General features: G+C 62.8%; 45 protein-coding genes and 4 tRNA genes (1 of these 49 running past the window's edge). 24 read left to right on the top strand and 25 right to left on the bottom strand.

Annotation, left to right across the window (positions count from 1 at the left end; genetic code table 11):
* Nucleotides 1-568: hypothetical protein (locus FBR05_02060; protein MDL1870968.1), on the bottom strand; the 568-nt coding region annotated here is incomplete at its 3' end.
* Between the two features lie 240 nt (nt 569-808).
* Nucleotides 809-1,822 (bottom strand): zinc-binding dehydrogenase, encoded by a 1,014-nt coding sequence (locus FBR05_02055; protein ID MDL1870967.1) that lies wholly within the window; start codon nt 1,820-1,822, stop codon nt 809-811.
* A 141-nt stretch (nt 1,823-1,963) separates the two neighbouring features.
* Between FBR05_02055 and FBR05_02050 the strand changes: the two genes are divergently transcribed.
* Complete coding sequence (locus FBR05_02050) at nt 1,964-2,245, top strand: carboxypeptidase regulatory-like domain-containing protein (protein MDL1870966.1); 282 nt, start codon at nt 1,964-1,966, stop codon at nt 2,243-2,245.
* Nucleotides 2,246-2,248: 3 nt separating this feature from the next.
* Nucleotides 2,249-3,091, top strand: a complete 843-nt coding sequence (locus tag FBR05_02045; GenBank protein MDL1870965.1) for a hypothetical protein — start codon at nt 2,249-2,251, stop codon at nt 3,089-3,091.
* Here the strand turns inward: FBR05_02045 and FBR05_02040 are convergent.
* The 8 genes from FBR05_02040 to FBR05_02005 form a co-directional block, all read right to left on the bottom strand.
* Entirely contained in the window at nt 3,088-3,942 is an 855-nt protein-coding gene (locus FBR05_02040; GenBank protein MDL1870964.1) for a pirin family protein, read from the bottom strand. The two genes, FBR05_02045 and FBR05_02040, sit on opposite strands and share 4 nt — an antisense overlap.
* Before the next feature lie 122 nt (nt 3,943-4,064).
* A complete protein-coding gene (locus FBR05_02035) occupies nt 4,065-5,207 on the bottom strand; it encodes a DNA topoisomerase VI (protein ID MDL1870963.1) in 1,143 nt (380 codons plus the stop codon).
* Nucleotides 5,208-6,959: a DNA topoisomerase VI subunit B gene (locus FBR05_02030; GenBank protein MDL1870962.1), complete on the bottom strand. Its 1,752-nt coding sequence runs from the start codon at nt 6,957-6,959 to the stop codon at nt 5,208-5,210.
* Between the two features lie 315 nt (nt 6,960-7,274).
* Nucleotides 7,275-7,808 (bottom strand): periplasmic heavy metal sensor, encoded by a 534-nt coding sequence (locus FBR05_02025; GenBank protein ID MDL1870961.1) that lies wholly within the window; start codon nt 7,806-7,808, stop codon nt 7,275-7,277.
* The gene (locus FBR05_02020; GenBank protein ID MDL1870960.1) at nt 7,778-8,224 is read right to left on the bottom strand and encodes a DUF3379 domain-containing protein; all 447 of its coding nucleotides are present in this window, start codon (nt 8,222-8,224) and stop codon (nt 7,778-7,780) included. Before FBR05_02020 ends, FBR05_02025 begins: the two co-directional genes overlap by 31 nt.
* Nucleotides 8,221-8,787 carry a sigma-70 family RNA polymerase sigma factor gene (locus tag FBR05_02015; GenBank protein ID MDL1870959.1) on the bottom strand — a complete coding sequence of 189 codons (567 nt, stop codon included), beginning with the start codon at nt 8,785-8,787 and terminating at the stop codon, nt 8,221-8,223. Before FBR05_02015 ends, FBR05_02020 begins: the two co-directional genes overlap by 4 nt.
* A 180-nt stretch (nt 8,788-8,967) precedes the next feature.
* Nucleotides 8,968-9,043: transfer RNA gene (locus FBR05_02010), tRNA-Glu, on the bottom strand.
* A gap of 77 nt (nt 9,044-9,120) precedes the next feature.
* A complete protein-coding gene (locus FBR05_02005) occupies nt 9,121-9,663 on the bottom strand; it encodes a hypothetical protein (protein MDL1870958.1) in 543 nt (180 codons plus the stop codon).
* A 192-nt stretch (nt 9,664-9,855) separates the two neighbouring features.
* Between FBR05_02005 and FBR05_02000 the strand changes: the two genes are divergently transcribed.
* Nucleotides 9,856-10,350, top strand: coding sequence for a peroxiredoxin (locus FBR05_02000; protein MDL1870957.1), 495 nt, complete (start codon nt 9,856-9,858; stop codon nt 10,348-10,350).
* A gap of 20 nt (nt 10,351-10,370) precedes the next feature.
* On the opposite strand, the gene FBR05_01995 is transcribed toward FBR05_02000, so the two are convergent.
* The gene (locus tag FBR05_01995; GenBank protein MDL1870956.1) at nt 10,371-11,432 is read right to left on the bottom strand and encodes an NAD-dependent epimerase/dehydratase family protein; all 1,062 of its coding nucleotides are present in this window, start codon (nt 11,430-11,432) and stop codon (nt 10,371-10,373) included.
* Nucleotides 11,433-11,637: 205 nt separating this feature from the next.
* Nucleotides 11,638-11,964, bottom strand: a complete 327-nt coding sequence (locus tag FBR05_01990; protein ID MDL1870955.1) for a hypothetical protein — start codon at nt 11,962-11,964, stop codon at nt 11,638-11,640.
* A gap of 97 nt (nt 11,965-12,061) precedes the next feature.
* On the opposite strand from FBR05_01990, the gene FBR05_01985 reads away from it, so the two are divergent.
* Nucleotides 12,062-13,090: a zinc-binding dehydrogenase gene (locus tag FBR05_01985; protein ID MDL1870954.1), complete on the top strand. Its 1,029-nt coding sequence runs from the start codon at nt 12,062-12,064 to the stop codon at nt 13,088-13,090.
* Between the two features lie 22 nt (nt 13,091-13,112).
* Nucleotides 13,113-13,484 carry a hypothetical protein gene (locus FBR05_01980; protein ID MDL1870953.1) on the top strand — a complete coding sequence of 124 codons (372 nt, stop codon included), beginning with the start codon at nt 13,113-13,115 and terminating at the stop codon, nt 13,482-13,484.
* An 83-nt stretch (nt 13,485-13,567) separates the two neighbouring features.
* On the opposite strand, the gene FBR05_01975 is transcribed toward FBR05_01980, so the two are convergent.
* Nucleotides 13,568-15,376 carry an acyl-CoA dehydrogenase gene (locus tag FBR05_01975; protein MDL1870952.1) on the bottom strand — a complete coding sequence of 603 codons (1,809 nt, stop codon included), beginning with the start codon at nt 15,374-15,376 and terminating at the stop codon, nt 13,568-13,570.
* 21 nt (nt 15,377-15,397) lie between these two features.
* Here FBR05_01975 and FBR05_01970 point away from each other — a divergent pair, with 21 nt between their 5' ends.
* Entirely contained in the window at nt 15,398-16,672 is a 1,275-nt protein-coding gene (locus FBR05_01970; GenBank protein MDL1870951.1) for a peptidase S13, read from the top strand.
* Between the two features lie 18 nt (nt 16,673-16,690).
* On the opposite strand, the gene FBR05_01965 is transcribed toward FBR05_01970, so the two are convergent.
* The 4 genes from FBR05_01965 to FBR05_01950 form a co-directional block, all read right to left on the bottom strand.
* Nucleotides 16,691-16,903: a hypothetical protein gene (locus tag FBR05_01965; protein ID MDL1870950.1), complete on the bottom strand. Its 213-nt coding sequence runs from the start codon at nt 16,901-16,903 to the stop codon at nt 16,691-16,693.
* A gap of 18 nt (nt 16,904-16,921) precedes the next feature.
* Nucleotides 16,922-17,542 carry a bifunctional phosphoserine phosphatase/homoserine phosphotransferase ThrH gene (thrH, locus tag FBR05_01960; GenBank protein MDL1870949.1) on the bottom strand — a complete coding sequence of 207 codons (621 nt, stop codon included), beginning with the start codon at nt 17,540-17,542 and terminating at the stop codon, nt 16,922-16,924.
* A gap of 222 nt (nt 17,543-17,764) precedes the next feature.
* Entirely contained in the window at nt 17,765-18,055 is a 291-nt protein-coding gene (locus FBR05_01955; GenBank protein MDL1870948.1) for a hypothetical protein, read from the bottom strand.
* 14 nt (nt 18,056-18,069) lie between these two features.
* A complete protein-coding gene (locus FBR05_01950) occupies nt 18,070-18,585 on the bottom strand; it encodes a hypothetical protein (protein ID MDL1870947.1) in 516 nt (171 codons plus the stop codon).
* A gap of 266 nt (nt 18,586-18,851) precedes the next feature.
* Between FBR05_01950 and FBR05_01945 the strand changes: the two genes are divergently transcribed.
* From FBR05_01945 to FBR05_01925, 5 genes are all read left to right on the top strand, one after another.
* The gene (locus tag FBR05_01945; GenBank protein MDL1870946.1) at nt 18,852-19,187 is read left to right on the top strand and encodes a hypothetical protein; all 336 of its coding nucleotides are present in this window, start codon (nt 18,852-18,854) and stop codon (nt 19,185-19,187) included.
* 9 nt (nt 19,188-19,196) lie between these two features.
* Entirely contained in the window at nt 19,197-19,469 is a 273-nt protein-coding gene (locus FBR05_01940) for a hypothetical protein (GenBank protein ID MDL1870945.1), read from the top strand.
* A gap of 60 nt (nt 19,470-19,529) precedes the next feature.
* The gene (locus FBR05_01935) at nt 19,530-20,027 is read left to right on the top strand and encodes a hypothetical protein (protein ID MDL1870944.1); all 498 of its coding nucleotides are present in this window, start codon (nt 19,530-19,532) and stop codon (nt 20,025-20,027) included.
* A gap of 95 nt (nt 20,028-20,122) precedes the next feature.
* Entirely contained in the window at nt 20,123-22,291 is a 2,169-nt protein-coding gene (locus FBR05_01930) for a hypothetical protein (protein ID MDL1870943.1), read from the top strand.
* A 116-nt stretch (nt 22,292-22,407) separates the two neighbouring features.
* A complete protein-coding gene (locus tag FBR05_01925; GenBank protein MDL1870942.1) occupies nt 22,408-23,154 on the top strand; it encodes a hypothetical protein in 747 nt (248 codons plus the stop codon).
* Here FBR05_01925 and FBR05_01920 read toward each other — a convergent pair.
* Entirely contained in the window at nt 23,149-23,622 is a 474-nt protein-coding gene (locus tag FBR05_01920; protein MDL1870941.1) for a DUF4149 domain-containing protein, read from the bottom strand. The two genes, FBR05_01925 and FBR05_01920, sit on opposite strands and share 6 nt — an antisense overlap.
* Nucleotides 23,623-23,839: 217 nt before the next feature.
* Here FBR05_01920 and elbB point away from each other — a divergent pair, with 217 nt between their 5' ends.
* Both elbB and FBR05_01910 read left to right on the top strand, forming a co-directional pair.
* Complete coding sequence (gene elbB / locus FBR05_01915) at nt 23,840-24,424, top strand: isoprenoid biosynthesis glyoxalase ElbB (protein ID MDL1870940.1); 585 nt, start codon at nt 23,840-23,842, stop codon at nt 24,422-24,424.
* 103 nt (nt 24,425-24,527) lie between these two features.
* A complete protein-coding gene (locus FBR05_01910) occupies nt 24,528-24,848 on the top strand; it encodes a hypothetical protein (GenBank protein MDL1870939.1) in 321 nt (106 codons plus the stop codon).
* A gap of 332 nt (nt 24,849-25,180) precedes the next feature.
* On the opposite strand, the gene FBR05_01905 is transcribed toward FBR05_01910, so the two are convergent.
* The 5 genes from FBR05_01905 to FBR05_01885 all read right to left on the bottom strand — a co-directional run bounded on the left by FBR05_01905 (nt 25,181) and on the right by FBR05_01885 (nt 29,908).
* Nucleotides 25,181-25,768, bottom strand: a complete 588-nt coding sequence (locus FBR05_01905; GenBank protein ID MDL1870938.1) for a peroxiredoxin — start codon at nt 25,766-25,768, stop codon at nt 25,181-25,183.
* 153 nt (nt 25,769-25,921) lie between these two features.
* Nucleotides 25,922-26,446: a CBS domain-containing protein gene (locus tag FBR05_01900; protein MDL1870937.1), complete on the bottom strand. Its 525-nt coding sequence runs from the start codon at nt 26,444-26,446 to the stop codon at nt 25,922-25,924.
* Nucleotides 26,443-27,495 (bottom strand): 2-oxoacid:ferredoxin oxidoreductase subunit beta, encoded by a 1,053-nt coding sequence (locus FBR05_01895; protein ID MDL1870936.1) that lies wholly within the window; start codon nt 27,493-27,495, stop codon nt 26,443-26,445. Before FBR05_01895 ends, FBR05_01900 begins: the two co-directional genes overlap by 4 nt.
* Nucleotides 27,476-29,380: a 2-oxoacid:acceptor oxidoreductase subunit alpha gene (locus FBR05_01890; protein ID MDL1870935.1), complete on the bottom strand. Its 1,905-nt coding sequence runs from the start codon at nt 29,378-29,380 to the stop codon at nt 27,476-27,478. Before FBR05_01890 ends, FBR05_01895 begins: the two co-directional genes overlap by 20 nt.
* Nucleotides 29,381-29,398: 18 nt before the next feature.
* Nucleotides 29,399-29,908, bottom strand: a complete 510-nt coding sequence (locus FBR05_01885; GenBank protein ID MDL1870934.1) for a CBS domain-containing protein — start codon at nt 29,906-29,908, stop codon at nt 29,399-29,401.
* Between the two features lie 94 nt (nt 29,909-30,002).
* On the opposite strand from FBR05_01885, the gene FBR05_01880 reads away from it, so the two are divergent.
* The 5 genes from FBR05_01880 (at nt 30,003) to FBR05_01860 (ending at nt 33,652) form a co-directional block, all read left to right on the top strand.
* Entirely contained in the window at nt 30,003-30,512 is a 510-nt protein-coding gene (locus FBR05_01880) for an NADH-quinone oxidoreductase subunit I (GenBank protein ID MDL1870933.1), read from the top strand.
* A gap of 268 nt (nt 30,513-30,780) precedes the next feature.
* Nucleotides 30,781-31,794, top strand: a complete 1,014-nt coding sequence (locus FBR05_01875; protein ID MDL1870932.1) for an isocitrate/isopropylmalate dehydrogenase family protein — start codon at nt 30,781-30,783, stop codon at nt 31,792-31,794.
* Nucleotides 31,795-31,861: 67 nt separating this feature from the next.
* A complete protein-coding gene (locus FBR05_01870; protein ID MDL1870931.1) occupies nt 31,862-32,335 on the top strand; it encodes a thioredoxin-dependent thiol peroxidase in 474 nt (157 codons plus the stop codon).
* A 2-nt stretch (nt 32,336-32,337) separates the two neighbouring features.
* Nucleotides 32,338-33,405, top strand: coding sequence for an acyltransferase (locus FBR05_01865; GenBank protein ID MDL1870930.1), 1,068 nt, complete (start codon nt 32,338-32,340; stop codon nt 33,403-33,405).
* On the top strand, nt 33,386-33,652 hold the full coding sequence (locus FBR05_01860; GenBank protein ID MDL1870929.1) for a hypothetical protein: 267 nt from the start codon (nt 33,386-33,388) through the stop codon (nt 33,650-33,652). The genes FBR05_01865 and FBR05_01860 overlap by 20 nt, the downstream gene beginning before the upstream one ends.
* Before the next feature lie 3 nt (nt 33,653-33,655).
* Here the strand turns inward: FBR05_01860 and moeB are convergent, their stop codons facing one another.
* Nucleotides 33,656-34,837 carry a molybdopterin-synthase adenylyltransferase MoeB gene (gene moeB, locus FBR05_01855; protein MDL1870928.1) on the bottom strand — a complete coding sequence of 394 codons (1,182 nt, stop codon included), beginning with the start codon at nt 34,835-34,837 and terminating at the stop codon, nt 33,656-33,658.
* A gap of 544 nt (nt 34,838-35,381) precedes the next feature.
* On the opposite strand from moeB, the gene FBR05_01850 reads away from it, so the two are divergent.
* Together FBR05_01850 and FBR05_01845 are read left to right on the top strand one after the other, a co-directional pair.
* Nucleotides 35,382-36,596 carry a DUF11 domain-containing protein gene (locus FBR05_01850; protein ID MDL1870927.1) on the top strand — a complete coding sequence of 405 codons (1,215 nt, stop codon included), beginning with the start codon at nt 35,382-35,384 and terminating at the stop codon, nt 36,594-36,596.
* A 143-nt stretch (nt 36,597-36,739) separates the two neighbouring features.
* Nucleotides 36,740-36,814, top strand: a tRNA-His gene (locus FBR05_01845).
* Between the two features lie 36 nt (nt 36,815-36,850).
* On the opposite strand, the gene FBR05_01840 is transcribed toward FBR05_01845, so the two are convergent.
* Nucleotides 36,851-37,624 carry a hypothetical protein gene (locus tag FBR05_01840; GenBank protein MDL1870926.1) on the bottom strand — a complete coding sequence of 258 codons (774 nt, stop codon included), beginning with the start codon at nt 37,622-37,624 and terminating at the stop codon, nt 36,851-36,853.
* A 302-nt stretch (nt 37,625-37,926) separates the two neighbouring features.
* Between FBR05_01840 and FBR05_01835 the strand changes: the two genes are divergently transcribed.
* The 4 genes from FBR05_01835 to FBR05_01820 all read left to right on the top strand — a co-directional run.
* Nucleotides 37,927-38,003: transfer RNA gene (locus FBR05_01835), tRNA-Arg, on the top strand.
* 14 nt (nt 38,004-38,017) lie between these two features.
* Nucleotides 38,018-38,093 (top strand) — tRNA-Lys (locus tag FBR05_01830).
* 314 nt (nt 38,094-38,407) lie between these two features.
* Nucleotides 38,408-39,442 (top strand): linear amide C-N hydrolase, encoded by a 1,035-nt coding sequence (locus FBR05_01825; GenBank protein MDL1870925.1) that lies wholly within the window; start codon nt 38,408-38,410, stop codon nt 39,440-39,442.
* Nucleotides 39,443-39,461: 19 nt separating this feature from the next.
* Nucleotides 39,462-40,807, top strand: the 5' portion of a protein-coding gene (locus FBR05_01820) for a TolC family protein (GenBank protein MDL1870924.1). The gene runs 22 nt beyond the window's last position; only the first 1,346 of its 1,368 coding nucleotides appear in the window; the start codon lies at nt 39,462-39,464; the stop codon falls past the right edge of the window.

Here is a 40,807-nt window from a genome sequence, read left to right as displayed (position 1 = left end):
AATAGGCCGCGCCGCCGGCGGTCAGTCGCGCGCCGATGCCGTGGGCATACCAGGGCAGGCGGCCCTCGGCCGCCAGGCCGGAGAGGCGCCCCAAGGTCGCGCCGCCGGCCAGGCGCCCGACCAGGCCCGCGCCGAGCATCGGAACGATCACGCGCCAATCGGTCGCTCCTTGGCAGAAACGGGAGAGCAGGAATTCGCTGCGTACGCCGAAGGCGCCGCCCTGATAGGCGGAGAGCTCGGCGGAGGCTTTGCGCCGCAGGCCTTCCGGGCCCTCGGCGCCGGCCAAGGAGACGAGGATCTCTTGCGCGGCGAGATCGCGGCCCTCGGCGCGGAGCCGCAGCGCGGCCGCGAGCAGGCCCTGCCCTTGGAGCTGGGGATCGGATTCTTTCCCCAGTTCTTGCAGGGTCGGGACCAGCCAAGACGGGGCCGCGGATCCGCGCAGGACCGCCGTCGCGGCGAGCTTGCGCGCGAGGTTGCGATCGAGGGCGCCGGCCTCGCTTGGCGAGGCATGTGCGCTCGCCGGGCGAAGCGAGGCCCCGCGGTTCAAAAGGGAATTAGACGGAGTCATGGGACATCCCGTTCCAAATACGTCGAAATTTTATGGGGAAAAATAAAGTCAAGGTCGCGCGCCGCTGCGCGCAGCCACCCGATGTGAGCCCCCCATTTGTGTGCCTTATCGACGGCAGGCCGCCGAGGTTGTTGGATAAATCACATTTTTTACGCATTGCGCAAGGGGTTAGGCGAGGCCGGGCTAGCGCTTCTTGCTACTATATATTGGGCCTGCGAGGGTGTGCCTCCGATGGTGTGCTCAGGGCTTGAGCAGGACCTTCCCGAAATTCTGGCGGGCGTGCAGGTAGGCGTGGGCCTCGGCGGCCCGCTCCAGGGGAAAGGCCCGGTCCACCGTGGGGCGCAGTTTTCCCTCCGCGATCAAACCCAAGATATCCTTCATCGCCCGGGCCAGGGCCTCGCCGCGGTCCCAGAGGTGTCCCAGGTTGAAGCCCATGACGCCGCGGTTTTCGTTGAGCAGGGCGAGGGGCTTGAAGCTGGGCATGCGCCACATCCCCTTCGCGACGGCGAGGAGGCTGCGTCGCTCCGAGCTGCTGAAGCTGGAGATCCCGAACATCATCAGTTTGCCGAGGGCTGCCAGACAGCGGTAGCTCTTGCGGTAGGACTCGCCGCCGACCGCGTCCAGGACAATCTCGACGCCGCGGCCGCCGGTGAGGCGCCGGACCTCGGCCTCGAAGTCCTGGCGATGGTAGTCGATGCAGTGTGCGACGCCCAGCTCGCGAAGGCGCGCGTGCTTGGCGGCGCTCGCGGTGCCGTAGACCTCCGCCCCGCGCCAGCGGCAGATCTGCAGCGCCGCCTGTCCGACGCCGCCGGCGACCGCGTGGATCAGCACCTTGTCGCCCTGTTGCACGTTGCCCTGGTTCACCAGCATCAGCCAGGCGGTGAGGTAATTGACCGGGATCGCCGCGCCTTCCTCGAAGGAAAGGGTGGGCGAGAGGGGAAAGGCGAAGGCGGCCGGCACGACGACGGTGTCGCTGTAGCCGCCGAAGCGGGTGAAGGCGCCGACCCGGTCGCCGACGAGGAAGCCGGAGCCCGGCTCCGCCTGGTCGACGACCCCCGCGACCTCGTAGCCCACCACCGTCGGCAGCTTGGGCGCGTCGGGGTAGAGGCCCTGCCGCGCCAGGAGGTCGGCGAAGTTGACGCCGGCCGCCTTGACGCGGATGCGGATCTCGCCGGGCTTGGCCTCGGGGTCGGGCGCCTCTCTCACCTCGAGGACCTCGGGGCCGCCGATTTTAGGGATCCAGACCTGGTGCATGGGCAATATTGAAGCGCCGTCTCGCGAGGATGGGAAGCGGAATTCTCCCTTAGCCAAAGTCCAGCCCGGCGAGTCCTAAGAGAAAGACTCATTGTCAGCCCCTCGCGGATTGGGGTACTTTCTCCCGAAAGGAACTGGATCATGAAGAAAATCCTATTGTTATCCTTAGCCTTTTTGACACTCGCCGCGCCGGCTTGGGCCTCCGAGCTCTTCGGCAAGATCTCCTACAAGGGCGCGCCGCTGAAGGACGCCGAGGTCGCGGCCGGCGACAAGTCCGGCAAGACCAACGCCCTCGGCTTTTATTCCCTGACTCTCGATCCCGGCGCCTACACCCTCAAGGTCAAGCTGCCCGACGGGACGACCCGCGAGGAGAAGGTCGACGTCTTTCCCCAAGCCACCGAAAAAAATCTTAAACTGGAGTAGCCCTTGACGCCGCCGGCCCCCGCCCCAGTCACCGCCTCGAAATGGGACCTGGTCGCCAAGACGGTCACCGCCATCGGCGCCCTCTTGGCGGGGGTCTTCATCCCCATCGCCATCAACTACAACCAAGAGAAGAACCGCGAGACCCAGCTCTACGTCCAGATCATGACGCAGCGGGAGCAGTCCGACTCGACGCTGCGCTCGCAGATGTTCAACGCGCTGATCGGCAGCTACTTCGGCGAGGACATCCTGAAGGACCCCGAGAAGCAGATGATGTACCTCCACCTGCTCACGCTCAACTTCCAGGAGTTCTTCGACGCCAGGCCGCTCTTCGAGGACCTCAACCGGCGCATCAACCCCGAGCAGCGCTTGCGGCTGCTCTCCATCGCGCGGGACGCGGCCGACCGGCAGGTCAACCTGCTCAGCAAGCCGCAGAACGAGCCGATCGAGCTGAGGCTCTGCATGGATTCGACGGAAGATTGTCCGAGGATGGGGAGCTTCAACCTGAAGGGGAGGGAAGGCACCTATCCCTTCGCCGTGCGGTTGCAGGAGGTGAGCGACTCCGACGTCAAGGTGCGGGTCAGCTCGGCCGCGGAGAATTTCAATTTCAAGACGATCGAGTTCTACGTCTCCTACTTCGACACGCCGTTCATGAACAACACCAAGCTGGTCGACGGCAGCCGCTTCTCCTTCGTGCTGCGCAATGCCGATCCGGCCCGAAAAATCGCCAACATCGAGGTGGTGGCCTTCCCGGAGGAATACATGAACCTCCGCGACCGGCCCTACTTCGACGAGATGCTCTCGCGGCTGGGGGCGAAGAGCGGCGCCGTCAAGTCCGACAAAGACTAGCCCATCCGGCCGCTCTCGTAGTCCTGCATGGCCTGCAGGATTTCTTCCCGGGTGTTCATGACGAAGGGGCCGTAGCCCGCGATCGACTCCTCGATCGGGGCCCCGCTCATCAACAACGCCGTCGCGTCTTCCTGCGCCTCGAGGGCGATGCCGTTTCCGGCCCCTTCGAAGAGGGCGAGCTCGGCGGCCTCCAAGGTTTCGCCGCCCGGCACCGCCGCGCGCCCGCGCAGCAGCAAGAGCTGGGCAGTGTGGCCCTCGGGCAGTGGCAGCTCGGCTCGCCGGCCGGCATTGAGGCGCAAGTCCCAGAGGTCGACGGGGCTGAAGGTCTTGGCCGGGCCGCGGGTTCCGGAGAGCTCGCCGGCGATGATCCGCGCCAGTCCGGCGCCGTTCGGCAGCTCGACCTGCGGAATTTGGGCGTCGAGAATGTCTTGGTAGCGCGGCTCGGTCATCTTGAATTTCGCGGGCAAGTTCACCCAGAGCTGCACCATCTCCAAGGTGCCGCCCCGGCGGGCGAAATCGCGCCCATGCCGTTCCTCGTGCACGATGCCGGAGGCGGCCGTCATCCATTGGACGTCGCCCGGCCCGATCTTGCCGCCGTGCCCCGCCGAGTCGCGGTGCTCGACCTCGCCCTGATAGACGACGGTGACGGTCTCGAAGCCGCGGTGGGGATGCTCGCCGACGCCGAGGCGCTCTTCGGTGGGCGGGAACTCGGCCGGCCCCGCGTAGTCGAGCAGCAGGAAGGGGCTGATCGCGGCCCCGTCCCGGTCGTAGGAGAACATCGAGCGCACGGGAAAGCCGTCGCCGACCCAGTGGCCGCGGGGGGCCTTTCGGATTTGGTTCAGTCTTTTCATGGCCGCCTCCTTCTTATCGCCGGACAAGCGCCGGAACGAACCGTTCGCATTGGCAACGAATTCTTAAAATAAGACGAAGCGCGGGAAATGGCCAGCGGGCTATGGGTGGGATCGTCGTTCGGCTAGACGTAGTTCCCCTTCTTGATCTTCTCGATGATGATCTTCTCGGGCATCAGCGGGTCCCGCGGGTTGACCGAGAAGAGGGCCTGCTGCTCGCAGCGGCGCTTGTGCTGGATCAGCCACTTGAGGATGTCGGAGAGGCCCTTGTTGCGTTTGTCCTTGAAGAAGGGATCGTTTGCCAGGGCGTCGCGGGCCTTCTTCAGGGCGCGGGACTCGGCGGCGTCGTTTTCCTTCACGCCGTAATCGGGCAGGTCGTACTTCTTGATGTCTTCCGGCAGCACGCCCAAAAACTTCACCTCCGGCGCCGAGAAGTCCGAGTTGCGGATCAGGCTGGCCGCCGAGCCGGCCTTGAGGGTGCGGAAGATGTTCTGCATGGTGTAGGCGTCCAAGTCGCCGAAGAAGTAGCAGGGGATCTTCAGCTCGTCCTGGATCAGCTTGGTCCAGCCTCGCACCGCGTTGGAGGGGACGCCCTGGGCGCCCAGGAGGATCACCGGGTGGCGCTTGGTGAAGCCGCTGTTGACCAGCGTGTTGGCCGTGCCCTCCGACTCGACGATCAGGCAGAAGTCGATCTTCTTCTTGGCCTTGAGCTTGAGGCTCTGCGGGCGGTTTTTCGGTTGGAAGGGGGAGGTGCCCAGCGTGCTCAGGTCGATGGTCGCCTTGCCGCCGTCGGGCAGGGTCTCGACCACCACCAGCTGCTGGCTGTAGGTTTGGCCGCCGCGGTCGTTGGCGAAGCAGTTCAGGTCTTCGCGGTAGCACTCCATCATCTCGCAGATGAAGTCGATGATCGCGTCGCTCTCGTCCTGGTCGGCGAAGTCCAGCGGCTTGAGCGCCGGGTCGTGCTTAATTTCGCCCTTCGAGATGTAGTAGAGCTCGCGCTTGGTGTTGGTGGCGCCGACCTCGAGGTTGCGCAGGATCAGCTCGAGCATGAAGATCGCCCGCGACATCTTTTGCACCGAGCTGACGTTCAGCTCGGTCGCGACCTTCTTGTCGCCGGGCGTCAGGTAGCCGACCTTGGGGTTGTAGTTGGAGTTGTCGAGCGAGCACTTGGTGGCCTCCAGTACGGGGCGCTTGGCGCGCTCGAGGTCGCGCAGCAGGCGCTCGCACATCTCGACGGAGAGTTCTTTGACGTCGACGTCGGTAGCCATTTACTTTTTCCTCTCCTTGGCGGCCTTGGTTTTGACCGGGCGCTTTTTCTTGGTTTCCTTCGCGGGCGCCTGGGGCGGGGCCTCGGCGGTCTCGCCCTCTCCCGAGGCGGGGAGGATGCCGGCGACTTGGCCCATCTTTAGCACGGCCTCCTCGGCGTGCTCGATGGCGACGGCCAATTCCTGCTCGGCCAGGGCGGCGTCGCGGCCGAGGATCTTGGCCAGGCCGTCGAGGGCCTTGATCCGACGCTCCTTGGGCGACTTGGTGATGCGGCAGGCGCCGTCGACCAGGATGGGGGCGAACATCTCGATGTGCTGCCGCTTCTTCTCGAGGTCGGCCTCCTTGACCTCGCGACGGATATGCTTGGAGAGGCGCTGGCCGGCCTGGATCAGGGTGCGGCGGATCTCCTCGACCAGCTCGTCGCTGGCGTCGATGGTCTCTTTGGAGGCGTTCTTGAACTTGATGAAGGGCGAGACGACGCTGACCGCGATGATGTAGGGCCCCTGCGGCAGGCTGTTCTTCGGCTGGTTGAGCCCGTAGGCGCGCCAGTTGACCGAGACCGTCGCCTGGGTGATGGCGCAGGCGGCCTTGTCGAACTGCAAGGGCACGCGGTTGGCGAAGCGCAGCAGCGTGACGGGCTCGTCCTCGGACGGCTTGTCCAGCAGGCGGGCGATCGCAGTTTCGACCAAGACCGGCTTGAAGTCGCAGATCGCCGGCTTGCGGGAGACGACCGAGAAGAAGTCGACCTGCCCGACCCGCTGGATGCTCTTGGCCAGTCCCGACTCGCCGATGCTCAAGACCGAACTGGTCGAGGGCGCCATCAGCTTGGCCTTTTGCAGGGCGGCGAAGACTTTTTTGAATTGCTCCTCCGAGGCCTTGTCGACGCTCAGGTCGATGAGCGACTGCGGCAGGCCTTCTTTCCTCATTTCGGCCAGGACCCCGTCGCTGATGCGGGAGAAACCTTTTTTAAGCCAGGCGCCGATCGAGACGCGGCCGAAGAGGTGGGAGTGGGCGATGAACTCCCCCAGCTTCATGGTGTGCGGGTGGGGGGCGGTGGCGTCGGGGATCTGCGGCATTTCCTCGGTGACGCGGGGCACCGTGACTTCTTCTTGGTCCAGGATCTTGTAGCGCAGGGTCAGGTGGGGGTTCACCAGGGTCGTGCCGGTGAGGTAGGCGAGCAGGCCGCCCTCGCCGTTGAGCTGGATGCGGGCGTCGATGACGAACTCGCAGGCCAGGCCGTGGTCGCGGTCCCAGTCGACCGCTTCCTTCGACTTGAGCGTGCCCTTGTTGTGCTTGATGTCGACCTCGACGACGCATTGCACCGCCTTGCGCATCTTGGCGGTCTTGGTGACGACCGTCGCCCCCCGCGCGCTGGTCAGCTGGGCCCAGGTGGTGACGGCCGAGATGCCGATGCCCTGCTGGCCGCGGCTGCAGCGGCCGCGCCCGAACTTCGAGCTGGCCAGGTACTCGCCGAAGACCTTGACGACGTCGTCGGGCTCGAGGCCGGGGCCGTTGTCCTCGACGCGGATGCGGATCGAGTCGGCGTTCTTGGCCGTGCCCTCGCCGACCTTCTCGATCAGGACGAAGACCTCGGGGAGGATGCCGGCCTCCTCGCAGGCGTCCAGCGAGTTGTCGACGGCCTCCTTGATCGTGGTCAGCGCGGCCTTCGTGTAGGAGGAGAAGCCGACCTGCTGGAGGTTTTTGGAAAAATATTCGGCGCTGCTCGCCGAAGTGATGGTCTGGGTCTTGGCCATGGCCCCCCATACAAGGGCAAAACTTTTATAAATTCAAGGAACTTTAATGTGGTGGCGAAATCGGGGGCGCGGGAGGGTGTTCCTTCCGGGCCCTGCGGAACTCGCCCCTTGATCTGTACGTGGCCTTGCGGGCCGATTCGGCGGTGCCCGCGCTGCGGCTTTACGAAATTTTGTTGGACCTTAAGGTCGGCTCAGACAGTCCTCGGGCCCTCCAGGAACATCCTCCCGCGCCCCCGATTTCGCATCCATTATAGGTAGGTTTTGTCATTGATTTTTTTTTGCCGGAAATTTTCCTACGATCGTAGCGGAGGGCCGTCAGGGCGTCGCTGGCGGGCCCGGCGGAGGAAATCCCTTCGGTGGACCGGGGTGGTGTCCCGGTCCTCCGCCCGGAGGCGGTCCTGGCGGAGGGCCGCCTGGCGCGCCTCCCGGCGGGGGCGGACGCAGGAGGTCCGCCAAGAGCCGGCGCTCCTCTTGCGTGAATTGCCGGGCCAGAGACTCGAGAGTCCTGTCCAGCTCGGCCTTCATTTGGCCGTGCAGCCGGTGGAGCTCCTCGGACTTTTGCGCGAAGGCCTGGGCGTCGAAATCCTTGGCGGTCAGGACCTCGCGGATCTCTTCCCTTGCCTTCTCGATCTCGCGGGCGTGTTCGCGGTTTTTCTCTCCCAGCGACCGCATCGCTTGGTCGAAGAGCTTCCGCTTCTCCGGGCTCAGTTGCTGCGCCAACTGGGGCGGGGGCTTGAAGCCGCGCCGCGAGGCCTCGCAGCTTTGCCAGTAATAGCCCGCCAGACCTCCGAGCAAGACGAGGTTCAAGGCCAGGGAAATCAGTAAGAGGGGTTTAGGTCGCTTGTCCATGACGCTTCTCCATGGTTGTAAAGGGAGGCCAAGTCGGTCGCCGCGGCCGTGCGGCCGCGCTCCGCTTCGAAGGCGCCCAACAGAAATCCCAGGGCCAGCAGGCCGGCCAGGATCAGGGCGGGTTTCGGCCGTAAAAATTCGCGGAACCGGGCGAGGGGCGCGGCTTGGGCCTCGCGCGGGCCCGGCTCCTGCCGCGTCACTGCGGCGGCCGCCAAGATGCGCTGGGCGAGGCCGGGCGGGGTCGCGGGGAGGTCTTGGGCGAGCTGGGCCTCGAAGCGGCGTTCTTGCTCCAGCAGGCGACGCAAGTCCTCGGACTCATGCAGGGCCGCCTGCGCCTCACTGCGCCGGTCGGCCGGCCAACGCTCCAGGTCGGCGCCGTAGAGATCCAGACATTCTTGGAAAACTTTTGGCTTCATGACGCTTTCTCCCCGGAGGCCGCCAGGACCTTCTCCCGCAGCTGCGCCTTGGCGCGCATCAACAGCGACTGCAAGGCCTTCAGCTTCAGTCCCATCACCTGGGCCGCCTCCTCGTTGCTGAGGCCTTCGTAAAAACAGAGCTGCAGGGCGCTGCGCTGCCGCTCGGGCAGCTCCTCGAGCCAAGCGACGAGCCGCCGCTGCCGCTCCCGATGGATCAGCGCATCTTCCGTCCCGGCCTCCGCCGAAGCCTCGGGAGGCGCCTCGGTCGGAGTTTCCCTGCGCCGCCGTTTCAGGTCGAGGCAGAGGTTGACGACGACGCGGTAGAACCAGGTGGAAAATTTCCACCCCAAGTCGGCGTTCCATTTGGACGGCGCCTGCCAAAATTTGAGATAGGCCGTTTGCACGATGTCTTCGGCCTCGCCGGAATCGCCCAGAATGCGCCGGGCGATTCGGAAGTAGCGGCCGACATGCTCCTGCACCAGCCGGTTGAAGGCCTCGCGGTCTCCCTTTTGCACGCGCAGGGCCAGGGCCTCTTCGGAAATTGGGGTGGGCTCGGTCTCCATGGTAGCCGAAGCAGGGGCGATGTTTTCAGAAGGGCCCTGGAAAATAAAGTAGTTTCTCCTTTCGGCTCTCTCTTGGGGAAATACGCGGGACGAGGGAAAAACCTTCGGGAAAAATAGCGGGCACGAGGGGGTAAACTGGGTTCAGTGGATTTCGAAAAAAAAAGCCCCGATGGGGCTTTATGGCGCTCCCACGGGGATTCGAACCCCGGTCTACGCCGTGAGAGGGCGCTGTCCTAGACCCCTAGACGATGGGAGCAGAGGGCCCGGCTATAGTCATTCTTGCCGGGCTTGGCAAGCGTTTGCGACAAAATTGGGTCCTGGGCCTTCGGGGGCCTATTCCAGGTCTTCCGGTTCCTTGGGCGGCGGGGGCGCCTTCTTGGCCGTCCACTGGTATTTGAGGTCGATGACCCCGCAGAGCTCCGATTTTCCCTTCCAGACCAGGCTGCCGGAGGCCTCGGTGGGCGAGGTCAGGGTGCCCTGGGCCGTAAACTCAAGCTCTTCCCGGCTGCTGCGGCCCTGGGTCGTGAAGGCCTTGCCCGTAATCGTCGCGGGTCCGGAGCTGGAGATCTGTCCGTTGAAGGAACAGGATCCGCTCCTGCCGGAATAACTCCCGCTGAACGAGGTGACCTGGTTGCCCTGGATGGAAAAGCTGACGGGGAGGTCCTCGCCGCTGCTGCCGCTCCATTCGCCTTCGAAGCTTTCCGCAACCGCGGGCGCGGCGGGCGGGGCCGCCGGTGCGGCCGGCGGTGGGGCGGGCTGGGCGACAGCCGGCGCAGGTGCCGCGGGCGGCGGAGCAGCCTCGGGTTTTTTGCTGCAAGCGCCAAAGGTTCCCAGGGCGACTAGGGCCAGAAAAGAATGAAACAAGGTGCGAAGCATTTATCCCTCCCGATTCATGGAATTTGGCCGAGCCTCGAGAACCTTAGGGAGCATGGCGGGACATTTCAAGGATTAATCTCCAGACGGTGTCGGGCGAGGGCGGGCCGCGCGTTCGTCCTGGCTCCGACGTCGCGGAAGCGCTATATTTTGGCACTCATGGCGTATTTACGGATTTGCGGAAGGAGTTTTCTCATGAGGCAAGGGTTTCTATTCCTGGCGGCATTTCTGATCGGCCTCGGCGCGGCGACCGCGGCCGAGCTCAAGGTGGGAGCGCCGGCCCCCGATTTCAGCACCGTCGACGAGCAGGGCAGGCCGGTCTCGCTCAAGGACTTCCGCGGCAAGGCCGTCGTCCTCTACTTCTACCCCAAGGACGACACGCCGGGCTGCACTGTCCAAGCCCAGAGCTTTCGGGATCACTACGGCGAGTTTCAAAACCTGGAGACGGTGGTGCTCGGCGTGAGTTTCGACTCCCAAGAGTCTCACAAGAAGTTCAAGGACAAGCACGGCCTGCCCTTTCCGCTCTTGGTCGACGCGGACCGCAAGATCGCCCAGGCCTACGGGGTGAAGGGGACCTTCTTCGCCTCGCGCGACGTGATCGTCATCGACGCCGACGGGAAGATCGCGAAAATCCTGCGTTCGGTGAATCCGAGCGACGTGGTGGGAATCTTACTGAAGGATGCGAAGTAAGGGCAAAACGGCGCCGCGGTTTATGACTCGGGCTGAGCTACGGGCACGACCTTGCCCGCCTGGTGCTTGGCGATGCGTCGGGCGATCTTCTCCTTGACGTAGCCGTTGGCCAGGTACCAGTCGACCGCCTTTTGCAGCGCCGTGCGCACCGGCGTCTGAGGCAGGCCCAGTTCGCGCACCGCCTTCTCCGCGCTGAAGAACATCTTCTTCTTGCCCAGCTGCACCGCCTCGACCTCCACCGCCGGCGGCTTCTTGGTAAGCCGCGAGACACCCTCGCTGAAATAGGCGAAGCCCAAGGCCACCGCGTGCGGCATCTTGACGCGCGGGGCGCGCAGCCCGGTGAGCGCGGAGAGCTCCTGCAGGATCTCGCGCAGGTGCAGGTTGCGGTGCCCCAGGATGTAGCGCTCGCCGGCCCGGCCCCTCTCGGCGGCCAAAATGTGGCCGACCGCTACGTCGTCGACGTCCACCAGGTTGAGGCCGGTGTCGATGTAGGCGGGCATCTTTCGGTTGAGGAAATCCAAGATCATCTTGCCGGTGGGCGTGGGTTTCACGTCGCGCACCCCGATTGGCGCGCTGGGGTTGACGATCACGACCGGCAAGCCCTTCCGGTAAAAATTCATCGCCTCCTGCTCGGCCAGGAACTTCGAGCGCTTGTAGTGCCCCTTGCAGTCGAAGATCGTGATCGGCGTCTCCTCGTCGCCGGGCTTGCCGTCCTCGGGGATGCCGACCGCGCCCACCGTGGAGGTGTAGACGACCTTGGCGACGTTGGCGCGCTGCGCGGCGGCGAGGATGTTATGCGTGCCCTCGACGTTGCTCGCGTAGATCTGCTTAGGGTCGGGATTGAAGAAGGTGTACTGGGCGGCGACGTGGTAGAGCTCGCGGCAGCCGTGCAGCGCGGGGCCGAGGGTCTCGGGCTTGCGCAGGTCTCCGTAGAAGATCTCGACGCCCAGGCCGCTGAGCTGCTTGGGGTTGGAGTTGCGGCGAATCAGGACGCGGACGTCCCGGCCCGACTTGAGCAGGGCTCGGGCGACGGCGTTTCCGACAAATCCGGTGGCACCGGTGACGAGGGCGATGGGTTTCATGGCTAAAATTGCGGGCAATATATAGATCGCCGCCGGGCGAGTCGAGGGTATTTTCCGGGCCTTCGCGGGGGCCGGAAAAGAAAGAAAAAGGCCTCGCGAGTATCGGTGTTTTTAGGCACCTCGCGAGGCCTTGAGCCTATTGGAAAAGGGGGGAGATGATATAGTTAGTTACGCGGCTCCCCCCATAAAGTTTTAGCCGATCCGATTATTTTAAGAACTCACAGCCCGCGGGCGGCTCGCTGCCCAAAAGTCCCTGACATTCCGACTTGTTAATGCTGTCGAGGCAGGCGTCCAACTGCTTCTGGGTGGCCTCGGCCTTGGGCATGTCCTTGGCCGAATTCAGCGCTGTTTTCATGGTGGTTTGGCAAAAATCCTCGCTGGGCATGGCATTGGGCTGGCAGGTGACCAACTTCTTGCACATGGCCCCGACGACGGCCCCAAGCACCTGGTCGGAACTCAGCTTTTTGCCCGGACAGGCGGTCAAAAAGAGCAGGGCGAGGGGGAGGAGGGAGTATTTCAGGGATTTGGCCATAAGGGCGATCCTTTCGCTGAGGTTTGGAGGAATAAGGCTTGCGAGGGATACAGGAGCAAAGATACAAGAGCCTTCCATAAAGACAAGCGATTTCAAGATGAAAGCCGTCGTTCTCCATCGCCATGGCGGTCCCGAGGTCCTCGAGGCCGCCGAGCTGCCTAAGCCCAAAATCCGGGCCGACGAGGTCCTGGTCAGGGTCCGCGCGGTCGCCCTCAACCATCTCGACCTCTGGATTCGCAAAGGCTTGCCCCACCTGAAGCTCGCCTATCCCCACATCCTTGGGAGCGACATCGCCGGCGAGGTTGCCGAGGTCGGGGACTTGGTCGAGGGTGTGGCCCTGGGCCAAAAGGTCCTGCTGCACCCGGGACTGAGCTGCGGCCGCTGCGAGCCTTGCTCCGAGGGTCGCGACAACCTCTGCCCGCGCTACCGCATCCTCGGCGAGAACGTCTCCGGGGGTTATGCCGAATACCTCGCGGTGCCGGCCCGCAATCTCTTGCCCTTTCCGCAAAACCTCGACTTCGCCCAGGCGGCCTGCCTGCCCCTGGTCTTCCTCACCGCCTGGCAGATGCTGGTCGACAAGGCCGCCATCCGTCCGGGTCAATGGGTCTTGATCCACGGCGGCGGCAGCGGGGTCGGTTCGGCCGGCATCCAGATCGCCAAGCTCTTCGGCTGCCGGGTGATCACGACGGCGGGCTCGGACGCCAAGCTTGAGAAGGCCAAGGCCCTGGGCGCGGATTTCGGCGTCAATTATAAGAATGAAAACCTCCTCGAGGCCGTCGCCCGCGTCGCCGGCAAGCAGGCGATCGACGTGGTTTTCGAGCACGTCGGGAAGGCCTTGTGGAAGGAGTCGCTGTTGTGCTTGAAGTGGGGCGGCGTCCTCGTCACCTGCGGCGCGACCACGGGGGCCGAAGTGACGACCGACCTGCGCCAGGTCTTTTTCCGGCAGCTGCGGATCCTGGGTTCGACGATGGGCTCGCGCGGCAGCCAATTCGAGATCCTGCGGCAGGTCGAGGCGGGGCGGCTCAAGCCGGTGCTCGACCGGACCCTGCCGCTGGCCGAGGCGCGCGAGGCGCACCGGCTGCTGGAGACCGGCGAGGTCTTCGGCAAGATCGTTTTAATCCCTTAACCCTCACGATGGAGAAGCTGCGATGAAGAAAATCTGGTTGTTGGCGGCGCTGGCGGCGCTGCTCGGTGCGGCCCCGCTTCAGGCCGAGGAGGAAGAAGTCAAGGAGGTCAAGGCCCCTTCGTCCAAGCAGGTCTCGCAGGAAATGGCCGAGGTCTGGTGCGGCAAGATGGAGGAGTGCGATACCAAGAAGGAGATGAGCGTCAAAGAGTGTCAAAAGATCCTCTTTGCGAGCTTCAAGAAGGGCTTCGGCCGTCTCCCCAAGGACAAGCCGCTCACCATCGAGCGGACCACCCTCGACCAATGCAAGGAAAACATCAGCAAAGGCACCTGCGAAGGCCTCAAGGGCGCGAAGTCGCTGCCCAGCTGCGAGTTCATCAGCCTGCTGGGGCAATAGATTTAAGTGCCTAAGTGGCTAAGTGCCTGAGTGTCTAAGTTTCTTATGCTGGATTCCGTTTTCTAAGGGACTTAAGCCGCGGCTTAAAACCGCACCTTCAGCGCCGACAGATCCTCCGAGAGGATCGTCTTCGCCCGGGCGGTCACTTGCGGCAGGATGCTACTGACGAAGAAGCGCGCCGATTTCACCTTGCCCTCGAGGAAGCGGGCCTCGTCGTTCTCGGTGCAGATCTTGCTTTTCTTCTCCTCGTTATCGGCGCCTTGGGACTTCCAGATCTCCTCCAGCTTGGCCAGGGCGACGATGGCCTGGTCGACCAGGAGGTAGGCGACGAAGGTGTCGCCCAGGTTGTAGAGGTAATTTACCGCGTGCAACTGGGGTCTCAAGATGTCCCCGCCCATGCCCCATTCGGCGAACTTCATCGTCACCTGGCCGACCTGATCGAGCGCCTTCTTGACCGAGGCGACCTCGTCCTTGAATGCGGGATGCGCCGCCTGTTTGCTGCAGAAGCCGTTCAGCTCTTCGTAGAGCTCGCGGAAGTACTCGCCGTTCTTCTGTCCGATCTTGCGGCCGATCAGGTCGAGGGCCTGGATGCCGTTGGTGCCCTCGTAGATCGACGAGATCTTGATGTCGCGCATGTACTGCTCGACGGGGTACTCCGAGATATAGCCATAGCCGCCGTAGACCTGCATGGCCAACTCGCTGACGCGGAAGCCCATATCGGTGCAATAGGCCTTGCAGACCGGGGTGAGCAGGCTCAAGCGCCCGGCGTATTTCTCTTTGGTGGCCGGGTCTTGCTCGACGTTTTCCTTGTCGTCCAAATAGGCCGAGTACAGCAGCAGGGCGCGCATGCCCTCGGTATAGGCCTTCATGGTGATCAACATGCGCCGCACGTCGGGATAATCGATGATCAGCGTCTTCCCGCCTTGGGTGCGGACCTTCGCGTATTCGAGGGCGCTCTCGTAGGCGGCCGAGGAGGCGGCCGCGCCCTGCAGGCCGCAGGCGATGCGGGCCTCGTTCATCATCTGGAACATCATCGCCATGCCCTTGCGCTGCTCGCCCAGCAGGTAGCCGACGCAGTTGCCGTTGTCGCCGAAGCTGAGCGTGCAGGTCGAGGAACCCTTGATGCCCATCTTGTGCTCGATGTTGACGGTCTTGACGTCGTTCCACTCGCCGAGGCTGCCGTCCTCCTTGACGCGGAACTTCGGGACGACGAAGAGCGAGATGCCCTTGGTGCCGGCGGGGTCGCCCTCGACGCGGGCGAGCACCAGGTGGACGATGTTCTCGGTCAGGTCGTGGTCGCCGCTGGAGATGAAGATCTTGTTGCCCTTGATCTTGTAGTGATCGCCCTCTTTGACGGCCGAAGTGGTCAGGTCGCCGACCGCCGAGCCCGCCTGCGGTTCGGTGAGGCACATGGTCCCGCCCCACTTGCCCGAGTACATGTTGGGGACGAAACGCTGGGCGAGATCCTCGGTGCCGAAGGTCTCGATCAGGTGGCCGGCGCCGCGGGTGAGTCCGCTGTACATCGAGAAGGCGATGCAGGAGCCGACAAAGAACTCGGTGGCGCCCATGGTCACCGAGACGGGCAGGGCCGAGCCGCCGTAGGTGGCCGGGACGTCCATCGCGATGAAGCCGTTGGCGGCGAAATTTTGGTACGCCTCCTTGAAGCCCGGGGGCGTAGTCACCTTGTCGCCCTCGTGCTTGCAGCCGACCTGGTCGGATTTCTTGAAGAGGGGATCGATCTCTTTTTGGGCGAATTTCAGGGCCTCGCCGAGGATGGCGGCGAAGTCCTCGCGGCCGAAACCGGAATATTTTTCGCTTTGCCCGAGGTCTTGGATCTTCAGGTAATCGAAAAGGTTGAATTCGACGTCGCGATAGTTCACTTTGTAGGCCATGTTTCCTCCAGGCTAAGCGGAATGCGTTCGGAATATTTCAAACAAAAACGCGGCTCCTATAGCGGTTTGTGGGGGCGATGGCAAGAAGGGAGAGGGCGGATGGCCCCACGTTTTCGTACATTAATTTTGCTGGCGATCGGCCTTATTTTGGCACCTGCCGCGGGTCGGGCGCAAGGCGACTGGCAGCAGCGGGTGCTGGCCAAGGTCCAGAACGGCACGGTCCTGGCCGTCGACGAGAAGGGGCGCATCCTCTTCTCCCACCAGGCCGACAAGGCCTTCGTCCCCGCCTCGACCTTGAAGGTGCCCACCGCCCTCGCGGCCCTGGCCATCCTGGGCGAAAATTACCGTTACAAGACCGACTTCTTTCTGGACGGCTCGGGCAACCTTTATGTGAAGGGCTACGGCGACCCCTTCCTGATCTCCGAAGAGCTGACGTTGATCGCCGCTCAGCTGAAGGCCAAAGGGCTCAAGTCGGTCAATAATATGGTGCTCGACGGCAGCTACTTCGGCCCCGACGTCCAGGTGCCGGGGCTGGCCGGTTCGCTCAATCCCTACGATGCCTACAACGGGGCGCTCTTGGCCAACTTCAACACCATCAATATCATCAAGAGCGGCGGCGAGGTGCGGAGCGCGGAAGAGCAGACGCCGATGACCGAGATCACCCGTTTGCTGGCGGCCAACGCGCCCAACGGCAAGAGCCGGATCAACGTCGCGACCCACGAGCGCGAGGCGGCCTTGTACCCCGGGTATCTCCTGAAGGAATTTCTTGCCCAGCAGGGCGTGGCGGTCGCCGGTTCGATTGCCTTGGGCGCCGTCTCTCCGAGCGCCAAGCCTTTTCTGTCATATGTCTCGAGCAAGAGCCTGCGCCAGGTTTTGGAAGCGGCGCTCAAGTATTCGCAGAACCTGATTATGAACCAGCTGACCTTGACGATGGGTGCGGTGAAGTTCGGTCCCCCGGCCTCGCTTGCCAAGGCTAAGAAGGCCTTGGCGGATTTCCTCGCTCAAGAGGTGGGGCTGCGGGACTTCAACGTCGAGGAGGGCTCGGGCATCTCGCGCAAGAACCACATCACCGCCCTCGAGATGGACAAGGTGCTGGTGAAGTTCTTTCCCTACTATCAGCTGTTGCCGGTGAAGAACGGCATGTGGGTGAAGACGGGGACGCTGAGCGGTGTCTCCGGCCTGGTGGGCTACTTTCAATCCAAGTCGCACGGCTGGGTGCGATTCACGATCATCCTCAATCAGGCCTCCAACCAGCGCGACGAGATCGCGCAGCTGCTCTTTGAGAATTTGCAGTAGGCGAGCTCTGCGTCCGCGTTACTTTTTCTTGAAGAGATTACCGAGGAAATAACCGGCCGGAAGACAGGCCGCCCAGATCCCCGCGAAGACCCAGCCGCCCCAGCCCTGCCAATGCGTCAAGCCCCAAGCGGGCAACCAGCCGCCCAGCAGCCCGGCCGCGAGGCCGCGCCAACGGTAGGTCTTTTTTACGCCCGCCTGCATGTCGGTCATGATGTGGGTGAATTGGTACATCGTCTGTTCTCTTCGCCCCTACTGCGGGCCTTTCGTGAAATGCCGCATCGCATTTTCAAAGGCGGCCTTCAACTCCCCGTAATCCTTCGTCACCTGGAATTGCGGATATTCCTTCACGATCTTCTCCGGCGGGCAGAAGAGGATGCCCACGTCGGCCTCCTCGAGCATGCCGATATCATTGTAGGAGTCGCCGGCGGCGGCGATCTTGAAATTGAGATCCCGCAGCTTCTTGACCGACTCGCGCTTCTGGTCTTTCAGGCGGAGCTGGTAGTCGACGATCTTCCCCGCCTTGTCGACCTTGAGATAGTGGCAGAAGAGGGTAGGGAAGTGCAGCTGCTTCATGAGCGGCGCGGCGAACTGGTAGAAGGTGTCGGAGAGGATGATTACCTGAAACTCCGACTGCAACCAATGCAGGAATTCCTTCGCGCCCTCCAGGGGCTGCATCGTCGCGATGACCTCTTGGATGTCCTGCAGCTTCAGGTGATGCTGTTCGAGGATCTGCAGGCGGCGCTTCATCAGGACGTCGTAATCGGGGATGTCGCGCGTGGTGAGGCGCAGCTCGGCGATGCCGGTCTTTTCGGCGACGTTGATCCAGATTTCGGGGACCAGAACCCCTTCGAGGTCTAAGCAGGCGATCATGAAGGCTCCTAATCAAGAAAATATCAATCGATGCGAGATACGGGAGGGGCCTTGGAATGGGTGGCCGGGCGGGGGCCCCCCGCCGCGCGCAGCTTGCGAGCACGGTGGGGGTGCAGACCGGACAGGAACCATTCCAAGGCCCCTCCCGTATCTCGCACTCCTTATAGGCACCGCCGTATTCACGCGCCAAATAACATTTTCTTTTTAAGTTTCAATCGCGAATTATTCCCTGGCGCCCGGCGGCGACGACCCGCCGAAAAACTTGCGGTAATTCTCCAGGTCGCGTTGCTCCTCCGGGCTCAAGCTGTCGGTCGCGGGCAGGAGCAGGGTGCTGCCGTCGCCCTGCGGCTTGACTTCCATGTAGACTTCGTTTTCCGCGCATTGACCGCGGTCACGCACGCGAAACTCCAGGGCCCACTCGTTGGCGACGACGCGCGGCATGCAGACGAAACGCGTGCGAAAGGGCGAGGCCATGGCCGAGGCAACCGGGCACAAACTGAACGCAACCAGCATCGCGGCGACCTTCTTCACGGGCTCCCCCAGCTCAAGGGACAGCTCTCCAGCAGGGCCTGTCCCTTCCATTCTTCTTGGCAAAATTGCAGCGCCCGCCGCTCGGCATCGAGGCAGTTTTCTTTTCCGGAAAAGGTCATCTCGCCCCGGTAGCTGTTGAGCGCCATCCGGTTGCCCAGCGGACTGATTTCGGTTTTTTGCACGCAAGTGAAGTGCCACAGCGGGCTCCCGCTGAACTGGTGATCGGCGGCCGGCCATTGCAGGGTAAGAGGAGGGTAGAAGCGCAGCGAGGTCGTCGTGGGGATGAGCGCCATCGCGCCGCGCGGCTCCTTCGCGAAATACACGATGTAGCGGCGGCTGCCCGCGGGGCAGTCCTCGTCCTCGGCGATCGCGGAGAAGAGCAAGCTGTCCTCGGAGTCGCGGCGCACGCACATGCGCCGCTCCTGTGGCAGGCCGTAGGCGACGTCGGGATTCCAGGCCCGCGCCGCGGGAATTTGCAGAAAGATCCAGGATAGCATCGCGAATAATTTCATAGGGCGACGGTGGAGACCTTCCAGGGGCTTTTAAGCCCCGTCACGCTCCGAAGGGAAGGCGGAATTGCGGACTCTAAACCTCAGTCCTAAGCCCTCGCTTTAAAACCCAGTTCTTGTACAATAAAAAATCAATTAATATCAATATGTTATATATGGAGAGGAAGCTTGCTGCGGCGCATTTTTTTGGCACCGCTCTTGCTTAATAGCTTTCTAGCCAGACTCGCTTCATGTAAAATAAATTCATCGAAACCCAGGAGAATCCACCCATGGCCGGCATCGAAAAACCCATTACCCCGACGCGCGTCGTTCCCGGAACCGTTCCCAGCGATGCAGGCGCCCCGCCGCCTCCCGCGGCCGGCGGCAGCCCGACGGCCTCGGCCCCGCTTCCCGATCTCAATCGTTTCAACGCGATCACCGGCCGCAGCGCCGGCGCCCCGCGCAGCATTTTGACCCGCGCCTCGGTCGGTTACAACGGCCCTCACGAGATCGGCGGCGTGCGTTTCGCCTCGACCGACGCGGCCCTCGACCAGATCATCGTCGAAAACGGCGCCGACGGCAATCGCGCCCTCTTGCAGCGCGCCTACGACGAGGTCATGGCTTAAACGGTGGTTATGACGCAGAAGAAAACAGCTCCGATCCGCGACTACGAGGACTTTCGCAAGCGGGTCCTCGCCCTCCCCAAGGAGAAGCAGGCCAAGATCCTGGCCAAGGCCTTCGACCTCGTCTACGACCAGCTCGACGACAACGTGTGGCGCACCATCGCCACCGCCATCAAACACGCCAAGGACTCCGAGTTGGAAGGCCACGAGGATTTCAAGATCGAAGACAAAGACCTCAAGAATCTCACTCATATCCAAGACGGCTACCGCAAAAAAGACCACTAAAATCGGCCTCATTCCCATTTTAAGGTTGTGTCGGGCCGAAGCCTACGGTTAAGATGAGCCATGGTTAAAGTCACCGGCCCCACGGGCCCGCAAGGTACTCCAGCGGCGGTTCCCGCCGACGCCAAGGCGGCGCCTGAAGCCAAAGCGGCACCCGGCGCCGCGGCGCCCGGCAAGGTTCCGCCCGACGGCTTCGCCCAGGCCGCGGGCGGATTGCTCGGCTACAAGTCCTCGCCGCTGGTCTCGGGCGCGGTGAAGATCTTCTCCGACGGTGTGGTTTTTCCGCCCAACCTTCTCGACACCAAAGACGCCCGCAACGATCCCAAATACCTGCGCCTGCTCGCCGCGGTGCTGGGCTTGGACGACCTCGAGCATTACTTCTACTCGCTCGAGGGCGAGAAGCAGGAAGAATATCTCGCTCACAAGGCCAAGCAGCGCGAAGAAAAATGGGCGAAGGTCGAGAGAGAGAAGGAAGAAAAGCGTCGTCGCAAGCAGGAATCCCAGGACGAAAGTCCCGACGATGAATCCGAAGAAGATTCCCTCGACGATTCTGAAGAATAACCTCGGATTTATCGAAATCCTTTTTTAATATCTCTGCGTTCAAACGTGGTCGGCTTTTCGGCCGTCCGTTTTCCTCAACTCAAATCGGTATTCTCATGACGAGCCCTCTTCACGAGCACGAAATACTGATTTTCATCGTCCAGTTCGCGCTGCTCTTGAGCGTGGCCAGGATTCTGGGCGATCTGGTGCGGAGGTTCGACCAACCCGCGGTCATGGGCGAACTGCTCGCGGGTATCCTGTTAGGGCCATCGGTGTTTGGGCGCTTATTGCCGGCCATGCACGGCTGGGTATTCCCGACAAGCGCCACACAATCTCATCTTCTCGAGCTTCTGAGCTTTCTGGGGATGATACTGCTGCTCCTGAAGTCGGGCTTCGAGACGGACATCAAGATTTTGCGGGGGTTGGGCCGCCCCGCGATCATTTCTTCGGCATTCGGAATGCTCATTCCCTTCCTCTGCGGTTTCGCGATGGCTTTCCTGCTGCCCGACGAATTCCTTGTCGATACCCGACGCCGCCTGCTCTTTTCCTTTTTCCTGGGTACCTTGATGGCGATTTCCGCGATCCCCGTGATCGCCAAGATTCTCATGGACTTGGACGTGTTGCGACGCAACATCGGAGCCATCATCCTGGGGTCGGGCGTGATGCAGGATATCGTCGGTTATACGATTTTTTCCTTCATCATCGCCGTGGCGTCGGGCTCCGGAGAATTCACCAAGCTTTCTCTCTCGCTGGTCGGTGGCGTGCTGTTCATCGTGTTGCTCGCAACCGTCGGATACCGGCTAATTTTTCGCCTCGTGCGCTGGGTCGACGATCGTTCGATCACCGAGGGAGCGCATACGACCCTCGTGATCGTCGTCGCATTGGTTCTGGCGGCCTTCACTCACGTGCTGGGCCTGCACGCGGTGTTCGGCGCGATGCTCGCCGGCATTGTGCTGGCTTCCGCGCCGCGCATCCGCACCACCGCCTTGGAGCACATCGAAAAGATCACCGATTCGGTGTTCGCCCCCGTATTCTTCGCCTATGTCGGTTTGAGGGTGGATTTTCTCTCCTTAACTCACTGGGATTGGTTTGCGGTGATCCTTGCCGTGGCTGTGCTCAGTAAGATCGTAGGTAGTTTGATCGGCGGCAGGATCGGTCACCTGAGGTTCTGGGAGTCCCTTGCGTTGGGCATCGGAACCACCGCCCGGGGTTCGATGGAAATGATCGCCGCCTTGATCGGTCTTTCGGTTGGTCTTCTCAACAACGAAATGTACGCGGTAATCGTCCTGATGGCCATGATCACCTCGTTGATCGCTCCGCCCCTGTTGAAACTGGTGATTCCCAAGATCCACATGACCGAGGAAGAGAAGGCCCGCCTCAAGGCGGATAAGGACCAGGAGAAAGTCATCTTCAAGAAAAAGCATCTGCGTCTCCTAATCCCCACCGCCGGTGGGCCCAACGCCAAAAAGGCCCTCGAGTTGGCGATTCCCTTGGGGTACTACGACGACACCTCCATCACCACCTTGTTCATCAGCGCCGCCAAACGTCGCTGGAGGATTCCTTTCCTGAACGGGCGCGGCGGCGATGCCTCCGTTTCCTCCCACCAAGAGCTCGCTACGAAACTGAGTGCAAAATTTCGTGTCAAGGTCGAAGCCAAGCACCTCGAAGTCAAGGAAGATTATTCCGAGGGCGTGGTGAAGGAGATCGAGAAAGGCTACGACTTGGTCTTTCTGGGCGCCTCGGGTTTCAGGCACGTGCTTTACTCGGAAAGCCTCAACAAGGTCGTCGAGCAAAGCTCCGCGCACATTGCGGTCGTCAAGGCGAAAGACGCCAAGACCAAGTATCGTCATGTGCTGGTCCCTACGAGGGGCGATTATTATTCGAAGCTGGCGGTCGAATTCGCGCTTCTCTATGCCGAGGCGGTCGAGGCCGATGTGACGCTTTTTCATGTGCTGAAGACCGGTAAGGATTTGCTCTCCGACGAATCTGCGCTGGATCCCAGCGCCAAGGACAAAATCAAGGAGACGCTGTTTTTCGAGATGAGTCCCTACCTCAGCAAGCCGGATCGCGTGAAAGTGCGAACACGGGTGGAAGAGGGCGAAAGCGCCCAATTGGAGATACTCAAGGAGCTCGCGCGCGGCGACTACGACTTGCTGGTTCTTGGGGCGGAAAACCGCTCCCTGACTCCCGATTTGAACCTGGGTTACGGGGCGGAATTCCTGATTGAGAAGGCGTTGTGTTCGGTGGTGACCTTGATTCCCCGAGCGAAGGCGCCGAAACATTAAAGACGGTTTTCCCGCGGAAATTTCCGTTCCGGTCTTTAGGTTTCCTCCCGCTCACGATTCGACTCTGGCATTGCGGCTCTTGAAAAAATATAAGGATTGGAAGAGGCACGGACGATATGCCGCAATCTGTCGCTCCCAAGAAGGTCCGCCGGTTCCACGTCGTCGGCGGGGGCTGTTTCGGCTCCCAGTACGCGCGCTGGCTGCTGCGCGCCCGCTCGCGCGGCATGGTCGAATTCGAAAAGATCCTCGCGGTCGACCGGGACCCGCGTTGCCGCCTCGCCGTCGAGGGCCCGCGGGACGCTGCCCTCGAGGTCGTCTCCTCCGATTGGGTCGATTACCTGGAGCGGCTCCTGCTCGCCGAAGAGCCCGGCGGTGCCTCGGCGGAGGACCACTGGGTGCCATCGCCGCTCTCGCCGCACCTGATGTTGCTGGCCTTCCAGCGGGCCGCCGCGCGGCTGCTGCCGGGCATAGCCTTCGAGGCGGAGGCCTTTCGCGCCGAGGTGCCGACGCCCGTACGCCTCGCACTCCCCGCCGGCACCCTGGCGGTGAGTTTTGCGGAGTGGCAATGCCCGGTGAATTGCATCGAGCCCGGGACCTGTCCGGCCATCCACGCCCCGCGCACCTGGGACATGGCGCCGGCCTTGGGAGGCTATTTCGCCGCGCATCCCGAGACGGGCTCGGCCCAGGTCCTGCAATGCCGGCACTTCGTCCACGGCGTGGGGACGATTCCTCTGGCCGAGGTTTTGGAGGCCTTTCGGAGGATGGTGGGGGATCTTAAGGCGGGAGCGGTCGAGCGCATCGCCGTCGCCACGGTCTCGCGCTGCCACGGCCTGATCGGGGCCGCGCGCGTCACGCGCTCATAGCCGCAGGCGGTAGGCGACGATGCCGATTAGGACCAGGCCGCCCGCGAGGACGACGATGTTCAGGACGACCGAGCGGCGGTGCAGGGCGTCGAAGCGGGCCTTGAGGGTTTTGCCCAGGTCGCTGTCCTCCTCGACGGTCTTCATCTGGACCTTCAGGTCGTGCACCTGGGGCCGGACGACGGTGCCGGCATAGACCGAGCAGCCCAGCATCATCGCCAGCAAGACGACGCGGATGAGCGGCAGCTGCTTGACGAGCAGGGCCTCGGTCAGTGTGCCCAGCGCCATCATGCCGCCGGCGACGTAGCCCAGCAGATAATATTTCGGGAAGATCGCGGTGATCACTAGGCTGGCCATGTCTTTGGGCAGTTGGGTGAAGACGGTGGGCGTCGTGAAAAAAGAGAAGAAGACGATGCCCCCGACCCACAGGACGAGGCCGAGCAGGTACAAGAATTGGGCGAGGAAGGACATGGGGGGGTGATAGTGAGGGAAAGTTGTGGGTGTCAAGGAAACCCGAAGAGGTATCCCTGGATACGGCCGAATTCTTCGTCGCAGGGTAGGGGCGAACACAAGGTTCGCCCCTACAGGGCAAAACTTTAGTTGAAGCCTAACTCACCGGTTGATATGGACCTTCCCCAGAGAACCAAGCATCCATGATTTTCAAGGATAATTTGTCCAAGGAGGCGGTATGAAAAAGATCGGCGTGCTCTTATCCGGCTGCGGCGTCAAGGACGGCTCCGAGATCCATGAGGCCGTGCTGACCCTCTTGGCCATCGACCGCGCGGGCGCCCAGGCCGTCTTCCTCGCCCCCAACAGCGAGCTCGAGGTGGTCAACCACCTCACCGGCGAGCCCACCGGCGAGAAGCGCAACGTCCTGCTCGAGTCCGCCCGCATCGCGCGCGGCAACATCAAGGACATCGCCCAGGTGAAGGCCGCGGACCTCGACGCGCTCATCCTGCCCGGCGGCTATGGCGCCGCGAAGAACCTCTGCGACTTCGCTTACAAAGGGCCCGACGCCAAGCCCCACGGCGAGGTGGCCCGCCTGGTGAAAGAAGTGCATTCGGCCAGGAAGCCGATCGGCGCGATCTGCATCGCCCCCGCGACCATCGCCGCGATCCTGGGCCGCGACGCCCATCCCAGCCTCACGGTGGGTAACGACAAGGGCACCGCCGAGGCCCTGCAAAAGATGGGCGCCCAGCACAAGGAATGCCCGGTCCGCGAATTCCACGTGGACGAGAAGAACAAGATCGTCAGGGCATCGAGAAGCTCGTGAAGAAAGTCCTCGAACTCAGCTGACAAGGTGAAACGTGGAAGCTGAGGCGCGAGGCGGGTCTTAGGTCCCGATTCGCGCCGGGCGTTTCACTTTCAAGCCGGATATGGCCCGCGATCCCAAAGTTACTCCCATCACCCGCAACGACCCGCGCACCTTCTACGCGACCCGCGTCGCCCACACCCCGCAGGGCGAGGTCTGGGACCTCTGGACCGTCCTGGACGGCCGCCGCGTCGGCAACCTGATCGTGGTAGACAACGGCGAGGTCGTCTACGGCCTGGCCGCCGTGCGCCGCGGCACCGACCATGCCGAGCTCACCGACCTGATGGACTGCCTCTATCCGCCGGCCTGCACCGAGGCGGCGCGGCAGGAGCTCATGGTGGTCGAGTACGACGAGGAGCCTAAGATCTACGACACCACCTACTGACATCCTTTCGTGACGCGGCTTTTGGAGGTGCGCCCCGCAACGGAAGAAAGGGTGTCCCTTCCGGGACCTGCGGAACTCGCATCCTTTAGGTTTGCCGTTCACCCCTTGCCGGCGATCTCGCTGCGGCAATTTATTTCATCACTTTATCTCGGCCTTAAGGTTGGCTCAGACAGTCCTCGGTCCCTCCAGGGACACCCTTTCTTCCGCTGCGGGGCGGTCTATTAGAGGGGGCGAGATCCCTAGTCTCCTCGTTTGGGAAGTTTGTTTTTTTCCGCGAAAAAAAAGGCGTCCCGGTGGGGACGCCTTCTCGTATCCAATGAATTCTAGGGAAATTACGCGTGCTTCTTGAAGTATTCCTTCGAAGTCTCCACACCCGGCTTGATGCTGTCCGCGCCGGGCTTCCAGTTGGCGGGGCAGACTTCGCCGTTCTTTTGGAAGAAGTTGAGCGCGTCGACCACGCGCAGGGCCTCGTCGGTGCTGCGGCCCAGCGGCAGGTCGTTGATCACGGCGCTGCGCAAGACGCCCTCTTCGTCGATCAGGAAGAGGCCGCGCAGGGCGATGCCCGCGCCCTCAAGCAGCACGCCGTACTTGCGGCTGATGTCCTTGTTGACGTCGGCGATCAAGGGGTACTTGATCTCGCCCAGGCCGCCTTCGGCGCGCGGGGTCTTCTTCCAGGCGAGGTGGGAGAACTGGCTGTCGATCGAGCAGCCCAACACCTGCACGCCGCGCTTCTTGAACTCTTCGATGTTTTGGCTGAAGGCGATGATCTCGGTGGGGGCGACGAAGGTGAAGTCGAGCGGGTAGAAGAACAGGATGACCTTCTTGCCCTTGTAGTCGGAAAGGGAAATCTCTTTGAAGGAGTTGTCCTCCAGGACCGCCACGGCTTTGAAGTCGGGGGCCTTTTGCGTCACTTGAACCATAAATGCGTCTCCTTTGTTGACGGTCGGTGCCGATCCGGGACCGCGCCCCAAGAGGACAGGGCCCGCATCGAAGAGTGAATTCGGAATCGATCTCCAATGCTATAGCCTAGCGGCAAAAATGCGGTCAACGGATTTCCCGGCGGGGGAAGGGGGCTATTCGTGGATCCCGACCGCGTCGGGGAACATCTCGGCCAGGTATTCGAGGACGTCGCGGACGCTGACCACCCGCTCCGGGCGGCCCCCCGCGAGGATGGGGATGTGGCGGAAGCCGCCCAGCGACATCTTGTGCAGGGCATAGGCGATTTTGTCGTCGTATTCCAGGGTCTCGGGGTCCGGCGTCAGGATCTGCGAGACGGGGCGGTTTTCCCAGTCCGGTCCCGAGTTCATCACCTTGAAGAGGAGGTCGCGCTCGGTGACGATGCCGACCAGCTTTTCCCCCTCCATCACCAGGACGCAGCGATTTCCCGGTCCCAGGTGCTCGGCGACCTCCCGAAGCGGCGTGTCGGGCCGCACCAGGGCCGGGCCGGAGCTGGGCAGCTTGCGCAGGTCGTCCTTGACCAGGCTCTTCTCCAGCCGGGTCGTGGGTCGTACGCCGTCGAAGGCGGTCAGGTCCTCGCCGCATTCCTCGCAGGCGTCGCTGCCGGCGATGTTTTCGTAATTGCAAAAGGGGCATTTCATGCGCCGCCCCCCTCCGGCGCCACCGTCCAGGTGTCGCCGCTGTTCCAGAGTTTTTCCAAATCTCCGCGGCCCTGCTTCGCCTCGGCCGCCGTCGCTTGTTCGTTGACCAGCTGGTCGTAGGTGGGCCGCCGGATCGCGCGAAACACCCCCATCGGCACCGGGAAGCGCGGCAGGTCCATCCGGGCGAGGAATTCGGCGTAGGTCGGATTTTCCAGGTGCGGGTCGTGGACCAGGAGGTCCTTGGGCGGCGACTTGGGGTCGAAGTCGACCACCTCGGGCTCCAGTCCCTTGAGCCGGATCCCCTTGTTGCGGTCCTTGCCGAAGATCAGCGGCTGGCCGGCGACCAGCGTCAGCGCCGTGTCGTCGCGGGTCTGCTTATCGTCGATCGCCTGGAAGGCGTTGTCGTTGAAGATGACGCAGTTTTGGTAGATCTCGACGAAGGCCGAGCCGCGGTGCTCGCCGGCCGCCTGGAAGATCTCGGCCATGTGCTTGACGTCGGTGTCGTGGGTGCGCGCGACGAAGGTCGCCTCGGAGCCCAGCGCCAGGCTCATCGGGTTGAGCGGGTAGTCGACGCTGCCGAAGGGCGTGGACTTGGTCTTCTTCCCGTACTCCGAGGTCGGGGAGTACTGCCCTTTGGTCAGGCCGTAGATGCGGTTGTTGAACAATAGGATCTTGAGATCGACGTTGCGGCGCAGGGCATGGATCAAGTGATTGCCGCCGATGCTCAACCCGTCGCCGTCGCCCGTGATAACCCACACCGAGAGCTCGGGGCGGTAGACCTTCAGCCCCGTGGCGACGGCCGGCGCGCGGCCGTGGATGGTGTGGAAGCCGTAAGTCTCCATGTAATAGGGAAAGCGGCTCGAGCAGCCGATCCCCGAGATGAAGACGAAGTTCTGCCGCGGGATCCCCAGCTTCGGCAATACGTTCTGCAGCGTCGCTAGGATGGCGTAATCCCCGCAGCCGGGGCACCAACGTACGTCCTGGTCGCTGATGAAGTCTTTGCGCGTGACGGGCGCGGGGGCGACGGGGCTAGCGGTTTCCGACGACATGCTTGACCTCCCTGTTGGCTCCCAATCGCGCGCGCACGCCCTCGAGGATCTCGGCGATCCGAAAGGGTTTCCCCTGCACCTTGCTGAGCGGCTGGGCGTCGACCAAAAATTTTCCCCTAAGCAGCAGGGCGAGCTGGCCCAGGTTCATCTCGGGCACCAGGACCTTGTCGAAGCTCTTCAAGATCGCCTCGAGGTTGCGGGGGAAGGGGTTGAGGTGGCGTAGGTGGATGCTGCTCACCGCCGCGCCCTCGCGCTGCAGCTGCTCGACCGCCGTGGTGATCGCGCCGTAGGTCGAGCCCCAGCCCACCACCAAGAGCTCGCCCTCGGGCCGGCCGAAGACCTCGAGGTCGGGGATGTCCTGGGCGACGGCGGCCACCTTGTCGGCGCGCAGGTGGGTCATCCGCTCGTGGTTGAGCGGGTCGTAGCTGACGTTGCCGCTGCGGTCTTCCTTCTCGAGGCCGCCGATGCGGTGCTCGAGGCCGGGCGTCCCGGGAATGGCCCAGGGCCGCGCGAGGGTCTTCTCGTCGCGCAGGTAGGGTAAAAATTTCTCGCCCGCCGCCCGCTCGGGGTGGCGGACCTCGATCGGCGCCAGCTCGGAGAGGCTGGGGATCAGCCAGGGCTCGCTGCCGTTGGCCAGATAGCCGTCGGAGAGGAAGAGCACCGGCGTCATGTACTTCACCGCGATGCGCACGGCCTCGATGGCCATGGCGAAGCAGTCGGCGGGCGTGGCCGGCGCCAGGATCGGCACCGGGCTCTCGCCGTTGCGACCGAACATCGCCTGCAGCAGGTCGGCCTGCTCGGTCTTGGTCGGCAGGCCCGTACTGGGGCCGCCGCGCTGGATGTCGAGGATGATCAGCGGCAGCTCGGCCATCACCGCGAGGTTGAGCGCCTCGCTCTTCAGCGCCAGGCCCGGCCCGCTGGTTCCGGTCATCGCGATGCAGCCGCCGAAGGCCCCGCCGATCGCCGCGCCGATCGCGGCAATCTCGTCCTCGGCCTGGACCGTGCGGACGCCGAAATTCTTCAGCTTGGAGAGCTCGTGGAGGATGTCGCTGGCCGGCGTGATCGGGTAGCTGCAGTAGAGCAGGGGGGTCTTGGCCAGTTCGGCGGCGGTGACGAAGCCGATCGCGGTCGCCGTGTTGCCCATGATGTTGCGGTACTTGCCGGGCTTGAGCCGCGCGGGGCGGATCTTGTAGTGCGTCGAGACCACCTCCGCGGTCTCGGCCAGATGAAAGCCAGCCTTCAGCGCGAGGATATTGGCCTGGGCGACCTCGGGTTTCTTGCCGAACTGCTTCTCGATCCAGGCTATCGTCGTCTCCATCGGCCGGTCATACATCCAGTACATCATGCCCAAGGCGAAGAGGTTCTTCGAGCGGTCCTTCTCCTTGTTGGTCAGGGGAAGCCTCTCGAGGGCCTTTTGGTTGAGGCTGGAGATGGGAAGCGCGATGACGCGCCAGTCCTTGAGCGAGCCGTCCTCGATCGGGTTGGAGCCGTAGCCGGCCCGCTCGAGGTTGCGCTCGTTGAAGGCGTCCTGGTTGAGGATGAGGATGCCGCCGTGGGGCAGGTCCCTCAGGTTGGTCTTCAGGGCCGCCGGGTTCATCGCGATCAGGACGTCGGGCTGGTCGCCCGGCGTGCGGATGTCGTGGTTGGAAAAGTTCAGCTGGAAGGCGCTGACGCCGGGCAGCGAACCTGCCGGGGCGCGGATCTCGGCGGGGTAGTCCGGCAGGGTGCTGATGTCGTTGCCCAGGACCGCGCTGGTATTGGTGAATTGGGTTCCGGTCAATTGCATGCCGTCGCCCGAATCGCCCGCGAAGCGGATGACGACGCCGTCGATCTCTTGCCGTTGTTTAGCGGGACGGTTCAGGCTCGCCGAATGTTCCGGGTCCATGGGAAACGATGCTCCTTCTTAAGCCCCCTCCGCGCTGCGGCTGATCCGGTGCGGGTCGGGGGGTAGGTTATAAATTTCCAGCGGAAAATTCTCCGAGAGGTAAAAGACGATGTCGCGGACCGAGACCAGGCCCAGGAATTCCCGCTTCCCGTTGACGACGGGCAGATGCCGGTACTTGCCGTCGTGCATCAGGCGGATGGCGACGGCCAAGGTGTCCTCGCGATCCAGCACCTTGGGCTTGGGGGTCATCAGCTTTTCGATGGGGGTCTCGGGGTCGGCGTCGGCCAGGAGGCCGCGGATCAGGGCGTCGCGCTCGGTGAAGATCCCCACGACCTTCTTGCCCGAGACGACGACGGCGCAGCCGGTGCGGCGCTCTTGCATGCGGCGCACCACCTCGCCCAGCGGCGTCTCGGGCGGGACCGTCAGGCCCTCCCGCGTGGCAAGGTTTCGGATTTTCTCGGTTTTGAGCGCCGCTTCGAAATTCACCGGAATTTCCCTCTGGAATGAAACCAGTCGGTTCGCAAGCAAGCCGAGTTTAGCGCGGCCGGGGAGGCAATAAAATGAGAAATATCAATCAAAATTGGTCTTGCGCCTAAGGCCGGGTATACATTAGGGAATCCCCATGCTCGTCGTGCGTCGGCCAAAACTGTCTTTGTGGGACAAACTGTACCTGGGGGCGGTCTTCAAGGGGATGTGGATCACCCTGAAGCACGCCGTGGGGAATATCTTCCACCAAGAGCGCATCCTCACCTACGAATACCCCGAGATGAAGAAGCCCATCCCCGAGAACTACCGCGCCGAGCATCGCCTGATGCGGCGGCCCGACGAAACCCCGCGCTGCACCGCCTGCATGCTCTGCGCGACCGCCTGCCCGGCCGACTGCATCGAGATCGTCGCGGCCGAGCACCCCGACCCCAGGGTCGAGAAGTATCCCGCCGTCTACAACATCAACCTGCTGCGCTGCGTGTATTGCTCGCTCTGCGTCGAGGCCTGCCCCTGCGACGCCATCCGCATGGACACCATGAAGATCGAGCAGGCCGGCTATACCCGCGAGCACTTCATCGTCGACAAAGAATACCTCCTCAAGAACCACCCCGAGGGGAAGAGCCCTTACTCGATCGCCCTCTATTGAGGTGCGCCCTGCATAGGGAGAAAGGGTGTCCCTTCCGGGACCTGCGGAACTCGCATCCATCAGATTTGCTGTTCAGTCCTTTCAGGCGGGGCAGACTTCAAAATTCTTATCCACGTTTTCTATCCTCTAAGGTTGGCTCAGACAGTCCTCGGTCCCTCCAGGGACACCCTTTCTCCCAATGCAGGGCGGTTTATTAGATGGATTTGAATTCCTCAGCCTTCACGATTTCGTTGACTCGGCGGGCGCCGAGCCCTAAAGATCCCGGCATATGCCCAAAACCTACCCAGTGACGCTGATCGAGGGCGACGGCATCGGCCCCGAGATCTGCGCCGAGATGAAGAAGGTCGTGGCCGCGACGGGGGTGAGGCTGGAGTTTTTCCCCGCCTATGCAGGCCAGACCGGGATCGAAAAGTTCAACGACACGCTTCCCGACCAGACGCTCAAACTCATCAAGAAGACCCGGGTCGCGATCAAAGGCCCGCTGATGACGCCCATCGCCAAGGGCTTCGGCAGCATCAACGTCCTGCTGCGCAAGAAGCTCGAGCTCTATGCCAACGTCCGGCCGGTGCGCAGCTTCCCCGGCGTCAGCCCCTATCCCGACGTCGACCTGGTGATCATGCGCGAGAACACCGAGGACCTGTATTCCGGCATCGAGCACGAGATCGCCCCCGGCGTCGTCGAGAGCATCAAGGTCATCACCCGAACGGCCTCGACCCGCATCGCCAAGTACGCCTTCGACTATGCCAAGCGCAACAAGCGCAAGAAGGTCACCTCCATCCACAAGGCCAACATCATGAAGCTCTCCGACGGGCTGTTTCTGGAGTGCGCGCGGCAGGTGTCGAAATCCTACCCCGGAATCGAGTACGCCGAGATGATCGTCGACAACGCCTGCATGCAGCTGGTGACGCGGCCCTCGCAGTTCGATGTGCTGCTTTTGGAGAATCTCTACGGCGACATCGTCTCGGACCTCTGCGCGGGACTGGTGGGCGGCCTGGGCCTGGTGCCCGGCGGCAACATCGGGAAGAAGTACGCGATCTTCGAGTCGGTGCACGGCTCGGCCCCCGACATCGCGGGCAAGGGCGTCGCCAATCCCATCGCGATCATCCTGACCCTGGCGATGATGCTGGATTATCTCGGCGAGACGAAGGCCGGGCAGGCGGTGCAGGCCGCGGTGACGAATATCCTGAAGGCCAAGAAGGTGCGCACCCCCGACTTGGGCGGCAAGCACACGACGGCCCAAATGGGCGACGCGATCGCCGCCGAGGTCGAGAGGTTGATGTAGGGGCTTTGTTCAAGCGTCGATGAATTTACCGGCCCTACGGACGTCGCAATAAATCAGGAGACCTGAAATGCCCAAAAAAGAACTGAAAGAAGGCGCCCCCGCCCCCGACTTCACGCTCCCCGACCAAGACGGCAAGAAGGTCAAGCTGAGCGACTTCAAGGGGAAGAAAAACGTCGTCCTCTACTTCTACCCGAAGGACATGACCCCCGGCTGCACGACCGAGGCCTGCGATTTCAGCGACGACAGCGCGAAGTTCGCCAAGAAAAACGCCGTGATCCTGGGCGTCAGCTTCGACGACGCCGCCAGCCACCAAAAATTCATCGCCAAGCACAAGCTGAAGCTGACCCTGCTCTCCGACTTGGACAAGAAGGTCGCCGACAAGTACGGCGTCTACCAAGAGAAGAGCCTCTACGGCCGAAAGTTCATGGGCATCGTGCGCTCGACCTTCGTGATCGACAAGCAGGGAAAGCTCAAGAAGATCTTCCCGAAGGTGAAGGTGGCGGGGCACTCCGACGAGGTCTTGGCGGCCTTGGCGGAATAGCGATGCGCGCCCTCGGCACCGACGAGCGGTTCTCGCGCGGCGTCGAGGCGCTGAAGGGCCTGGCGATCCTCGGGATCGTCTTCTATCACTACGATCGGCGGCTCAGCGGCGTCGAAAATCAATTCCAATGGATGTTTGGTCCGCTGCCCGCGTCGCCCCAGGAATGGGGATATTTGGGGGCGAGCCTGTTTTTTATTTTGAGCGGGTGGGGGCTGGCTTATGCCGCGCTCGGTGTAAAAAATAGGTCCGAACTTTGTCCCGCAGGGGCCCTTCCCCCCTTGGCGGGGGACAGGCGCGAACGGCCCCTGCGGTTTTTCGCAAAACGCCTGCGCCGGATCGTGCCGCTGTACTATTTATCGGTTCTGATTTTTTTCTTCGGTTTCCTGATTTTCACCTCGCAAGACCTGTCGAAGCTCTCCGGCCAATTCGTACTCAAATTACTCTTTTTGCAAAATGTCAGCCCCGAGACCATCTTCAGCTACAACTCCTCTTGGTGGTTTTTAGGGACCCTGGTCTACCTCTACGCGGCCTATCCCTGGCTGCTGCGGGTCTTTCAAAGGTCTCCCAACCTCGCCTTGGCCTTGTGTCTCGTGCTCAGCTTCGCGTTCTCGCACCTGCTCGCCCTGAGGCCGGTCGCCGACCGGCATCCCTATTTGGCGATGGGCGGCTTTCCCCTGGTGAAGCTGGGCGAGTTCGGCCTCGGGATGTGGGTGGCCTGCGTCGGGCGGTCCTCGCCGAAAAAGTGGCTCGGCGTAACCTTGCTGCTGACGGCCTCCGGGCTATTAGGCCTGCGGCATCCCGCTTTCTATCCTTTGCACCCGCTGGGCTTGGTCGCGCCGCTTCTCCTCCTCGCAGGCTGGATTCCCACCCTTGGCCTGGCCCGCTTGGGTGTTTGCAGCTACGGCCTCTTTCTGTTCCACCGACCGCTTATCGACCCCTGGCTGGCTGGGCTGCGCTCCTTCGGCCTCGGGGATAGCGCTTGGCTGGCCCCGGCGATCTTTACTATATTGGTCTTGGCATTCACCGTTCCGCTGGAGAGGTGGACTCAGCATGTCTTCGGAAGAAAATAACCCGCCCGAGGCCCAAACTCCCGAGGTCGCCGAAAAATTCCCCCGCGGCCGCGTGCAGCGCTGGTTTCCCCAGTCGCGCTACGGCTTTATCAAGGACCGCAATGGCCGCGACGTCTATTTCAACTTGGACGAGGTGCGCTTCGTCGGCGGCAAGGACCACCGCGACCTCCGCGAGGGGCAAGAGGTCGGCTACGACCTGGGCTGGACCTCGCACGGCGAGCATGTCGTCAAGATGAAGATTTACTAGGGATCAGTGCTTCAGCGGATCCCCGCCCGCCATCGAGCAGAACCACTCGTAGTCGATCAGCTCTTTGATCGTGGGGTTGTCGCCGCAGACGGGGCAGGCCGGGTCGCGGCGGACCTTCATCTCGCGGACCTTCATCTTGAGGGTGTCCATGATGAGCAGGCGGTTGACCAGCGGGTCGCCCTTGCCGAGCAGCAGCTTCAAGACCTCGATGCCTTGGATGCAGCCGATGATGCCGGGGAGCACGCCGAAGACGCCGGCCTCTTGGCAGGAAGGCGCCATCTCGGGCGGCGGGGGCTCGGGGTAGAGGCAGCGGTAGCAGGGGCCTTCGAAGGGCATGATCACGTTGACCTGGCCCTCGAAACGGAAGATGCTGCCGTCGACCAGCGGCTTCTTCAAGAAGACGCAGGCGTCGTTGATCAGGTAGCGCGTCGGGAAGTTGTCGCAGCCGTTGACGATGACGTCGTAGTCCTTGATCAGCTCCATCACGTTGTCGCGGCTCAGGCGCTCGCGGTAGGTGACGACGTTGATGTCGGGGTTGAGACCCTTGAGAGTCTGCTTGGCGGATTCGACCTTCGGCTCGCCGATGCGCGCCTCGTTGTGGAGGATTTGGCGCTGCAGGTTGCTGCGGTCGACGACGTCGTTGTCGACGATGCCGAGGGTGCCGACGCCGGCCGCGGCCAGATAGTAGGCCGTCGGCGAGCCCAGGCCGCCGGCGCCCACCAAAAATACTTTAGAGTCGAGCAGCTTCACCTGCCCCTCCTCGCCGACCTCGGGCATGAGGATGTGGCGCGAGTAGCGCTCGAGCTTTTGCGAGTCGAGGAAGGTCTGCTTGACGGTGGGACGGCCCTCTTGGTTCCAGCGGCTGTAGCCGCCGATCAGCGAGTGGACCTTGCTGTAACCCATTTGCTTGAGGCTTAAGGCCGCCAGCGCGCTGCGGTTGCCGCCGGCACAGTAGGCGACGATCTCGCGGTTGCGGTCGGGGACGGCGTCTTCGATCTTGAGCTCGAGCAGGCCGCGGGGGATCAGTTTGGCGTTGGGCAGGATGCCGCGCTCTTGCTCCTCCTTCTCGCGGACGTCGAGCAGGACAAGGTCGGGGTTTTTCTTCTGCAGCTCGACCAGCTGGTCGGGGGTGAGCTCGGAGATCTGCTGCTTGGTTTGCTTGAGGATGTCTTGAACGCTGGGCATTCGCCTTCTCCTAGTCCAAAAAACATTGGACTTTCTAAGCTATGTCCCGCGGTGCGCCGTGTCAAGGGGCCAAATTTTCGGGGTTCTGCGGTAAATATCCTGGATTTAGTGGCTTTTCGTGGCTTATGAAGGAGCCAATTTGCGCCCGTAGCTCAGCTGGATAGAGCAACGGCCTTTAAGCCATATACCTAGGAGCCTTGACGGGGAAACGAAACCCGTTAAGTGGACCGCACTGTATCGGGGGAACCTTCCCGAGTCATGTCGATGGCAATCCCGAGGAAACCGGCGAATCATGCCGGGATCCGTAGAGACTATACGTGCGGCACCTGAAACGGTGAAGAGATAGTCCAGACCACAAACCTCGAGCTATCGGGGGTGGTGAAAACCATAGTGGTAAGCTAAGCCGTAGGTCGCAGGTTCGACTCCTGCCGGGCGCGCCATTCCATACGCATTCACATTTTTCTTTCGTTGACTTTGGGCTCGGGATGTTTTCTTCCACAGGGGCACTCCCCGGGTTCCTGGATACACAACTACTGGAGGTTCTATGACGAGAATGGGCAAAGGCCTTGTCCTGCTTTCTTTCTTCTGCGCGACGGCGTTCCATGCTGTCTCCGCGCGGGCGACCAACGTCGCCCTCTTCGACAACGACACCTACGTTGATTCGGCGGGCGGCAGCGGCGCCGAGGCCGACAATATGCAGGCGGCGATCGCCTCGTTCGGTCACGTGGTCACCCCCTTCACCGGCATCACGGCAGCGGATTTCACCGCCGCCTTCGCCGGAAACCAGGTCTTCGTGATGCCTGAGCAGGAAAACGCCGAGCTGAACCCCGACCTCGACGACGCCGCGCGCGCCGCGATCCGCGATTTCGTCGAGGGCGGCGGGCGCATGATCATCGCCAGCGACGGCACGAACGGCAACAGCTGGACGCCCAGCTTGATCAACGCGGTGTTCGGCCTGAGCGTTACCAATAATCAGACGGTCTCCGACCCCACCGACCGGGTGCTGAGCGGCACGATCTTCGACAATGCGGCCGCCCAGCTTCCCGAAAACAACGCGACGGAGGGTCTGGATCTGGCGAGCCTCCCCGCCGGCGCCCTCAACGTCTACGCGGACGCCACCGTCGCGGTCGTGACGATCATCCCGGCGGGCGAGGGGGAGATCATCTTCCTGGGCTACGACTGGTTCAATTCCAATCCCCCCAACGGCGCCGGCCAAGACGGTGGCTGGACGGGGGTGCTCGAAGCCGCATTGGCCGACGCCGACTTGGCGATCGCCAAGACCGCGTCGCCGACCTTGGTCGACGTCGGCGAGAACTTCACCTACACCCTCACGGTCACCAACAACGGCCCCAACGACGCCGTCAGCGTCCTCGCCTCGGATTTCCTGCCCCCGGGCGTGACCTTGGTCAGCGCCGTACCCTCGCAGGGGGACTGCACCGGCAGCGGCCCAGTGGACTGCGACCTCGGCGCCTTGGCGAACGGCGCCTCGGCGACGATCACCATCGTGGTGACCGCGGACATCGAGGGCGACCTGACTAACCGTGCGGACGTCGTCGGGGCGATGATCGATCCCGATCCGGCCAACAACGAGGCGGTGGCCTCGGTGACGGCGGTCAACCCGCCCCCGGCGCCCAATCTGATCTCCGGGGCGGGCTGCAGACTGTCGGCCGGCATGGCCTCGGGTGTTTCCTTTTCCGGCCTCTGGGCCTTTGCCCTGGCCGCTTGGGTCGCGCTGCGCGGCCTGAAGGCCCGTCGCTAGTCGTCGCGATTGCTTTTCCAAGGCCGCGGGGCCGAGAGTCCCGCGGCCTTTTTATTTGCGGCGGCTCCGGCTTGTCTTTTTTGCGATTGACATTATCATTCAGGTACTTAAAGAAGCCTTACCCGCGCCAAGCGCGGAAAACGGTGGGCGTAGCTCAATGGTCGAGCACTGGGTTGTGGTCCCAGGGGTTGAGGGTTCGAGTCCCTTCGCCCACCCCAAGATCGAAGCCATTTCGGAAATCCGGAATGGCTTTTTTATTTCATGCTGGAGCGCAGCTGGACCATGACCTCTTGGCTGATGCGGATGCGCCCGCGGCGCGGTTGGTCGAGGTCGAGGACGATGTAGGTGACGAGGCTGATGAGAAAGGCGAAGCCGAAGGTGGCGAGCCAGCTGCGCCTTTTCCCGATGCCGAAGGAGTGGCCGATGAACAGGCCCGCGATGAAGGTGGAGACGATCAGCAGCACGATGATCGGCTGCGGAACCTCGTTTTGCCGGGCGGCCACTCGCTCGGTTCCGGTGTCGATCATCGTGTTGAGGCTGTCGACGATCAGGAGGTTGTTGGGCGACAGGGGATTTGCGTGCGCTTGTTCCATGCCCAGCTTCCAGATCTCGTTTTGGAGGGCCTCGGAGGGCTGGAGGGCGCCGGAGACGGCCTCGGCGTCGGTGGTCATGCGGAAGAAGGCCAGGCGCGCGTCAGTATAGCGCCGCAAGAGCTCGCGGTAAGGTTCCCGCCGGACCTCGTCGAAGAGGTCGCCGCGGAGGTAGGCGGTGCCGATGGCGTTAGCCTCTTGGATGAGCATGGCCTTGCGGGTCTCGAAGCGGGTGGAGGCCATGGAGTAGCTGAAGCCGAGCAGCAGGCCCACCAGGGCCAAGAGGGCCCCCTTGACGGTGTTGAGGGCCGAATTGCTCTCCTCGGAGGGTTTCCCGAGGCGCCGCCCGATCCAATAGCCCAACTCGATGGCGAGGATGAGGAGCAGAAAAAGCGCGGCCGCGATTTGCCAAGAGGGATAAGAGTGGAGGCTGCTCATGAAGTGTGGCGAAATGTGCCTATTTCCCGGCGGGTTGACAAGAAAAATGCATCCAAAGCGCGATCTCAGAATCCCCTTGAAAAGCCTGGAAAATGGACTCATAAGGGGGCGGCTTGATTTTGTTTTTCCGAAGGGTTGACGCGGGAAATTCAAAAGTATATGCACCAGCGCCGTTAGCTCAGCTGGATAGAGCGTTGATTCGCGAGCCCGAAGCAAGTTCGGGCTCGCTAAAGCCCAGGGGGAGTTACCTCCTCCCCCTTCAACCCCCACCGGTTGAGGTATTTTTTGCTGTGAGAGGTTTTGCGCCGTTAGCTCAGCTGGATAGAGCAACTGGCTTCGAACCAGTAGGTCGGGAGTTCGAATCTCTCACGGCGCGCCAACAAAATTTCCTTAGGGTGATTAGCTCAGTTGGTAGAGCAGCTGACTCTTAATCAGCGGGTCGCAGGTTCGACTCCTGCATCACCCACCAAAGGCTACGTAAACGCGTAGCCTTTTTTTATTTGTGAATCCGCTGGGGGTTGAAGGGGGAGGGCGGAGCCGCCCCCTGGGCTTTAGCAGTCCCGAATTTACTTCGGGACTGCGAATAAATCGCAGGTTCGACTCCTGCATCACCCACCCATAGCCGCGGTTTCACTGCGGCTTTTTTTTTGCCCTGACTCCACATCCACGAAGAATTTTCTTGGCAACCGCCTCTCCCTGCAGGGACAATCACCGCAAATCCACACAATCCGGGTGAGAGAAGGAGAGCGTATGCCCATTTGTTCCGCCCTGTCTCGCAGGCCGATTCGCCAAACCTTGATGGCCCTCGCTCTGATGCTGGCCCCAGCCTTTGCCCTGCACCCCCGTCTCGCCGAGGCCTGCACCCGCGTCCTCTGGAACGACCAGCCCGGCGTCATGATGACCGGCCGCACGATGGACTGGGCGGAAAGCACCCAGCCGGCCCTTTGGGTGATGCCGCGCGGGCTGGTGCGGGAAGGCGGCGTTCCGGACAACCCCGCGAAGTGGACCTCGAAGTACGGCAGCGTGGTGACCTCGGTCTACGACCTGGGTGCGGCCGACGGCGTCAACGAGAAGGGACTCGCCGGCCACATGCTATTCCTAAGGGCCACCGATTTCGGCCCGCGCGACCCCGCCAAGCCGGGGCTGCTCGCCGGCCTCTGGGTCCAATACCTCTTGGATAACTACGCGACCGTGGCCGAGGCGGTGGAGGCCATGAAGCAGATCCAGCCGGTGATGCAGGAGGCGCGCGGCTTTCATAGCACCGTCCACGTCGCGGTCGAGGACGTCGGCGGCGACTCCGCCATCTTCGAGTACGTCGGCGGCAAGCTGACGGTACATCACGGCAAGCAGTACACGGTGATGACCAACGACCCGCCCTATGACCAACAGCTCGAGCTGCTGAAGAAATACGACTTCCGCAATCCCAACTCGATGACCCCGCTGCCCGGCAACGTCAACCCGATGGACCGCTTCGTCCGCGCGACCTACTTCCGCAACCTGCTGCGCAAGCCGGCCGGCGAGCGCGAGGGCGCGGCGGCCCTGATGTCGATCGTGCGGAACGTCTCGGTGCCCTTCGACGCGCCCTACACCAACGACCCGCGCTTCTCGGTCTACAACACCGAGTACCGCACCCTGAGCGACCTCGCCAACGGCGTCTACTTTTGGGAATACACCCGCAGCCCCAACGTCCTGTGGGTCAACCTCAAGGGGCTTCGCTTCGACGCGGGTTCTCCGGTGCTGAGGCTGGACCCGACGCAGGCAAACCTGGTCGGCGACGTGACGGCCCGCTTCCAGCCGGTGCCCAAAGCGGCATTCTGATCTTTTTTCTAACAAATTGATGGACATCGGGGTCGGATCTCTCGTTATGAACCTCGTTATGCGCGCGATCGCGGCCCAAGCATGGCGAAATGTCCGAGGGCTCTGGGTGCTGCTGCTTTGCCTCGCGGCGCCGGCGCCCCTCGAGGCCCAGGAGCGGCCCCTGACCTGGCAAGACTGCGTCAACGAGGCCGCCATCCAAAACCCCGACATCGTGGCCGCCATCCAGACCGTCGCCAAGGCCCGCTCCCGGATCGGGGCCAGCCGCAGCGACTACTTCCCTCAATTGACCCCCAGCGCGGGTTACAACGCCAGCAACTCGGCCAATACGACCGGGATCAATCCCACCTCGCCCATCGACATCGACACGGGCACCCGCAACCAATTCCAGGTCGGCGTCGTCCTCGAGCAGAACATCTTCGAGGGTTTCAAGACCTCCTACGGCGTGAAGAAGAGCCGCGCTGAGTTCGACGACGCCGAGGCCAACCTAAGCCTGGTCAAGTCGCAGGTCTCGGCCGAATTGAAGACCGCCTTCGCGCGCCTGCTGTTTTCGCAAAAGCAGGTCGGGGTGGCGAAGAAGATCCTCGAGCGCCGCGAAGAAAACGTCCGCTTCGTCGACCTGCGCTTCGAGGGCGGCCGCGAGAACAAGGGCTCGCTGATGCGCAGCCAGGCCCTCTACGAGCAGGCGAAGTTCAACTTGGCCGAGACCCAGCGCGCCCTGAAGGTCGCCCGCCGCGAGCTCGCCAAGGCGCTGGGCCGCGAGGCGGCGACGGTCCTCGAGAAGCTGGCGGTGCAGGGCAGCTTCAAGACCCAATTTCCGAAGGAGTCGCCCGACTTCGCGGCCCTGGTGGTCGCGCACCCCGAGCACCGCCGCGCCGAGGCCCAGCTGAACGCGGGCCGGGCCGACGTGAAGATCGCGAAGGGCGACCTCTACCCCTCGCTCGACGCGACGGCCTCGGCGACGCGGCGCAAGTTCGAGGACGGCGGCTCCAACACTCTTTGGTCGGCGGGCGTCAACCTCAACTATCCGCTCTTCACCGGCGGCCGCGATTTCTACGAGGTGCGCGCGGCGCGCTCCGAGGAATTCCGCCTGGCCGAGGCCCTGCGCAGCGGCGACAACCGGCTGGCGCTCCAGCTCAAGCAAAGCTACGCCGATTTCAAGGACGCGATCGAACGCATCCGCGTCCAAGAGAACTTCCTTCAGTCGGCCCAGGTGCGCGCCGAGATCGCGCGTAGCCAGTACGCCAACGGCCTGATCAGCTACCAGGATTGGGACCAGATCGAGAACGACCTGATCGACAGCGAACGCACCATCCTCGAAAGCCTCCGCGACGCCCTGATCGCCGAGGCCGAGTGGGAGAAGGCGCA

Source organism: Deltaproteobacteria bacterium PRO3 (assembly GCA_030263375.1).
Taxonomy (GTDB): Bacteria; UBA10199; UBA10199; order DSSB01; family DSSB01; genus DSSB01.
Note: the sequence above shows the minus strand (reverse complement) of the source record. Positions and strands in the feature narration are given on the sequence as shown.

Excerpts from the sequence above, each read along its gene's own strand:
- FBR05_01930 (MDL1870943.1), top strand. The coding sequence starts at position 20,123 with ATGACGAGCCCTCTTCACGAGCACGAAATACTGATTTTCATCGTCCAG.
- FBR05_01980 (MDL1870953.1), top strand. The coding sequence starts at position 13,113 with ATGAAGAAAATCTGGTTGTTGGCGGCGCTGGCGGCGCTGCTCGGTGCG.
- FBR05_01910 (MDL1870939.1), top strand. The coding sequence starts at position 24,528 with ATGGCCCGCGATCCCAAAGTTACTCCCATCACCCGCAACGACCCGCGC.
- FBR05_02035 (MDL1870963.1), bottom strand. The coding sequence starts at position 5,207 with ATGGCTACCGACGTCGACGTCAAAGAACTCTCCGTCGAGATGTGCGAG.
- FBR05_01870 (MDL1870931.1), top strand. The coding sequence starts at position 31,862 with ATGCCCAAAAAAGAACTGAAAGAAGGCGCCCCCGCCCCCGACTTCACG.
- FBR05_01945 (MDL1870946.1), top strand. The coding sequence starts at position 18,852 with ATGGCCGGCATCGAAAAACCCATTACCCCGACGCGCGTCGTTCCCGGA.
- FBR05_01950 (MDL1870947.1), bottom strand. The coding sequence starts at position 18,585 with ATGAAATTATTCGCGATGCTATCCTGGATCTTTCTGCAAATTCCCGCG.
- FBR05_01925 (MDL1870942.1), top strand. The coding sequence starts at position 22,408 with ATGCCGCAATCTGTCGCTCCCAAGAAGGTCCGCCGGTTCCACGTCGTC.
- FBR05_02040 (MDL1870964.1), bottom strand. The coding sequence starts at position 3,942 with ATGAAAAGACTGAACCAAATCCGAAAGGCCCCCCGCGGCCACTGGGTC.
- FBR05_01890 (MDL1870935.1), bottom strand. The coding sequence starts at position 29,380 with ATGGACCCGGAACATTCGGCGAGCCTGAACCGTCCCGCTAAACAACGG.
- thrH (MDL1870949.1), bottom strand. The coding sequence starts at position 17,542 with ATGATCGCCTGCTTAGACCTCGAAGGGGTTCTGGTCCCCGAAATCTGG.
- FBR05_01860 (MDL1870929.1), top strand. The coding sequence starts at position 33,386 with ATGTCTTCGGAAGAAAATAACCCGCCCGAGGCCCAAACTCCCGAGGTC.
- FBR05_01900 (MDL1870937.1), bottom strand. The coding sequence starts at position 26,446 with ATGAAATGCCCCTTTTGCAATTACGAAAACATCGCCGGCAGCGACGCC.
- FBR05_01850 (MDL1870927.1), top strand. The coding sequence starts at position 35,382 with ATGACGAGAATGGGCAAAGGCCTTGTCCTGCTTTCTTTCTTCTGCGCG.
- FBR05_01865 (MDL1870930.1), top strand. The coding sequence starts at position 32,338 with ATGCGCGCCCTCGGCACCGACGAGCGGTTCTCGCGCGGCGTCGAGGCG.
- FBR05_02000 (MDL1870957.1), top strand. The coding sequence starts at position 9,856 with ATGAGGCAAGGGTTTCTATTCCTGGCGGCATTTCTGATCGGCCTCGGC.
- FBR05_01940 (MDL1870945.1), top strand. The coding sequence starts at position 19,197 with ATGACGCAGAAGAAAACAGCTCCGATCCGCGACTACGAGGACTTTCGC.
- FBR05_01970 (MDL1870951.1), top strand. The coding sequence starts at position 15,398 with ATGCGTTCGGAATATTTCAAACAAAAACGCGGCTCCTATAGCGGTTTG.
- FBR05_02005 (MDL1870958.1), bottom strand. The coding sequence starts at position 9,663 with ATGCTTCGCACCTTGTTTCATTCTTTTCTGGCCCTAGTCGCCCTGGGA.
- FBR05_02015 (MDL1870959.1), bottom strand. The coding sequence starts at position 8,787 with ATGGAGACCGAGCCCACCCCAATTTCCGAAGAGGCCCTGGCCCTGCGC.
- FBR05_02025 (MDL1870961.1), bottom strand. The coding sequence starts at position 7,808 with ATGGACAAGCGACCTAAACCCCTCTTACTGATTTCCCTGGCCTTGAAC.
- FBR05_01985 (MDL1870954.1), top strand. The coding sequence starts at position 12,062 with ATGAAAGCCGTCGTTCTCCATCGCCATGGCGGTCCCGAGGTCCTCGAG.
- FBR05_01840 (MDL1870926.1), bottom strand. The coding sequence starts at position 37,624 with ATGAGCAGCCTCCACTCTTATCCCTCTTGGCAAATCGCGGCCGCGCTT.
- FBR05_01895 (MDL1870936.1), bottom strand. The coding sequence starts at position 27,495 with ATGTCGTCGGAAACCGCTAGCCCCGTCGCCCCCGCGCCCGTCACGCGC.
- FBR05_01990 (MDL1870955.1), bottom strand. The coding sequence starts at position 11,964 with ATGGCCAAATCCCTGAAATACTCCCTCCTCCCCCTCGCCCTGCTCTTT.
- FBR05_01905 (MDL1870938.1), bottom strand. The coding sequence starts at position 25,768 with ATGGTTCAAGTGACGCAAAAGGCCCCCGACTTCAAAGCCGTGGCGGTC.
- FBR05_01920 (MDL1870941.1), bottom strand. The coding sequence starts at position 23,622 with ATGTCCTTCCTCGCCCAATTCTTGTACCTGCTCGGCCTCGTCCTGTGG.
- FBR05_01965 (MDL1870950.1), bottom strand. The coding sequence starts at position 16,903 with ATGTACCAATTCACCCACATCATGACCGACATGCAGGCGGGCGTAAAA.
- FBR05_02020 (MDL1870960.1), bottom strand. The coding sequence starts at position 8,224 with ATGAAGCCAAAAGTTTTCCAAGAATGTCTGGATCTCTACGGCGCCGAC.
- FBR05_01880 (MDL1870933.1), top strand. The coding sequence starts at position 30,003 with ATGCTCGTCGTGCGTCGGCCAAAACTGTCTTTGTGGGACAAACTGTAC.
- FBR05_01935 (MDL1870944.1), top strand. The coding sequence starts at position 19,530 with ATGGTTAAAGTCACCGGCCCCACGGGCCCGCAAGGTACTCCAGCGGCG.
- elbB (MDL1870940.1), top strand. The coding sequence starts at position 23,840 with ATGAAAAAGATCGGCGTGCTCTTATCCGGCTGCGGCGTCAAGGACGGC.
- FBR05_02055 (MDL1870967.1), bottom strand. The coding sequence starts at position 1,822 with ATGCACCAGGTCTGGATCCCTAAAATCGGCGGCCCCGAGGTCCTCGAG.
- FBR05_02030 (MDL1870962.1), bottom strand. The coding sequence starts at position 6,959 with ATGGCCAAGACCCAGACCATCACTTCGGCGAGCAGCGCCGAATATTTT.
- FBR05_02050 (MDL1870966.1), top strand. The coding sequence starts at position 1,964 with ATGAAGAAAATCCTATTGTTATCCTTAGCCTTTTTGACACTCGCCGCG.
- FBR05_01995 (MDL1870956.1), bottom strand. The coding sequence starts at position 11,432 with ATGAAACCCATCGCCCTCGTCACCGGTGCCACCGGATTTGTCGGAAAC.
- FBR05_01875 (MDL1870932.1), top strand. The coding sequence starts at position 30,781 with ATGCCCAAAACCTACCCAGTGACGCTGATCGAGGGCGACGGCATCGGC.
- FBR05_01955 (MDL1870948.1), bottom strand. The coding sequence starts at position 18,055 with ATGCTGGTTGCGTTCAGTTTGTGCCCGGTTGCCTCGGCCATGGCCTCG.
- moeB (MDL1870928.1), bottom strand. The coding sequence starts at position 34,837 with ATGCCCAGCGTTCAAGACATCCTCAAGCAAACCAAGCAGCAGATCTCC.
- FBR05_01975 (MDL1870952.1), bottom strand. The coding sequence starts at position 15,376 with ATGGCCTACAAAGTGAACTATCGCGACGTCGAATTCAACCTTTTCGAT.